This window comes from Salibacter halophilus, from assembly GCF_008806325.1.
Classification (GTDB): domain Bacteria; phylum Bacteroidota; class Bacteroidia; order Flavobacteriales_G; family Salibacteraceae; genus Salibacter; species Salibacter halophilus.
The window spans coordinates 57,672-115,342 of the sequence record NZ_WACR01000004.1; the positions used below are offsets into that span (position 1 = coordinate 57,672).

The window sequence follows — 57,671 nt, forward strand, 5'->3', positions numbered from 1 at the left end:
GTCCTCAAAACTGGGTTCATTTTCCACGTCTTTATCCCAAATGCCGTGAATATTACTCGTTTCTTCGGGAATGGGCATTTGCGGATTCACCAGGTGTCGTTTTTCTTCTTTTTTACCGTTTGGCCACAATTTTAGAATTGCGATTTCTACTATTCGATCAGAGCCGACATTGACACCGGTTGTTTCCAAATCAAAAAAGGCTAGCGGACGATCTAAGGACAAATTCATATAGATGATTTTAATTCTTAAAAGAAAAGCCGGTGATTGACTGAGCAATACCGGCTTTTGTTGTGATATTTAGTTTGTTTATTTCTCTTTTGTTTCGTTTGACTTTTCAGTTTTATCCTCTTTCATTTCTTTTTCTTCAGGGATAATCACTTCAATGTCAACACGTCTGTTTTTAGCAGCGGCTTCTTCGATGTAGTTACCTTCTTCATCGTAATCCTCAACGATAGGTTGTTCTTCACCTTTGAAGTCGATCGTGATGCGGTCGTCACTGATGCCCATTTCTTCAAGCGCGCTCGATACAGACTTAGCACGTCTTTTCGATAGCATTTTGTTGTACCATGACGGACCTTTAGTATCGGTGTGACCTGTGAGTTTCACTGTTACTTTATCGTGATCGTTGAGGTAGTTACCTACTTTCTCTACAATCGCTTTAGCCGTACCGTTGATCTCGTCACTGTCAAATCCAAATCTCACGTCCTTAAACTGAGCTGCAGCGAGTAGAATTGGCTCGTCAAGCTCGATGCTCGATGTTTTGACATCAGGCTGTAATCTGTGGCCATCAGGCAACGAAGCAAAGAATTCTTCAGGGCTCTGATCATCACGATACTTTTCGATGTCGTAAAGCGCATTCGTCACAGTTGTGTTTTGAGCGATTACATTACCATCCTGATCTTTTTGTAGTGAAAGCTCGATCTTTTGGTAGAGATCGTACTCAACACACTGCTCAGGAATTGAGAATGCAATTGTATCGTTGAGGTAGTTTTCAGCAGTTGTCACGAGTGAGTAAGCTTTACCCGGTTCAACATTGATGCTGTAATCTCCTGTTTTGTTATCAACTTCAATCGTCTCGATTTTTTCACCGTCAACATTGGCGAGTGTCAGGTTAGCTGAAAGCGGCTTGCCTTCTGCGAGAAGTTTTCCGTTGATCGTAGATTCTTCGATTGGCTTGCAAGTCCAAAGACGATAAATATCCATGTTTCCATATCCGCCCTTACGGTCTGAGGCGAGGTAGAAAATTTCGCCTTTATCGTCAGCCGGTACGAGGTGAATATCGTTTCCAGTACTGTTGATCGGAACCCCTAAGTTTTCGACTTTCCACGTGCCATTTTCCTCTGTTGCTTTAAACAGATCGTGGCCTCCCATCGAGTTGTGGCCTTTTGACGAAAAGTAGAATGTGCCGTCCTCAGCTAGGTATGGAGAATCTTCATCGTAAGGAGTGTTGATGCCGTCCATCGGTTTCCAGTTACTCCATGTACCACCTTCATTTTTCGAGATGAAAATGTCGAGTCCGCCACTTCCTGATTCCGGAAGATAAGCGACCATGAAACGTTGATCAGCATCTTTGTTGGTGTAAATTGCTGTCATGTCTGCATCGGTCAGATCTCCAACTTCAACCTTTTGCGCTACTGGTGAACCACCGTTTTCTGATGCGTAAAGATCAGTGTTGCGGTAGAAATAGAAAGTTCTTTTATCTGAGCTGAAGTTAATTCCAGATTCGCTTTGCGGAGTGTTCACGCTTTGCGGAATGTGAAGTCCTTCTGGTCTTGTACGCTCTTTCCAATTATCATTGAGAAGTTCGTATCCCGATGTGTAAATATCATCATCAGCTTCTTTTTCAACTTCGAATTCACCTTTGAAATCTGAACTCGATTTTGTTGCAGAGAAAACGAGAAACTTTTGATCCTGGTAAAGAACCGGTGCGTACTCAGTCAATTCAGTGTTGATTCCTTCGCCCAGGTTATCGACACGCATTTGATCGTTAACTTGTTTACTGATGACCTTGCCGTCTTCAGCCTGGCGAATCATGTTGTTGACTTCAGCTCTCAGCTTTACACCGTCTTTGTTGTCGCCAATGAGCGGTTTGAATTCTTTGAAAGTTGAAATCGCCTGATCGAACTGTCCGTCATAGAGAAGAGCCTGACCGTAAAAATAGCCACTTTCTTCAATGATTTTATGGTTGACTTTTTTGAGGTAGTCAACTGCTTTTTCGCGTTCAATTCCCGATTTGAAAATTGAGAGTCCGAGTAGGAAGTTGTACTCGTTATTTTCTGGATAGGCTTTCACGAGTTCTTTGTAAGTATCGCGAGCGTCAATCCATTGGCCGTTGTCGATCTGTTCTTCGCCTTTATTCTCGAGCTCTTTTACGTTGATTTGGTCTTGGCTCTGACCGAGAGAAGGGCTAATTGAAGAAACGATCAGTGTTGTAGTAATTAGGATTTCTCTAAGGTTCATAAATCTATTAATTATACGGTTTGGTGTGTTGTTATGCGTTCAAAGATAGGATTTTAACTGATAAAAAAACCCTTGTTCAAATGAATTTTAAACAAGGGTTTTAAGGTCTTTTGTTAATAACGTGATTTTAGATGTCGCGAGACACGTCAAAGCTTTCGAGGTAATCGGCAACTTTTCTCACGAACATTCCACCAAGTGCACCGTCAACCACGCGGTGGTCATAACTGTGCGATAAATACATCATGTGGCGAATACCCAGCGTATCTCCCGCTTCAGTTTCGATGACGGCCGGTTTCTTTTGAATTGAACCAACTGCCATGATCGCAACTTGCGGCTGCGGAATGATAGGCGTACCCATCACGTTTCCGAATGAACCTACATTAGAGATGCTGTAAGTTCCTCCGTCAATTTCTTCAGGTTTGAGCTTGTTGTTTCTCGCTCTGTTTGCGAGATCGTTCACTTTCTTACTCAATCCTACAAGGTTGTATTGATCAGCATCGTGAATAACAGGAACAATGAGGTTTCCTGATGGAGTAGCTGCCGCCATTCCGATGTTGATGCGTTTTTTTCTTACAATGTTGTCGCCATCCACTGACACGTTGATGAGTGGGAAATCTTTAATGGCTTTGACAATTGCTTCGATGAAGATAGGCGTGAAGGTGATTTTTTCTCCTTCGCGTTTTTGGAATTCGTTCTTCACCTTGTTTCTCCAGTTCACGATGTTGGTCACATCGGCTTCTACGAATGAAGTTACGTGTGGAGAAATCTGCTTTGACTCGCGCATGTTTTTGGCAATGATCTTGCGCATGCGGTCCATTTCGATTATTTCGACATCGTCACCGTAAGATTTAGCTGGCTTAACCTGTTCAGGCTGCGATGCAGCTTTTGGTTGTGAAGCTGATGCAGGAGCGCTCTTCTGTTGAGGAGCTGCTTTTTGAGCACCGGCATTTTCTATAAATCCGAGGATATCAGCTTTTGTTACTCGACCGTTTTGGCCAGTGCCATCGATTTGATCGAGCTGTTCAACTGAAATACCTTCTTCTTTCGCAATATTTTTAACGAGTGGAGAGTAGAATCTATCAGATTTTGAGAAATCGTGACCCTGAGCAGCTGGAGCTGTTGCTGAGCCGTTGTTTGAAGATGCTGCTGCCGGAGCGGGAGCTGCTGTTTCTTCTTGTGTCGTTTCTTCCTGGTCAGAACCGGAAGCTTCTTCAGCGCCTTCGCCTTCAGCTTCGATCACTGCAATGACATCGCCAACTTGCGCAACGTCACCTTCGTTGACCTTGATTTCTTTGATAACGCCATCAGCGGGTGCAGGGACCTCGCTGTCCACTTTATCTGTTGCTATTTCAACTATCGATTCTTCTGCTTCAACTGTGTCGCCTTCGCTTTTCAACCATGTTGTAATGGTCGCTTCGGCTACACTTTCACCCATCTTGGGTAATGTCACTTCAACCTGTGCCATACGAGAATTGTAATTTTTAGGAATTGCAAAAATAACTGAAATATTCAGTATTACAATTAATGTACAAAGGTTGTAATTGTTGAGAGACTACACGCTTTTTTTAGAGCCAAATAGGAAATTCCAAATTATTCGAAGGTCTTTTTGCCAATGGTAATTGTTGGAATAATTTAAAATGGCTTTATCGGTGTGTTTCAGAATTATATTTTGGTTATTTATTTGACCATCTAGGTAAATAACCGATTTTTTAATTTTTGGTAAAATTATTTTTTGGCGAATTGTATTGCTGTATCCTACTAGCGTTTTGCTTCCAAAAAGGACGGAGAAAAGCTGAGGAAATATTCTTCTGAAAGGGTTGTTGATAATGGCCAAAACAGGAGAAAGAACTACAGCGATCAACGAGATGAGAATATCGAGCAATCGCTTGTTACGTTTACTTGACGGTGAGTCGATACTGTTTAAATCGACCAGTGAGTAAAGTTCTCCGGTTGAATTGACAGAATTACTCCCGATAATGAAAACTGATTCGGGTGGAGCGATTTTATATTCGAGGTCGTAACTGCTCAATCTGCTCATTTGGTTGATGATGGCTTCAGGCTCAATATCTCTGCTGCAAAAAATGACTTCGTTGAGTTTAAACCCTTCAATGATCTCTGGTAGTTGGTGGAGTTTCCCCACGAAATGGTCGTTCGGTTCTGACTGTGAATTGGGGTTGATCTCAGCGATTACTGCAGTGTTGAGATTGATGTTGTGCAGCATTTTGGTAACACGCTCTATTTCATCTGGCTTGCCGATTACCGCAATGCGTTTAGCAGTTGTTTGACTGAGGCTGTAACCCGGAATTTGAAGGAGGTGATACAGCGATCTGACCAACAGAACAATTCCCAAAGAAGCGAGTCCTCCCATCAGGATGATGGCACGTGAAAAACGGTACGATTCTCCTAAAAGTGAATAGGCGATGAGCACGATTATAGCTCCTGTGGCGACTCCTTTTGCGTTGTTTTTGAGTTTTACGGGTTTGTCGTAACCTCCCGAAAAGTAGTTGCTCACCATCATGATAATGCTAAAAGCAATTGTGGTTGGTAGCACGAGGTCATCGGGATATTGAAAGCCTTTTACATCTTCGTAAAATTGGGTGATGATGTGCAGACTGAGAAAAATCAAAATACCGTCAATAAACGGGACGGTAATGCTGGTCAGGAATCTGCGCAACAGTGAAAGTGCTGCGCGCAGGTAAATCGCGATGTTGATAAAAAAGCTGTAAACTCCGGCAAGCGAGGAAGAGAAATGCTTCTTGGCGAAAATGATCATCGCTTTGTAAAACACGAAAACGTAATTCAGGCTCCCTTTTTTTGTGCTTTCACCTTTGTAGTGGATAATGCGCGTTTTGGGGTAGTAGTAGTTTTCGTATCCGCCTAACTTGATACGCCATGAGAGGTCGATGTCTTCACCGTACATGAAGAAAGTTTCGTCCAAAAGCCCCACTTCATCAAGTGTTTTTTTCCTCATCAACATGAAAGCCCCGGCCAACACATCAATTTTATGGATCTCATCTTTATCTAAAAAACCGAGGTGGTACCGACCGAACTTCTTCGACTTTGGAAATAGCGATGACAGTCCAAACATTTTATAAAAAGCGACTTGCGGAGTTGGTAATCCGCGTTTTGATTCCGGTAAAAATCGCCCTTTTCCATCCACCATTTTAACGCCCAGTCCACCTGCGTCAGGATGTTCATCCATGAATTGCACCGTTTTGGTGAAAGTGTCTTCTTCTACGAGCGTATCGGGATTTAACAGGAGAACATATTCGCCTTTGCTTTCGCGGATAGCTTGATTATTAGCTTTTGAGAACCCTACGTTATCCTTATTGGCGATAAGCTTTATTTCTGGAAATCGCTCTTTCACCATTTCTACTGATCCGTCAACCGAATTGTTGTCAACGACAAAAATCTCTGTCTCAATATCTTTTGAAGCCTGAAGCACCGAGATAAGGCACTGCTCCAAAAAATACTTGACATTGTAGTTGACGATGATGACGCTCAGCTTCACAGGCTATTCTTTTCGGGAGATTGAGGATTCGTAAGGCATTCGGTTTACAATCGAGCGGCCTAGCGTCACTTCATCAGTGTACTCGAGCTCGTCACCGATGGCCACACCACGTGCAATTGTGGAAACATTAACGCTAAAAGGCTGCAGTTTCTTGTACAGGTAAAAATTGGTTGAATCACCTTCCATCGTGGTGCTCAAAGCCAGCACGATTTCTTCGGTTTCACCGTTTTGTGCTCTCGTGAGTAAATTGTCAATATTCAGATCACCCGGACCAATTCCATCCATCGGAGAGATGTGTCCGCCCAGTACATGATAGAGTCCATCGTATTGCTGTGTATTTTCAATCGCCAGTACATCGCGGAGATCTTCAACCACACAAATAACAGATCGGTTTCTGCGTGAGCTGGAGCAGATATCGCATATTTCTCTGTCGCTGATATTTCCACACTCCTTGCAGAAAGTCACATTTTCCTTCAATTTACTAAACGCCCTGCTGAAAGCCTCTACTTCTTCCTTCTCTCTACCCAGCATGTGAACAGCCAGCCTGAGAGCCGTCTTCTTCCCGATGCCGGGTAACGTGTTGAATTGCTCAACGGCCTCCATCAAATATTTTGAAGGTAATTCCATGCGTCAAAAATAGAACTGATTCTATACATGACAACTGTTTCCTTAAAATGCATTTCTTTTGCCGCCATGTCACCGTACGTAGTCATTGCATTACTGGCAGGATATTTTGGTGTCTTGCTGCTCATTTCTCACTTCACGGGAGAGGATTCCAATGATGCTTTTTTCATCGGGAAACGCAGTTCGCCCTGGTACGTGGTGGCTTTTGGCATGATCGGAGCCAGTTTGTCGGGTGTGACTTTTATCTCTGTTCCCGGCTGGGTGGGGGATAGCCAGTTTTCCTACATGCAGATGGTACTCGGTTATTTACCGGGCTATTTGGTAGTTGCTCTGGTGTTGATGCCACTTTATTACCGACTCAATCTCACTTCGATTTATACGTACTTGCGTGATCGTTTTGGTCAGAACGCTTACAAAGCAGGAGCTTCGTTCTTCTTGCTGTCTCGTGTGGTTGGTGCGTCATTCCGTCTTTACCTTGTGGCAATCGTACTGCAGTATGCGGTTTTTGAGAAAATGGGTTTTGATGTACCGTTTGTCGTACCGGTGATTATCACGATTTTGCTCATTTGGCTTTATACTCGCAAAGGCGGAATCAAAACTATTATTTGGACTGATACATTGCAGACGACTTTCATGTTGCTGGCGGTAATTGTGAGTATCGCGATGATCGCGCGTTATTTTGGTGATGGGTTTGGTGATCTGACCAATAGAATAGTGGAGAGTGACTACTCGCAGATTTTCTTCTTTGAACTCAACGACAGCCGTAATTTCTTTAAGAACTTTTTAGGAGGTGCATTTATCACGATTGTGATGACTGGTTTGGATCAGGACATGATGCAGAAAAACCTGAGTTGTAAAAATATTGGCGAAGCGAAAAAGAATATGTTGTGGTTTAGTGTCACACTGGTTTTTGTGAATCTATTGTTTTTATCGCTGGGAGCATTGTTGTTTATGTATGCCGGAGAGAAAGGCATTACGATTCCCCAGCAGGCAGATGAATTATTCCCGATGATCGCGATGGATGGTTACCTCGGTTACGCGGTGGCGTTGTTCTTTATTTTGGGGCTTATAGCCGCGGCTTACTCCAGTGCTGATTCGGCTCTGACTGCTTTAACGACCTCCTTTTGTGTGGATATACTCGATATTGAGAAATACGAAAAACCTAAGCGGAATGCGATTCGCAAAAAGGTTCACATCGGTGTTTCGGTAGTCCTTGTGATTGTTATTGTAGCGTTCAGAGCCATCAATAACGAGAGTGTGATCAGCGAACTCTTTACCGCTGCAGGCTTTACTTATGGTCCGCTCCTCGGACTTTATGCTTTTGGTTTGTTCTCAAAGTGGCACATCAAAGATCGCTGGGTGTGGCCTGTTTTAATTGCAGCACCAATCCTGAGTTATGTGGTTAAAGCCAACGCCAAAGAGTGGTTTAACGGCTATGAAGTTGGTTTTGAGGTTGTGATCATAAATGGGTTGTTAACATTCATCGGGTTGATGTTGATTAAAAGTGTAAAGAAAAATTAGCATCGTATTTTCCTAAATCCATAAATTAGCCGAACTTTAATCAAAGAAGAACACTATGAATTACAGAATACTATTTCTCTTCGTTGCAATTTACATTTTGAGCATATTAACTGCTGTAACAATAATGTCCAATTCATCTGGGCCAACACAAGATTATACAGGTGCTCCTGGAAGTGCCGGTAATTGTAGTAATTGCCATAGCGGACTAGCTAATAATTCAGGTGTGAGTCTGGATGGTTTACCGGGTAATGGTTACGAACTTGGCCAAACATACACACTCACTTTGAGCATTGATAATCCAACTTCAACAAACGGATTTCAGCTCATCGGGTTAGATGGCAATAATGCACAGGCCGGTAGTTTTTCTTCTGGTACGGGATCGAAACTCCAACCGATTGGAGGACGCAGTTATATCGAGCACAGTTCACCTTCATCAACAGGAGAATGGCAGTTTGACTGGACAGCTCCGAGCCAGGACGTGGGAACAGTAACGTTTTATGCTTCTACTAACGCTGCTGACGGTGGCGGAACAGCGAACAATGCAGATGAAGTTTATTACGATTCTTTTGAATTGCAACCGTCAACTGCTACGGGCTTAGCCGAATTTACTTCAGAGGATTTCGAGATTTTCCCTAATCCGGTTAAAGACTATATCAATGTGAATGGAACCTATTCAAATCAGGTAAAGCGAGCTAACATTTACACGATGGGAGGAAAATTCGTAAAAGCGGTTGTACTCAATTCTGGAAGAGTCGATGTTTCAGATTTGCCGGGTGGCGTTTTCATTTTTCACCCTGAAGGAACAAAGTGGACCAAGACTTTTGTGAAGAGTGAGTAAGGTTGATTAGGTTCAATCTGAATTGTTCTTTTTGGCTATTTATGTTCTTATTTTGATATCTGTTTTTTCTTGATAAATAAGAAACAAAAAATCAAGTCTCATCAGAGGTGATTTTTCTCCGCGTCCGCTTCGAAAACCGTAGTCGGATTGTGTGCTTCGCGCTTTGTTCATTGCTATAATAGCTTCGTTTAGTGTATTGATGAACTTCGTGTAGAGATTATCTTTTTGGTTATCGTCTCGTTGTATTACGCTACGGAACGCGACTCCGCACATCCGCTACTTATCACTGACTGATTAGACGGGACCTACGTATTTGAATCTGGGTTAATTGTATAGTAAAGGATCGCTTGTTTTTTTGGAGACGAGAAGCTAATCTAGCTGTTATACGAAATCAAAACTACGAGCTTAAAGGCCTCGGGAACTGATGCGTAGAATTTCAGCAGAGTGAGCGTACATTTTTGCTGTGCCTGAGCTCAGCCTTCGTGTTTTTCCTCAAGAAAAATACGCTAAAGGCGTTTGCGAGTTCAGTAAAAATAGCAATCGACTGCTAGAAATTCGAGCGATGTTTCCGTGAGCCTTGATTTTTACGTCCTTTTGCATCAAGGCAAAAGGACAACCCAAATTACTCTTTGATTATAATATCATCAATCTTTTTGATGAAAGGAAAAACTTCACAACTCAGCACGCAACTTCTTGACTTCTTCACGCACGTGAAAAGCGAATTTATCAACCTGATTAATTTCCCAGTCGTCAGGGTAAACCGGCTGACCGATGTTGACGAAGATCGTTCCCGGGTTGATTTCGAACTTCTTTGCGGGGATACACTCGCGTGCTCCTTTTATCGCGATGGGAATAATCGGTATGTTGTTTTGAAGTGCGAGTCTGAAAGTGCCGCGTTTGAAAACGCCCATTTCTCCGGTACGTGTACGTGTACCTTCTGGAAACGAAAGGATATTTTTTCCTTTTTTGATTTCATCTCCTGCTCGTTTTAAACTCTGTTGAGCTTTACTTCTGTCGCTTCGGTTGATGAAGACCATTCCAACAAGCTGCATGTACCAGCCCATAAAAGGAATATTTTTCAACTCGCGTTTGGCCAGGAAAAAGAGAGCACGGGGAGTACTTAGAAAAAGTGCCGGAATATCGAGGTTCGATTCATGGTTGGAGACATAAATACGAGTCGTTTCCCAGTAAAAAGATTTTGGGTGCGGATCGCGAATCACGAGTTTTATGCCCAGTGTTTTAAAGATGAGGTTGGACCATATATATGAAGCCCACTTTACAGCTTTCTCCTTCCCGAAAAGCAAAAACACGACTCCCAGCGTTGCGCTAATAACAGTGTAGATGGCTATTAAGAAAACCTGAAAGCCGTTGAATATTTTTTTCAAAAACGTCACTCAGCACTAATTGTTTAAATTGTGAAAGGATGCAAAATTCCAACAATTTTAGTATTTTCCATTCACCTAAAGGTACAATTGTTATGAAGATGCTCGAAGTTGCCCGGTTTCATTATGTTCACGAGTCCTATGGTTTGTGCGGTTTGCTCGACAGTGAGGAAGTTCCTTATCACATTGAAAACGAGTACACACTGAGCGTTCATCCGTTTTTGTCAAATGCAGTTGGCGGAGTCATCGTAAAAGTTCCGCAGGCATTTGAAGAACAGGTGAAAGAAGTGCTCAAAACTCGTGGTCAGAGCCAGTTACACCTCTTGCCTGACGACTCCCCGGAAGCTGATGACAGTCGGGGAGAAGGGTTGTTGCGCTACATCGCACGCAAATTGGGATTCTAACCGGATCTGACCGTAAACTGAAAATTTAACCGAGGGAAACGCTCAAATTTGTTTGCAGTAGCCATTGAAAAGCCTATTTTTGACCGTCCATTTTAGCTTTTAAAATTCAAACAATCTATCAAAGAATGAGCGTTTTAGTCAATAAAGATTCAAAAGTTATAGTTCAGGGTTTCACTGGAAGTGAAGGTACTTTTCACGCTGAACAAATGATCGAATACGGAACGAATGTAGTAGGTGGTGTAACACCGGGTAAAGGTGGTCAAAAGCACCTCGACAAGCCTGTTTTCAACACTGTATCTGATGCAGTTAAGGAAACCGGAGCAGACGTTTCAATCATCTTTGTTCCACCGGCATTTGCCGCTGATGCGATCATGGAAGCAGCTGAAGGAGGTATCAAAGTAATTGTGACAATTACTGAAGGTATTCCGGTGAACGACATGGTAAAAGTAAAAGAATATATCAGCGATAAAGGTTGTACGCTAATCGGACCTAATTGTCCGGGTGTTATCACAGCTGAAGAAGCAAAAGTTGGTATCATGCCCGGCTTTATCTTCAAGAAAGGTACTGTTGGAATCGTTTCTAAATCAGGTACGCTTACTTACGAAGCTGTTGATCAAACGACAAAAGCTGGTTTGGGACAAACAACAGCTATCGGTATTGGTGGCGACCCGATCATCGGTACTACAACGCTTGAAGCAATCAAGCTTCTAATGGCTGATGATGAAACAAAAGGAATTATCATGATCGGTGAGATCGGTGGTCAGCTAGAAGTTGAAGCTGCTCGCTGGATCAAAGAAAACGGTACAAAGCCTGTAGTTGGATTCATCGCTGGTGAAACTGCTCCTAAAGGAAGAACAATGGGCCATGCCGGTGCAATTGTTTCAGGAGAAGAAGAATCTGCACAAGCGAAAAAACGCATCATGAAAGAATGCGGAATTCACGTTGTTGATTCTCCTGCAGAAATAGGAAAAACAATGGCTGAAGCGCTTAAGTAAGCTTTAGCTCAATCATATTTATTTAAGAAAGCCGTCTCATATTGAGGCGGCTTTTTTGTTTTTTACGATTATTCAACTTTCAGCCTTTTTCTTAATCGCCCTGTTCATTAGAATAAAGTTGTTTCGGGTTTCTTCGCCAATCTTGTTGAGGATCATTCCTGATAGTATTCCTGAAAAACGCTCTCCGTGAATCAGTTTGGTGCTTTTATCATCGATTCTTTCGATGTGAAAGAAATGGTGTCCGTCAAACAATCCTTTAAACCAAAGTGAACCCAGCCATTCAAAAGCTTTTCCTTTATCAGCTCTCATTACTTTGGGCTTAAAGGTCATTTTACTGTCTCCGTTTATCATGGTGTTGATGAGGCTCTCTCCTTTTACAGGTTTTCCTTCAGACTTTACGATGAATGGATTCCAGTTTTCGTAATCCTCGAGATTTGTAATGATGTCATAGACTTTATTCTCGTTTGCCTGAATGATCACTTCGGTTATTATTTCCTTTTTCATTTGACTTTGTTTTGTGCAGACAAAAGTAGCGGCAGGAGTGGGTTTTGGTCATTAACTTATGTAAAGGAATCAACCTGGTTTTAGATTTATTGAATGATCAGAGGTTGTTTTGAGCTAGATACTAATTGCCCGATTCAATTAATCGTTTTCTGATTCTGCTCAGTGAAACAGGAGTGATGCCGAGGTAGGACGCGATAATGTGATGCGGAATACGCAAAAACAGATCGCTGTTGTGTTGAGCAAATTTTTTATAGCGTTGCTCAGGCGATTCTAATATGAATGAAGATAAAATTCGCTGAGCATTGATGAAACGCTGTTCAGCGATCTTGCGAACGAGAATATTGATTTTTGGAATGCGTTCGTACAATTCTTCGAGTTTGTCTTTTTTCAGAACCAGAAGTTCACAATCTTCCATTGATTCCAGGTTTTGATTACCGGGAGCACCTTCCAGGAAGCTCTGAAAGCATGTAGAGAAGAGATGTTCGCGAAAGATATAAGCTGTAATATGTTCTCCGTCCTTGTTGTAGTAGAGTCTGAGCAAACCGCTATTGATAAAGTACAATTCATCAGCTATTTCTGATTCGTGCACAAGGGTGAAATTGCGTGGCACTTCTCTATAGATAAAAGCATTTTCAAACTCCTTTTTCTCAGAATCAGTTAGACTGACAAATTGCTCAACAAGGGAATGGAGTTTTTGAAACATTGGGTCGTTATCTATTGAACCAAATTATATATTCTAATCGAATTTTTATTTAAAAACTAAAAAACCGCCCTGTGTCCACAAGGCGGCTTTCGGTTCTGACCGTGAATGATTTTCTAAATCAAGTTGGCTTCTTTGAGTGCGATAGTCATTTTATCAAAAGTACTTTCGATGTCCATGTCTAATCCAACAGACATACGCACAATGCCGTCACTCAAGCCCATTTCTTTTTGTTCTTCGTCAGATAACTCAGATGAAGTGGAACTTCCCGGAGCGCTGAACAGTGTTTTGTAAAAACCGAGGCTCACTGCGAGGTAGCCAACATTTTGGTTTTGCATGTATTCCATCAGCTCGTAGGCTTTTTCCTTTGAACCGGCATCGATGAAGAGCATACCACCAAAGCCGTACACTTCATTGTACTGTTGCTTGAGCAACTCGTGTTGCGGGTGATCTTTTAGTCCGGGGTAACGCACTTTCAAACCCAGTTCCTGGAAGCCTTTTGCGAGGTACATCGCGTTCCGACTGTGTTGCATCATACGGAGGTGCAAGCTGCGAATATTTTTGAGGATGCTGGCAGAACGCAAACTGTCGAGCGTTGGTCCCAGCAACATTGCCGATCCGCTGTTGACATCCATAATGCTGTCGATGAATTCTTTTGAAGCACAAACAGCACCCGCTACAGCATCACTTGTACCGTTGATGAATTTTGTGAGTGAGTGAACGACAATATCAGCTCCCAGCTTTGCCGGAGAGATAATCATGGGAGTAAAGGTGTTGTCTACGATGAAAGTCGTTCCTGCTTTTTTCGAGATTTTAGAAAGAGCCGGAATATCTGCTACTTCGAGTAATGGATTACTGAGCGCTTCACAGTAAATGATTTTTGTTTTGTCAGATACAGCCTCTTCAACTTTTTTGAGATCAGTTACATCGACAAACTTTACGCTGATGTTGAATTTCGGGAGGTAGTTTTTGAGAAATGCGTAAGTCCCTCCGTAAATCGTCCTGCTCGCGATAATCTCATCACCTGCATCACACAACTGTAAAAGGGTAGAGGTGATTGCACCCATTCCGCTTCCCATCACCTGGGCAGCCTCAGTTCCTTCCATCTTTGCCAGTGCATCAGCGAGGTAGCGGTTTGTGGGATTCCAGTGTCTCGAGTAGAGGTAGCAGCCTTCAATTTCGTGTTCAAACACTTCCTCCATGCGATCTGCTTCGAGAAAAGTGTAAGTTGAACTATCAGTGATCGATGGGTTTACACCACCAAATTCACCAAAATTCTGAATGTTTTGAAGTTCCGTTGCCGGATCAAAATCTTTCGCCATATCGTTACAATTTTGTGCAAATATCTCGATTTAGCGAAAGCCAAAAAACAACTATTATCAGTTTTTTAGTTCTGAGGCACAACTAGTTTGAAACCAATACCGTGAACATTTTCGATGTTAATTGAATCTTCACCTTTAAGGCGTTTGCGCAACTTGGTTATAAACACATCCATACTGCGACCCAGGAAGTAATCGTCATCGCCCCAAATTATGCGGAGAGCGGTATTGCGTTCCAAAACCCGGTTCTGATTGATACACAGCAAACGCAACAACTCACTTTCTTTCTTCGTGAGCGTTTCGGTTTCTCCATCTCTTGTGAGCGTGTGGTTCTGAGTGTCAAACTCCACACTTCCAAGGTGAAATATTTTTTTGTCAGTGTCCTGGTCAGATCCGTGAAGCCGCGTGAGCATGTTGTCAATTCGCAGTACCAGCTCCTCCATATCGAAAGGTTTTGTGATGTAATCATCAGCTCCTATTGTGAGCCCTTCGATTTTATCGTCCTGTAATGTTTTGGCAGTGAGGAAGAAAAATGGCATTTCAGGGTTGGTGTCCTTTATCTCGCGGGCCAGCGTGAAACCATCCTTTTTGGGCAACATCACATCAAAGATGCATAGGTCGTATTTATCGGCATAAAAGCGTTCGTAGCCTTCTTGTCCGTCCTTTGCCCATTCAACAGTATAGCCTTTTTCCTCGAGATTATCTTTTGTGACAAACCCGAGGTTTTCATCGTCTTCAACTAATAATAAATGCGCTTTTTTCATCTGTTTAGTTTAGTTTTCAGTGGTGTCAGTTGGAGCCTCGTAATTCAAAGAATCATGAATCTTGTTTCATGATCTTAAACACGGAATTTTAACTGTAAACGTGCTTCCTTTACTGGTTTCACTTTTCAAAGATAATTTACCGGAGTGTTTTTCTACCATCACTTTAACATAGTTTAACCCTATACCAAACCCTTTGACATCGTGAAGGTTGCCTTGCGGAACGCGATAAAATTTATCAAATATCTGTTTTTGATGAGCTTTATCAATTCCCACACCATTGTCACTGATGTCAATTGCGATGTATTTGCCTTCGTTTCGGGTGGTAATGTTAACCTCAGGTTTTTCAGCTGCGTACTTGATCGCGTTGTCGAGGAGGTTACTGAAAATATTCTCAAGATGAACCTTGTCACCTTCAACGAGGTGTTTTTTAGCGGTCAGATCACACGTTATTTTTCCATTCTTGGCTTCTACGTTAAGGGCGTACGTGTCGGCAACGTGTTGTAGCACTTCGTGTAGGTCGAACTCTTTTTTCTTCAGTGAAACCTTTTCCTTTTCAATGGTTGCGATCTGTAGAATTCGCTCGACCTGACTCTGGAGTCGGCTGTTTTCCTCGTGGATGATTTTTGCATAACGGTGAATTCGCTCTGGATTTTCACCGGGTTTTGTTTTTTGCAGTACATCAGACGACAACCCGATGGTGCTTATCGGGGTTTTAAACTCGTGTGTCATGTTGTTGATGAAGTCTGTCTTGGTTTCGCTGAGCCGCTTTTGCCTGAGTATGATACTGATCGTGTAAGCAAAAAATGTGACGACAAGCAACACCAAAACCGAGGAATAACTCCAAAATTGCATTTTTTGCCATAATGCTTCGTTTCTTTCGGGAAAATGCACACTGAAGAAGTGCCCGTCATTGCTCCACTGGAACGGAGGCATTTCACCCTGCTGTGCTTTTTGGACTTTTGTAGGCGTCACCTTCTCACAATAGACCATGGAGTCGTTGAAACAGTCGTACATACTGAATTGAAACTCCTCGTTGATTTCCAATTTAGAAAACTCAGATCGCAACACAGATTTGAGGTAATACGGATGAATAGTATCGTGCATCCGCACTACAAAAAGGTTGTTTCTCACTTTTTCTACCGGGTCGTAGATCGTTGCTGAATCCTGATGTCTCTCTTGAATGGTGGAAACTGTATTCATCAACGCCTGTGTGACGTCATAGCTGAATTGTTTCTCCTCAATCTCGTAAGCCTGCTTTACCCAAAACACCTGTGACAGTACCAATCCGAACAATAGGATAGTCGCCACGATGATCAAAATACGTATCGTCCCTCTTTTCACACTTTAAAAGTATATACAGAATTGAATCTACGATTATTTTTAACAGGGGTTTAACGAGATAGGTGTTGGGGATTGCTTGGTGGGAGGTCGAGTCCCGAAGCAAGTTCGGGATTTAAGTTAATCTAAGTCTTGACTTGCGTCAAGGACTAAGATTCACTAAGAGTCAAGGTTGAGGTCAAGAGTGAGTGGGAGAATGAGAGCGAGTGGGAGGAAATATGTTTTTCGCGGGGCTCAGAGTTAAGAGATCGAGAGAACAAAGCTACCCCTCCCCCTTACTTAGTGCCCTGGTGCCTTTGTGGCTAATACACTCATTCAACATTCATCACTCATAATCCATCACTCATATTCAAACTCAATAAATCACCTCAATCTTCCCAAAACGTTCTTTTAGCTCGTAGTCTCCTGAGCGGTATTGAAGTTTGTAGCTGTAGGTTCCCTGGTTGACTTTTTCTCCGCTGTTGTTTTGGAGTCCGTTCCAGGAGCGGTTGATGTCGTTGCTCTCGAATACAAGGTTGCCCCAGCGATCGAAGATCAAAATATGATAATCGGTAATACCGATGCCCTGTACTTCAAACTTGTCGTTGAGTCCGTCTCCATTGGGTGTAAAGGCGTTCGGAATGAAAATATTGATGGGGCAGTCTGCAATTTCGATTTCATCGCTTCCTTCACATCCTCTTGGGCTGGTAACGGTTACGCGGTAAAGACCGGATTCCTTTGCTGTGATGGTGGGCGACTCTTGCCCTGTGTTCCAGTCGAAGGTGTGGTTTTGATAACCGGTAATACTGATTTCGACTTCTTCATCTTCACATATTACCGTGTCTGCTGGCAGACCAGGCTGTGGACTCGGTTCTTGATGAAGCCTGAAAACTGCTTTTTCACTTCCGCATTGATTACTTGCTGTTACCTCAAGCGTATCACCCCTTTCAAAGACGCGTTCAATTCCGCTTTTTCCATCTTCCCAGTTGACAACTGCGTTGTTTTGAAGTTCTACACTGGCAGTGTAAACAGTTCCCTCGCACATAGTATCGGGTTGTGGGAATGTAACCTGAGGCGGGAGGATCTGACCGATGAAAATACTGTCAGATTTTGTCCCGCATAAGTTATGAGCTGTCACGCGGTATTTATTACCGGGAAATCCCCATTGTAAACTGTCCTGATTACCGGTATTCCAGTTGAATGTTGCGTTGTTGGCGGGAGCGTTGAGCAAAATGCTGTCGCCTTCACAAATGACCGTGTCATTGCCCAGCGTAAACTGAATAGGGGTATGATAGCGTATGCGGACTGTATCATCATCAAATCCGCACAGATTGGTCACATCTACCCAGTATCTTCCTGTACTGTCGGCAAGGTTGGTGGGGTTGGTAGAGCCGTCCTGCCACAGGTAACTGGCCCTGCTCCATGAAGCATCGAGCAACTGAAGGTCATCGATGCAGTAAACGCTATCGGGGCCTAAATTGGTCACAGGTGAACGATCGTAAAGTGCTACTATAGTATCACTGAAAGATCCGCAGGTGTTTTGGGCTGAGAGCCAGTAAGTATCCTGCGTTGTGATCTGAATCGACTGGGAGTTCTGACCATTACTCCAAATATAGCCTTGCGCTTGTGAAGGACCGCTGACAACCAGGGTGTCGTTTAAACACAAAATCGTATCAGAACCCAGATCGACAGTCAGTGCGCTATCCACATCAAGGTAAAAACTATCCTGGTCAGATCCACATAAATTGGAAGTGGTTACACTGTAAGTACCTTCTTGCTGAACCGTGATTTGAGGTGTTGATGCTCCATTGCTCCACTGGTAGTTACTGCGCGAGAAAGAAGCATCGAGCATTACGCTATTGCCCTGGCAAAATACGGTGTCATCTCGCAATGAAATATCCGGAATGGTATCGTAAAAGACCTCAATTGTATCACTGCTGCTGCCGCAGGCATTGGTAACCGTTAAGGCGTAAGTTCCCGGCTGGTGAACAACCAGCGAATCTGATTGAGAATTGTCACTCCACAAGTAACTGGCAAACTGTGAAGTATCGCGTAAGGTAATGCTGTCTCCAAAGCAAACGACAGTGTCACCACCGAGTGAAGTAATGTGAGGCGATAAAAAAGTAGCCTCAACCGTATCGCGGTCAGATCCACAGAGGTTGGTCGCTTCAGCCCAGTACGTGCCGGATTGTAAGATGGTATCCCACGCAAAAGTATCACCGGTACTCCACAAATAAGAGCTGAGTGTGTCAGTAGCATTGAGAAAAAGAGAATCACCCTGGCAGAGAACAGAGTCTGGTCCTAAATCGATATTGGGCGGAATAGTATAATCAACCTGGATTGTGTCCTGATCAGTACCACAAAAATTAGAAGAAGTGACAGCGTAAACGCCATTATTGTAAACAGTTATCGACTCAGTAGTGTCACCCGTATTCCATTGGTATGATCCCATTGCCACAGAAGCATCGAGGGAGAGCGAATCACCGGAACACAAAAGCGTATCAGCCGGGAGGTGAACGAGAGCCGGAATCAGGGAATCCACTACGACCGTGTCACTCTCAGAACCACAAAAGCTACTACTGACAGTAAGGGAATAGGTATCAGCTTGCAAAATACGCAAGTCTGCTGTGGTATCGCCAGTATTCCAGGAGTATTGATAAGCCGTGTCGTTGAGATTATAAGCCATAGAATCCCCTTCACAGAGAATAGTATCAGGACCGAGATCAACAAACGGACTGCGGTAAATATCGACAGTATCGACAATGGTATCAACATTACAACCGCTAAAGACTGCTACACTTACGGGGTATTGCCCCGGACCCGGGTAAACATGTGAAACAGGAAGTTGAGAAGAAGTGTGCCACACTCCGGTAGTATCACCAAAATTCCAACTCGTACTATCCACAAAAAACGTATCCTGTAAAGAAAGAGATGCTGATAAATGACAACTATCCAACCTCACCACACTGCGGTCAATTAAAAAATCTGAGAGGATATTAGGAAGGCCGCGAGTGGTAGCTGAATCATGACTCGTAGATTGGTAGGGAGCAGGGATTGCTAGGTAATCAATTTCATCGTAAACGTAATTGCAGCCATTTCCAAAGACATTGGGATTATGGATTACTCCTATCGCATATCGGTTATTTACTGCTGAACTACTGGAAACAACATTGTTATTAACATAAATTTTTTTATCCGGCCCCATTTGGAGGTAGAAGTGTTGCCTAGAGAGGTTCATGTTAACTGAACAGAAATTGGAGACAATGTTGTAAGATGAGGGTATGACAGCAGGGTTGTTTGAACTCAAGTCGTATTGAACAAGTGACGGATAGGATAGTCCATACAGAATTTGATCATTTGGTGAAAACTCTACTGCATAAACCGAAGCTTCATTAAGAGGAGACCAGGGTGGGAAACAATAGAATGTACTGTCAAAATTAAGGGTGATGTGATTGGACAATGTACCGGTTGCCCGGTCAAAATCCATCAGTTCAAATCGATTGTTGTTTTGATTTGGCCACGTATTATAAATCTGTTGTGGGTTAGCTGTAGCCAGTCTATTTCCGCTGTGGGAGAATTTGATATGACCATATCGTCCACCATAATTCTTTATAAAGGGCATACCTATACTTGTAGTAGTGACCGGGCCATTGGAAATACCTGTTGGAGTGAGCAGCCAGGATTTATAGATGTTGGTATCGGGTGCACAGGTGACCAGCCAATAATCGCGGTTATTAGCATGACGGGTAGCACCCAAAACCGGGAAGTTATTAGAATCGAGCACCACGTTTTTTTGACCGGGTACAACGCCTCCCAGCCCGTTATTTAGGGTCATATCCACAACAGAGTAAACAAAACGAAAACTGTCTAAAGCAGGGTAGTTTGCTTGAGGGATAAAATCTTTATAGGACTGAATGTAGAAATAGTAGTACTGTTCATCGTTGCAGGGGTTAGGTAATATGAGGCTAGCATGAGAGAACCATAGACGTGAAACAAAGTCACCCTGAAAATGAGCTGCAGAATTTAAAAGACCGTTTTGCATAATTTGATGAGTAGAATCCCAAATGGCGAATGTATTGCTGTAAAATAGAAGATTCCCGTCTTTATCGGAGATGGTAGATGGGTTATCTTCTGCAATCATTGAGGAGTTCTTCATTTTGTTGGGGATCAGCCCATTGAAGTTGAGCGCGAGAGAGTCTCCAAAATACCAGTTATTGGCTTGCCTGCCATGGTTCTGACCATTGCAGATCAGGGAAAAGAAAAGAATCGATATGGTGAGTAGTATGCGCAACATATATTTAAAAGACGAAAGATAATAAAAAAAGAGGCTTGTCAATTGACAAGCCTCTTAGAAAAGAAAACTATGTGATGATTCATTGAATAACTAACCTTGTAGTTTCGATCAGGTTACCCTGGGAAACCTTCACGAAGTATACTCCTTTGGATAGATGAGAAAACTCATTGATCTTGATCATGTTGTTTGATGCATCTAAACTATTTGAGTAGACATTCACCCCTGTTCCTGAATAAATATTTACCGACCAGTTTTCCTCTAATTCACTTTTCCATTCAATGGTAATATCTCCCCTTGTAGGATTCGGATAAACATTGAACTTATGTTCATTGTCCTGAATTAGTGAAACTGCATTATCTGACTTATCAGCAAAGGGGTCCTTTTTGTAGAATTGTCCTTGCATAGATCCCTGAGATTGAGTGAGGGCATTTCCACACCGCGCGATAAACATTTCAAAGATTTGAGTTCCGGAACTTCCAATGTATGGAATAACGGGAGATTGATAGTTATAAGTCAGGTCAATATCGGAGGTGTAAGAACCGGCAATAAAACCGTTGACACCGTAAGCAGCTATACCGGCAACTTCAATAGGTTTATTTGTTGTTCCGCTATTCATCCATTGAACATCTCCATTCAAACTAATGGCTATATTCCACATGTTGGTATAACCATTTCCGGGAGCAGATTCACTCTGATTAGGTACGTGAATTTCTTCTGATATAAATGTACCTGTTGCCAGAATGCGATCACCTGATTCGTCATAGATGATTCCTTGTCCTTCAGCTTCTATAAAATCATTTCCGGTGAAATCTACGGCCCAGTTTTTAATAAATGGTCCCTGAGGCTCAAATGTTGAAGAGCTGATGAAAGCATTATCTATGCCTCCAGCACTTACCATTCCACCACCACTGGCTGATGGGTAATTCCAGCCCGTTAGAGCTTCATTGTAATGACCTGTTGTATAAACCTGAACTTCACCTGTGGCTAATTCATTGATATCAACTTCATTACCCGCTGCTGTTTGATTTGCTTCACCAACATGAATGTAAGAATTTGAAGGAATATTCGATAGATTACTTATCCCGCTTATTACAGCGGTGTATGCATCTGAAGATCCTAAAATAGTATAGGATGAACCGAGTAAAGTCGAATTGATGTATTCACCGGTAATGTATAACTCCTGAGTTCCTACTCTTCTTTCAATGTCATTGATCGAGTTATCCAAGCTACCAGTGTAGTTATTACTTGTGATAACATAATCATTAGTTCCATTATAGCTAACTTCAGAAATAAACAACTCTCCGTTGTTTTTTCCTGCAAGTATAAAATCCTGTAAATTTGATGAGCTCATAATATCTATAGAGGTAAATTCTTCGTTAGTGTAACTGTTTGTTCTATCAACAAAATTAAAATTGTTTAGTGTTAAAGCATCAGTTGATGATCTACCAATAAAATAACCATCTCCAGCTTGAGCCTGGATTATTAGTGTTGAATTTATATTTGTATTAGTGTTATCTTTAACAAGATAATCAAAGTTGATATTTTGATTGCTTGTACTTCCTAAAATAATGATTTCACCATTTCTGTATTCAATGTCAACACCTTCATAATTAGTACTAACTGATCCTGAAGTGGTATATCCAACCCACTCAAAATTAGCGCACTTGTCGTATTTTACGAGAAATAAGCCACGAGGAGAGCTACCTGAGTTGATTGTAACATCACCATTATTAAATGATGCTGAGCCTTCAAAGTAACCGGTAACATAAATGTTGCCATCATCATCACTTTCTACATCAACTGATTTTGTTTCAGATTGAGAATCCTGAGAATAGACTTGCCAGTAAGAATCTGCGTTAGGGTCTATATTAACATCAACCCTGTAGTCAGGACAAGCGCTTGTTGAAACATTCACACTGTAGTCTCCACCGCAAAGATTATCTACATCCTGAGTTGTAGCTCCAAAATTCCACTGGTAAGTTGGAGTTAAAGAACCACTTATAGTTGGGTTGAGTACTATTTCACCATCACAGGCACCAAAGCAAGTATTGTTTGTTACTGTTGGATTAAAAGTGATACCCGTTCCCGGATTAGCAGTGTTGATAGAAATATTACCTGAAGAACTTGTGCAACCATTGGCATCCGTAACAGTGCAACTGTATGTACCATTTGTAAGGTTAGTAGCTGTTCCACTAGTTGAGCTGGAACCTGTCCAATTGTAAGAATACGGAGGAGTTCCTCCACTAACATTTAATACAATTTCACCGTCACTACTATTAATACAAGTTTCGTCTGTAGTATTTGGGTTAAAAGTAATAGCTGGTGGAGCAGGATTAATTACACCTGAATAGACTTCACTACAGTTTGGATTAGAGTTTAGAGAAACTGTTACTGTGTATGTTCCTGCTGAAAGGTTACTGATACAAGCAGTGTTTCCTCCATTACTCCATGTGTAATTTAGTGACGAAGACGAAGCTGTTGCGTTAAAGCAAAGTTGACCTGTTCCACTTGCACACAATGGCTGAGTTGTTTGTATAGATCCTTCATGTCCTTCTAAAGTGATACTTGATATTACTTGCATTGTGCCGCAAGCATTTGTATAGTCAAGAGTGATATCTCGCAATCCATAATTACTATTTAAATTAACTTGTGGACTAGCATCTGTTGAAGTTTGTCCATAGTCAAAGTCCCAAGAATATGATGGATTTGTGGAGTTTATATTTGATGGAAATAAATCAAATGTTGTTGGATTATCATTCTGGCATACAGTACCATTAGGAGTAATGATATAGTTTGCTGGATCTGGGTCGTCATCAGCTGTCACATTAAAAGATGCTGTCCCAATACAACCAGTTTGAGGATCCGATACAGTTACCTGGTAAGTACCAGTTGAAGAAACAGTTATTGAGGAACTTGTTTGAGTTGAAGGGTACCAAACATAATTATATGGACCACCAGATGCATTAGCAGTCAAGATTACGGATCCGCTTCCGGTAGTAGAGCAAATTCCAGATCCTGTTGCTGTAATATTTACAGGGATTTGACCTGATGTACATTGAGGGTTGCAAACGTCTGTTCTCTCAAGAACATCTGCAATGTAGTTCAATGATATATTTTGCGTTGAAAAACTGTTTTGTGTCGGATCAAATACTGACGGGCTGTAAAAAGGAAAATCTTTAGGATTGAATTGAATTGGATCCATCGAACAAGATGTAACATTATTACTAGAGTTGAAAACTACTAATGGAAATCCATCAATTGATCCTCCTCTAGGAGCAAACGCAATATTACCGGAACTACTATGCGTAAATGTAGCCGGTAAATTGAATTTATAAGGGGTTAAGGTATTTGGGTCGTATAATCTTGTATTCCCTAATATTGTTAGTGAGCCTCCAGAATAATCACAAATTAACATGTTGGTTGATATCGGAACGCCATTCATACCAAACCAACCATTCAAAACGTTTATTTCATTAGACCGTTGATTATAATTAACATCATATACTAAATTAGAGTAGCTCACATTAGGATTTAAAAGGTTTACCTTTTTAAGGTTATTGTTATTATCTAGTAGAATTAGACATTCATTATTTTTTAGCTGCCCACCCAAAACGAGATCTCCCTGTCCCGGGATTTCTTCTATATCCATAATATTCAAATCATTTGCATTACTAATATTAATTTGAACGAATTTGGAAGAGTTAGTTATGAAGTTTCCGGATATAAAATTGACATCAAATGAATATAGATATGCTCCACCTGAACCATAAGCTATAATAACGTTATTAGTACCACTTTTTCGCTCAAAAGCAACTGGGGCTCCGTTATTATGAGGATTGGGAGGAAGTGGTAATGGGTATTCTTTGGAATAAACGATAGCCCCATTATCATCAATTAGAGTAAAGCTGGAATGTAGATAATCGTCATTTATGTCTTTGATCATGCCTACTATACCAAATAGTATATCACCATTATACTCTATAGGTTTGATTTGGAAAGGTGTGATTTTTTTTGATGCAAAAGAGGTATTTACCTTAGTCTCATTTACAATACTTCCCGTAGCGCCATCAAAATGTGTTATTCTTAATCCTGCTGTCGCTTGACCTGCCACATAAATATCTCCATCAAATGTTGATGAAGAATGATTGTTGACAGTCATAACCGGATGAATGTTATCAGCTGAGCCAATTCTTTTATGCCAAAGCGGATTACCAAATAGATCTGTTTTTGTTACAAAATGACTGTTGTTGTTATTGGCAATACCACATATTGCATAACCTTCCTCACTACTAGTTGTTATTCGTTTAGTGTGTCTGGGTATTAAGACATCATTGTTAGCAATATATCCAATTTCAGATATAAAGTCGTTTTGACCATATAATAGATTGGTAACTGAAATAATAACAACTCCCATTATAGAGAGTAATACTTTTCTTTTCATAATTATTGAGATTTGAGATTAGGATTCAAACCTCAATAGAAGTAAATACTTATAGTAGAGTATTTACCACATTTAATTACGTGATGACTTGGAAGGAGATGGTGAAAGCCTGTAAATATTATTTGTAAAAGCGAATTTCAACAATCCAGCAATATTGCGAGCATGTACTTTTTCCATAATCGTTTTGCGTCTGTTTTCAATTGTTCTCTTGCTCTTATTTAGAATCTCTGCGATTTCACCGTTTGTGTATTCATCGCAAATTAATCGAACGACTGAAATTTCAAATTCAGTAAGCTTTTCAGATTGAGGCTTATTGTTCATAGTAGGTACTATTTGAATGTTTGAGATTACTGAGTCTAAGATGTTTGGCGAGAAATAAGTATGGTCATTTATGACCATTTCAATAGCTTTTGTCAATTGGTCAAATTGTATCGATTTATGAATAACAGATTGAACTCCTAACTTTATTAATTCCTGAATTTCAGAGCTAGTTTCGTTAACTAAGACAATACATTTTGCTGGTAGGCTTTTAGAACTCCTTATTTCATTGATTAATTGCGGGGTAGCTGGATGATCTAAAATGATAATTTGTTTCTTGAGTAACTGATCCTTTATAGAAAGTAGGTTGACTGTTTTAATTGAAGCATCTTGAAACTTTTGATCTAAAAGGAGTGATATTGAACTGCCTAATAGGCTGTCATTAGAGGCAATTGTAATGGTCATAGTGTATTGAAATTAGGTGTTATTAGTTTTGGTCAATGCTTAAATCGACTCCTAATTTATAAAATTTTACAAATCTTAAAAAAATTGATTTGTATTATGTCGTTCTATTGAATAGGTGAAATTTATGAACAGCAATTACCTCAGCCGGTGAACCACCACCTAATCCATGAAAACGCAGACTTTCAACTCTGACTGATAGCTGAAAAACAGAATTCCACTACATTTGGAACAATGAAAACGACTAGCTATGCCGGCAAATAAATACGCGCTCATCAGGTACAGGGTGATCGACAGGTGTGTCGGGAATAAATACCGTCCGTATCCTGATATTGAGCGGATTCAGGAAAAGTGTGAGGAAGCGCTGGGGAAAACGGTTTCGCGGTCTACCATCGAGAAAGATATGAACGCGATGAAAAATGACGGTGCCCTTGGCTATGAGGCGCCAATTGCTTATTCCAAGGAGTATCGCGGTTATTATTACACCGAGCCTGATTACAGCATTCAGGATGTGCCGCTGAGCGATGAGGAAATTGATGCAATTAAAATCGCGGCCAATACGCTCTCCACATTTAGGGATAGTGGTCCGTTCAAGCAGTACAGCAGCGCGATAGACAAGATTCTCGACAGGGTTGAGATCAGTTCCTCGGCACCGGAAATCGAGCTGGAAGAATTGATCCAGTTCGAGACGGTTCCCACCATGAAGGGAAATGAACACCTCTCTACACTTTTTGGCGCTGCTCGAGAGCATAAAACGGTTGAGTTCGATTACGGCAGTTACCGCAAAAGCGGCTCTAAAAAGCGCAAGGTAGATCCGTATTTGCTCAAGGAATACCGCAACCGCTGGTACCTTATCGGGTGGAGTCACGACAAACAAAAGGTGATTATTTACGGGTTAGACCGCATGGAAAAACTCTCTCTTACAAAACTCGATTTTGTCTCCGACCCAGATTTCGATTCTGATGTTTATTTTAAATATTCTATCGGCATAACAGCGAATGACGGTCAGAGCCCACAGGATGTTGAAGTCCGCGTGGACAACCTCCTGGCCAAATACCTCCAGTCTCAGCCCGTGCATCACTCACAGGAACTCACAGAGACAAAAGAGGGATTCCTGCTAAAGTTAAAAGTGATCGATACTTACGAGCTGAGGGAAAAACTACTGGGCTACGGCAACCAGGTTGAAGTGCTCAAGCCCGCTTCTCTACGAGCTGAGATCAAAGATCAATTACAAAAGACTTTTAAAAAATACGCCAAATGAAATTGTTGATACTGAACGGACCTAACCTCAATTTGCTGGGAACGCGCGAACCGCACATCTACGGAAATCGTGCATTTGAAAAATATTTCAAGTTGCTCAATGCCGAGTTTCCTAACATCGAGCTAGAATATTTCCAGAGCAACCAAGAAGGCGAGCTGATCGATAAAATGCATGAAGAGCGTGATAAAGTTGACGGAGTCGTATTCAATCCGGGAGCTTATGCACACACGTCAATCGCCCTATCAGATTGCATAGCAGCTATAGATACGCCTGTCGTGGAAGTTCATATTTCCAATGTTTTTGATCGTGAGGGTTATCGTCAGAACCTACTGCTCGCCAAAAATTGCAAGGGCTTCATATCCGGTTTCGGACTCGACTGTTACCGATTGGCAGTTGCGAGTTTTGAGAATGGGATTTAGTGTTTTGAGGTTTTAGGTTAAGGTTAAGGCTGAGAGCGTTCTAATTTTGGTTTTGGGATTAATGAAAGTTTAAGTTGTTAAGGGTTTGAAGTTTGTGAGTTTGGTGTTTGTTTTTAGCTGCCAGACCCGAATGCTGAGCGTAGCTGTGGCGGAGTCGAAGTAGAAGGGAGTTAGGAGGTCAACAAGGCCGAGGTTGAGGTTATGCTACAAAGTCACAAAGAACACGAAGGAGCTAACTTCGAGCCCTGGTGCCTTTGTGGCTCTACAACTAAAACGTAAACCGTACCTACGGCACTCAAAAGTTGGTTTTCACACTACGGCTCCGGGCTATCACCCGAGATAGATGGTACCGTGCCTGACGGCACTTTTTTACACTCTTAATGAATCTTCATTTCTAAATGTTTTAAATCAAAAAAGCCTCTCAACTCATTCGTCAAGAGGCTTTCTATTTCAAATAAATAAAGTCTGTTACTTGGCGGGAAGTACTTTAGAGCGCACTTCGCCAAATCCAATGCGGATGCCGTCTTTTTCGCTGTAGCCGCGCATGATTACAGTATCGCCATCCTCGATGAATTTGCGTTCAGATCCATCAGGGAGTTTGATCGGGTTTTTGCCAGACCATGTGAGTTCTAACATAGAACCAAACTCATCGCTCTCTTTTCCTGAGATCGTTCCTGAAGCCATCATATCACCAACGCGAATGTTACATCCGTTTACTGTGTGATGAGCGAGCTGTTGCGCCATACTCCAGTACATGTACTTGAAGTTTGAATGCGCCAGCTTTGTTTCATCAGTATTGTCTGTTTTGATACCCACTTCCAGGTTGATATCAAAACTGTGGTCACCTTTTGTCTTGAGGTATGGAAGTGGCTCCGGATCCTGTTGAGGTCCTGCACAGCGGTATGGCTCAAGAGCATCCATAGTCACGATCCACGGACTCACAGATGATGCAAAACTCTTCGCTAGAAATGGACCTAGTGGTACGTATTCCCATTTTTGCATATCGCGTGCACTCCAGTCGTTGAAGAGGCACATTCCAAAGATGTAATCCTCAGCTTCGTCACTTGATATCGAGTCGCCAAGTGCTTTGCCGTCATACGTTACAAAAGCCATTTCAAGTTCAAAATCCACACGTTTTGACGGACCAAAAACCGGTGGTTGATCAGGATCTGGCTTTGTCTGCCCTTTTGGACGGTGAATAGGCGTTCCCGAAACAATGATAGAGCTCGCTCTACCGTGGTAGCCAACCGGAATATGAAGCCAGTTAGGCAACAACGCGTTATCAGGATCGCGGAACATTTTACCAACGTTAGTCGCGTGTTCTTTACTCGAGTAAAAATCAGTGTAATCGCCAACCTGAACGGGCATGTGCATTGAAGCTGAGCTCTGTTTCACGAGGATAGCGGCCTTGTCGTCATCGCTTGATTCTAGCTTGGCATTGTTCGAATCGAAGATGTTGGCCAGCTCGTTGCGCACGGCTCTGACCGTGTCACGACCCAATTTCATAAAAGGGTTGAGCTTATCCTGGTTGAACACTTCAGCATCTTTGATAATGTCACCGAGGTAACCGCGACTCGCCAGTTCGTACATATCGATGATGTGCTCACCGAGTGCCACACCTACGCGAGCGTCTTTCTCAGTAGTAGAGAAAACACCAAACGGCAGGTTTTGAATGGGAAAGTCGCTGTTTTCAGGTACATCTACCCATGAAGTGCGATTTGGATTATTTGCAGTTATTTCCATAAAATTTATCCGTTTTTATGATTGAAAGAGCGGCTTGGGCGACATCCAGTCGCGAATATCCGCCTTGATTTTAGCAATTTTTTCTTCGTTCTCAGTATCGGTCAGAACCTGATCGATGAACTCGACAATCCGCGGCATGTCGTCCTCTTTGAGTCCGCGTGTTGTAACAGCCGGAGTTCCCACACGCATTCCCGATGTCACAAATGGCGATTTGTCATCGAATGGAACCATGTTTTTGTTAACCGTGATGCCGGCTTTTTCCAGTGCTTTTTCTGCTTCTTTTCCGGTTACATCTTTAGCGCGCAGGTCGATCAGCATTGAGTGGTTATCAGTACCGTTTGAAATCACGTGATAACCGCGTTTCACAAACTCGTCAGCCATTACTTTGGCATTTTTGACAACCTGTACGGTATAGTCCATGAACTCATCAGTGAGTGCTTCACCAAATGCAACAGCCTTGGCAGCAATTACGTGTTCGAGCGGACCACCCTGCGTACCCGGGAAAACTGCTGAATCGAGCATTTGCGACATCATCTTCACTTTTCCTTTTGGCGTTTTGAGTCCCCACGGATTTTCAAAGTCTGATCCCATCATGATAATTCCGCCACGCGGACCACGAAGTGTTTTGTGCGTGGTGCTCGTCACGATGTGGCAGTGTTCGAGCGGATCGTTCAAAATCCCTTTGGCGATCAATCCGGCCGGATGTGAGATATCAGCCAGCAGAAGTGCACCGTTTTCATCGGCTATTTTGCGCAATGCTTCGTAATCCCAGTCGCGGGAGTAAGCTGAAGCACCGCAAATGATCATTTTTGGTTTTTCTTCTTTCGCTTTTTCGGCAACTTTTTCGTAATCGATAACACCAGTCTCTTTCTCTACTCCGTAGAATGAAGGAGAATATAGCTTTCCCGAATAATTGACTGGTGAGCCGTGCGTGAGGTGTCCACCGTGTGACAGATCAAAACCGAGGATTTTATCGCCCGGTTCGAGACAAGCCAACATCACGGCAGAGTTTGCCTGGGCACCCGAGTGCGGTTGTACGTTTACCCACTCAGCTCCAAACAATTCTTTGAGGCGCGTTCGTGCCAGGTCTTCAACCTGATCAACAACTTCACAACCACCGTAATAGCGCTTGCTTGGAAGACCTTCAGCATATTTATTTGTAAGCACTGAGCCCATTGCATTCAATACGTTATCGCTAACAAAGTTTTCAGATGCGATAAGTTCCAGCCCATCCTGTTGCCGTTCTTTTTCGGCACTTATGAGATCAAATATTTCTTTGTCCTTTTTCATCTGTTATCATTAATTCATCAAAGGTCAGATGGAGCCGCATAATTTAAAATCATTCTCCATTGTTTAATGATTATTTTAGCTATGCTTGATTCATCTTTTTTATTCGAGTTCCACAAAAATACGACTTAGAGCAAGGTAACCAAGATTTGGGAGAGGTTTGTATGTTGAGGTCAAGGTTGAGGTCAAGGCCGAGGTTGAGGTTGAGGTTGAGAAAATTCTAATAGTATTTTGGGTTTATTGTGAGGTTAAGGTTTTAATAGGTTTGGAGTTGGGAGGTTTAGTGTTTGTTTTTAGCCGCCAGACCCGGATACTGTGAGGAGTACGGAGAGGTGCATTGAGCGGAGCCGAAATGCGGTGCCGAAGGGTTGAGTCGAAGTAGGAGGGAGTTTGGAGGTCAAGCTGGAGGCACTGACCGCAACCTTGAGTACTCTAAAGTTGAAAGGTTTAATAACACACTAAAAAATCTTTTTACTAATTTTCACTTCAAAAGAAGTATGCATGCATAACATCTTAGAGCTTTACAACAAGATCAATAAATTCGGGCAGGACCACGACATGAAATTTGAAGTTCCTGAGCCCGGTAAGGTAATTTACAGAATGAAAGTTCAGGAACGCCACATGGCAACTCCGGTTGCAATTCACGGTGGAATGGTAGCCGGGATGATGGACAGTGTGTTGGGAGTAGCAGCTTTGTCGGTTTCCTGTGAACGCGGCCGACTCGTATCGACTGTAGAGTTCAAATTGAACTTCCTGCACCCTGCTCACCTCGGAGATGAGTTAGTTGGAGAAGGAACAGTAGAAGAGGAGGGGAACAGAATTATCATTACGAGCGGTGTGATAAGCGCTGTCAACAGGGACACAGTAATCGCTAAAGGTATGGGAACATTCAACAGCTACCCTTATGAAAAGAGCGGAATTGAAGAAAAATTGAAAAAGGGATGAACTAAAAAGAAGAATTGATGTTTCAATAGTATCAAGATTCTTCTTGTCGTTAGAATTGTTGATATGGTTCGGGTGGCCGGTTCGTTTTTGCGAGCCGGCCTTTTTTGTAAGCTGAAAAATCAGGCAATAAAAAACCCCGCACAGTATGCGGGGTTCTGACCGTAAAAATTACGGAATATATTAATGTCTTTTCTCTTTAATTCTTGCCGCTTTCCCTTGTCTCTCACGGAGGTAGAAAATACGTGCTCTACGTACTGAACCTTTTTTCTTAACTTCAATGCTTTGAATAGCAGTAGAGCCTAATGGGAAAATACGCTCAATTCCTACACCACTTGAAACTTTGCGAATAGTGAATGTTCCAGTAGCTCCTTTACCTTTTGTTTGGATAATTGTTCCCTGAAAACTCTGTGGACGTTGTTTTTCACCCTCGCGGATCATGTAAGTTACATTTACCGTATCACCGGCTGAAAATTCAGGATATTCAGGTGTTCCGTTTACTTCGTGTGTTATTTCTTGAATTCTTTGGTCCATGACGAAAATGCTTATAAGGTGTATTTTCCTCTCAAAATTGAGCGTGCAATATTATGAAATATTTTGCGAACGACCTACTATTTTGCGTTTTTCTCGCTATTATTTTCAATTTCTCTTTCCAGTAAATCGGGTCTGCGAAGCCTTGTTTTTTCAAGTGCCCGATCGTGTCGCCATTCCTCGATTTTCTTGAAATTGCCTGACAATAAAACATCTGGAACTTTCCATCCTCTGAACTCTGCCGGGCGCGTGTAAACGGGAGGAGCAAGTAAATCATCCTGGAAGGAATCGGTCAGAGCCGAGGTCTCGTCATTCAGCACACCGGGAATGAGCCTGATCACCGCATCGCAAAAAACGGTTGCAGCCAGTTCACCGCCAGAGATCACAAAGTCACCAATCGAAACTTCACGGGTTACGTAATGTTCCCTGATGCGCTCATCAATTCCTTTATAATGGCCACAAATGATGATGATGTTCTCCTTTTGCGAGTAAAAATTCGCCATCCGCTGGTCAAATCGTTCGCCATCAGGAGTCATGTAAATGATCTCGTCATAATCGCGTTCATTTTTCAACTCATCGAGCAAAAGTGCGAGCGGCTCTACCTGCATAACCATTCCGGCACCACCACCAAACTGGTAATCGTCCACTTTTTTGTGCTTGTCCCGGCTGTAATCGCGCGGATTGTGGAAATGCAATTCGGCATGGCCGGCTTCCAGCGCGCGTTTCATGATGGAGTCAGCAAACGGACTCTCCATGAGTTGCGGTAATATGGTGACAATATCAATGCGCATGGCGCAAAGGTACGCAGATTGATCGTTTATCGGATCACCATTTTTTTCGTGACAGATCGGTCTTCGTTCGTAAACCTGAAAAAATACATTCCGCTTCCCAGTTGCGATACATCGAGCTGTTGGTTTTGCGTAACGGTCAGATCCCTCACCAGCTTTCCTGTCGCGTTGATGATTTGCAGGTTTCCGCTCGTGTAAGGCATAGCGATCGTGACAAACTCCGATGCCGGATTGGGGTAGAACTGCACATCCGGTTCTGAACGTGAAAACTCAGGAACTGAACTGGGATCAAATCGATTCATGTTAATGCGTAGGAATTCGGTTTTTGAAATACCGCCACCACTTATTTTGAGTCTGAGGAAAATATCGGGGCGATTTCCTTTTCCAACCTGAATGTCGCCACCGGTAATTCTGCCGCCCGGTATCCCGATACGAATCAATCGGCCGTGATATTTCAAATCCTCAGAGATCCAATGAAGACCGGCCCGGCCAGAGTCATTTCTCGTGTTCGGACTCAAAAACACGTAAAACGAATCGTATTTGATCATGTCGTGAATGGCGATGTCCTTCATCGGGTCGTTGAAGAGGCTGTCTAAATTGCGCCAAGTTTGGTTGGTGGTGTCCACAACATCTGCGATGTATCGGTTAACCGGACCTGCAGTGTTGTAAATTTTTCCGTTAAACAAACTGACATCTTTGAATATTCTCATCGATGAGTAACCAATAAAATCATCAGAACCATTGACTTCTTTCAATACAGGTATAGCTGGTTTCTTTTGGACGAAATTTGAGTCGAAGCTGTAAACCAGATCTTCGTTAATCGGATCATTTCCACACTGGCAATTTCCCGAGATGTTGACGTGAATATCAGTCGTATCAAATGTAAGTATTGCTTCACAACCGAGTTCAATTTCGGCTTGTTTGTTACCGTTGAAGTCTGATAAAATGAGGTGGTTTTCATCGTAACAGTCTCCATCTGAATATGATTTTCCGAAAAGTATCAAAGTGTCTCGATGAATAATTGGGCGATAAAGAGCTTTAATATCTTCACTTTTAGGAGTTTCGATATTTTCGGTATTCTGTAAAACTCCGTTTCCATTGTACATTTTCAAAGCAATTTGCCTGCAATCAGCACACTCATTTTGATCGGGTACGCTCGATGTTGTGATGAACAGGGTGCGTTTTACCGAATACAAATAGCCGTCAACATCATTATCGAGAAAGAAGATGTTTTGATTGATAATCCTACCGGAAGGGTCTACCGAGTCAATCCTTATCTCATCTTGATAAGCTCTCCTGGAAACGATAAGCGAGTTGTCGGCATAAGCTTTTAAAATGCGCGGATTGAAATAATCGATTCGGTAGCGAATGCTTTGTGCATGAATTGTGGCGCTGACGATAGAGAAGAGCAGCACAACCCAAATTAGGTTTTTTGAATTCATAGTTACAGTGTTGTTTGTTCGGTTTGGTTTGTAAAGTTACAAAGTTTTGTCAAACTTTGAGAGACTGTAATTAACGGTTAAGTATTTGACTGCTAGTGCTGTGATTCGCTATCTCGCTATTTTTCTTTTAAACCGGCAAATACGATTCAATTCCATCAGAAATAAAGTTTATAGAACCATCTATCAGCCACAAAACAAACCTGATATAGTATAAGGTGTTTTTTGGTTTTGGGGAAAAGTTGGGTAGTTTTGGAGGGCATGTATTCGTTGGGATACATGCAATTAAAGCCAAACGAACATTTGGTTTTTGCCAACGCTAGACAGGAAATGAAAGAATGAAATCTTAAATTCAATTTCTGAATTGACATGAGTAAAGAGCTAGCCATTTCGCAAAAGCAAATCGAAAGCCGCATATTCTCTATTCGGGGCAATCAGGTAATGATTGATCGTGACTTGGCCGAGATGTATCAGGTAGAAACCCGTGTACTGAATCAAGCTGTAAAGAGAAATTTAAATCGCTTTCCTGAAAAATTTAGATTTCAATTAACAGAAGAAGAATTCGCTGATTTGGAGTCTCAAATTTCTGCCTCAAATTCAAGATCACAAATTGTGACCTCAAAAAATGAAGATCAAAACTTGAAATCACAAACTGTGACCTCAAGTGAACACGGTGGTAGGCGTTACTTACCCTATGCATTTACCGAACAAGGAGTAGCGATGCTCTCAGCTGTATTGCGGTCAGATATAGCCGTACAGGTAAGTATACAAATTATGGATGCCTTTGTAGAAATGCGGAAGTTTATTGCCAATAATAGCGGACTGCTCCAACGAATGGAAGGCATTGAACGCAAGCAGATTGAAACTGACCAAAAGTTTGAACAAGTGTTTAAAGCCCTCGAAAACAAAGACAACATCCCTACCCAGGGGGTGTTTTTTGACGGACAAATATTTGATGCCTATGAATTGGCGTCTAAAATTATCCGTTCAGCGACATCAAGTATTGTGTTGATCGATAACTATGTAAATGATACTACTTTGACGCATTTGAGCAAGAAGGCCAAAGGCGTACAGGTACATTTGCTCACAAAATCCATTTCTAAACAGCTTAAATTAGATGTGCAAAAAGCCAATGAACAGTACGGCAATTTTGAAGCAAAACCGTTTACCCAAAGCCACGACCGCTTTTTGATCATTGACGACAAAGAAGTATTTCATTTAGGAGCTTCCTTGAAAGATCTAGGGAAGAAGTGGTTTGCATTTTCGAAGATGCGAGCCAATTCAGTAGAAAATATTATGAACTCAATTTCGGAATTGATCTGAAGGAAGGTTGGACAGAAAAGATTTGGGAAGAAGTACTTGAAATCCGAAGCGGACGCAACCCCAACAATTGTTAAATCCCCCTGAAATAAACATTTAGATTTATGAGGAGTTACACTAATTACTAAGTTCGCACAGCTAAAACTGAATTAATGCACAACCTTTCAAATCCGTATTCATTTCGTGAATTGCGATTGCGTTATCTATTGATCATTGCGATACCGTTCTTGATCGCGTTGATTCAGGGTTGTTCAAAAGAAGTTTCTACTGACCCGCTCAACCTCAAACCTCCCGAGACCTTTTCTGATTCCGGATCTGACCAACAACCCGATAAGTGGTGGAAGAGTTTTGACGATGAAGAGCTCGACCAAATGATTACTTACGCGCTCGATTCAAACTACACGTTAGAGTCTGCCTGGCAACGCGTAATAGCTGCGCGAGCTGTTGTGAAAAGACAGCGATCTAATTTGTTTCCCGAGCTGAGCGGAAACATCAGAAGCGCCATCAGCCGACCTACTCCCGATTTCGTTGGTGGTGAGAATATCCAGTTTGGAATGCAGGCCGGTTATGAAATCGACCTGTGGGGAAGAATAAGAGCCGCTACCGATGCCGAGCGTTACCGCACGCAAGCTTCGATTTACGATTACCGCACAACAGCTATTTCCGTCACAGCCGATATTGCCGCTACACGCATGCAATTGATCGCTGCGAACAATCAACTCGAACTCATCCGCTCGCAGGTTGAGACAAATGAAAACATTCTCAAGTTGATCAGATCGCGAATTGGGACAGGCGAAATTACAGCAGTGGATGTGTTGCGGCAGGAGCAACTCATCGAATCTACCCGTCAGCAGCTCTACAACTGGCAAACGAACGTTGGACTTTTAGAACACCAAATGGCGTTACTTTTGGGTAAATCGCCCCACGAAAAACTGGATGCTGAATTCAGCTCGTTCCCCAAAATGCCCGATTTACCACAAACTGGAGTTCCGGCCGATCTCATCAACAGGCGCCCCGATGTGCAGGCTTCATTTGCCCGGCTCAAAGCCTCAGACCGCGAACTCGCAGCAGCTATTTCCAGCCAGTACCCCAGGCTGACACTGAACACAAACCTCGCATTCAGAACCAACAACTTCAGTAATTTACTAGATAGCTGGGCTTATTCGCTCGCGGGAAATTTACTGGCTCCCCTCTTTTACGGTGGCCGATTGCGAGCCGAGGTAGACCGCACAACAGCGGTTAAGGAGCAACAACTTTACGAATACGGGCAAGTTGTGCTGGGCGCTTTTCGCGATGTTGAAGACGCCATTGTACAGGAAAACAACCAGCGCGAAACAGTGGAATCCATCGAGAAGCAGGTTGAACTGGCTGAGAATGTGAGCAAGCAACTCAGAGCCCGCTACTTCAACGGAATGACGAACTACCTCGATGTGCTCACGGCTCTGAATGAAGTGCAACAACTCAAGCGCGATTTAATTGTGGCCAAACGTGATTTGCTCCTCACGCGAATTTCGCTCTACCGCGCTTTAGCCGGCAGTTTTGAAACGAATCGCCAGTTGGATGATTAAAAAAGTTAAACGATGAACAGAAAGAAAACACTCCTCATATCGCTGCTCATTTTGGTTGGTGCCATCGTGGTGACAACCGCCATTTTTTGGTCAGAACCCACGGCAGAAAAGACAGGGGCGAGCAAGGAAACGGCTATGTTGGTAAATGTGCGAAAAGTGCACAAAGGAACATTCGCTCCTGTTTTTAAAGCAACCGGAATTGTGCGACCAGCTGAGGATGTGGTGATTAGTCCGCGGGTGAGTGGAGAGATCATCGATCGCAGCAAAAACTTTATTCCCGGAGCTATCGTGGAAAAGGGCGAAGAACTCGTTCAAATCGATCCGGCTGATTTTCAAAACGCTCTCGCCATGCGGCAAAGCGATTTGATGGATGCACAATCGCAGTACAGCCTGGAAAAAGGCCGACAGGATGTTGCTCAACAGGATTACGATTTACTGGGCGATTCACTGACCGGACTCAGCAAAGAACTCGCCCTGCGAAAACCCCAACTCAAGGCTGCCGAATCGGCATTGAAAGCTGCTGAAGCATCAGTTCAGCAAGCGAGACTCAACTTACAACGCACATCAGTAAAAGCTCCGTTCAAAGCGCAAATCATCAGGCGTGAGGTCAATCGCGGTTCACAGGTTGCTGTGGGTGAAGATATGGGCTGGCTCGTGGGAGTTGACGAATATTGGGTGATCGCGACAATTCCGCTCGCAAAAGTGAAATGGCTCGCTTTTCCCGAGTCGGAATCAGATAAAGGCGCACACGCTAAAATCATCGATACAAAATCGTGGTCTGATTCGCTTTTCAGAACCGGATACGTGAGTAAATTCATCGGCTCGCTCGACAATCGCACGCGGATGGCCCGCGTCATTGTGACTGTTCCCGATCCGCTCGCGCTCGGCTCTGACCGAAAAGAGAAACCCAAAATGGTGGTGAATTCATTTGTGGAAACGCATCTTCATGCTGATTCTATTCGCGATGTTTTTCGCATCGATCGCGATTTGGTGCGCAAAGACAATACGATTTGGCTCATGCGAGACAGGCGTTTGGTGATCAATAAAGTGGATATTGAGCTGGAGGATGCGAATTACATTTACGTAAAAGGCGGATTGAAAGAAGGCGATGATGTTGTGACGACTAACCTGGCCACTGTTGCTCAAGGCGCTGCATTGCGTGTTGAAGGAGAAACCGAAAAATCGGGAGGGCAGGAGTAGATGGAAGGTAACGACAAAGATTACGGCAAGGGCCCAATTGCTTACATGGCGAAGAATTCGATCATCGCCAATTTGTTGATGATCTTGTTGTTGGCTGGCGGAATTTGGAGCATGTACAGCATCCAAAAAGAAGTTTATCCGCAGTTTCAGCTCGATATTGTGGAAGTATCGGTTACTTATCCCGGAGCTTCGCCCGCTGAGGTGGAGCAGGGGATTTTGTTGCCTGTGGAAGAAGCGGTTCGCGGAATCCAGGGAATCAAGGAAGTTGTTTCCAGGGCTGAGGAAGGCTCGGGAAATGTGAGCATTGAGTTGGTTGCCGGGACAAAACGCGTGACGGCTTTCCAGGAGATCGATCAGGCGGTGGCGCGCATCAGGACGTTTCCCGATGAAATTGAACAGCCCGAGGTGCGCCTGCAATCGAGGCAGCGATCGGTGATAGAAGTTGGGCTCTACGGAGATGAGGATATTTGGACTTTGCGCGTTTTGGCTGAGCGCCTGCGCGATCAATTGTTGAATACGAAAAATATCACTCAGGTTGAGATTGGGAATGTGCCGGAGTTTGTGACGCATGTCGAAATTCCGCGCTACCGGTTGAGAGAGTATAACCTGACTCTCGGTCAGATCGCGAATGTCATCCGCCAGTCGAGTGAGGATATTCCGGCCGGAGCGGTTGAAACAGGCAAAGGTGAGATTCTACTCCGCATGAAAGAGCGGAAACAATGGGCGAAAGAGTACGCTCAAATCGAAATCCTGATAGGAAGTGCCGGAGCAGCAGTTAAGCTGGGTGATATCGCTAAAATAACTGACGGCTTTGAGGAAACGGGTTTCCACGGACAATTCAACCAGCGAAATACGGTGGATCTGACCATTTACCGCATAGGCGATCAATCACCTCTCGACATTGCCGAAACGGTGCAGGAAACGATGACGAGTTTTGAGAATACGCTGCCGCCATCAGTAGATTGGCGAATAGACAGCAACACGGCTCAGGACTACGAAGACCGACTCACGCTACTCACTGAAAATGGTGTTTTGGCCATCGTGATCGTGCTGTTGATTCTCACGCTTTTCCTTGAATACCGACTCGCATTTTGGGTGATGTTGGGAATGTTGATCTCGTTCGTTGGCGGAATTTTCTTTTTACCTACAATCGGAATCAGCATCAATATGATCTCGATGTTCGGGTTTTTACTCGTGCTGGGGATTGTCGTGGATGATGCCGTTGTGGTGGGGGAAAATGTTTACGAATATCGCCAGCAGGGAATGAGTTCTATCAAAGCGGCTATCAAAGGAACGCGCGATATCTCAACTCCGGTTGTGTTCAGTATTCTGACCAACGTTATTGCCTTTATTCCGCTACTTTTTATTCCGGGCGAAACGGGTAAATTCTGGTGGCCGTTGCCCGCTGTTGTGATTGTGGTTTTGTTGCTCTCACTCTTTGAGGCGCTTTTCATTTTGCCCGCTCACCTCGGACATGCAAAACGCAAAAAATCAAATAAGCTCGTACAAAAACTGGAAGTTGTGCAATCTGCATTTGCCAATCAGTTTGAGATATTCATTTCCAAATACTACCATCCTTTTTTGAACAAATGCCTGAAATTTCGCTACATCACGCTCAGTATTGCGATTTCGGTTTTGTTGATCGTTGGTGGCTACGGCTACAGCGATCACATGGGGATTGTCCTCATGCCCCAGGTAGCAGCCGATGAGATTGAAGCCGGAGTCAGGCTGCCGGTGAGCACCACACCGGAGCAATCTGCAAAAGTGGCTCACGAGATCACGGAATCCACGCAGCGGATGTTTGAGGAACACAATCTGTACGAGGTTGCTGATGGCGTAAAGACCAATGTTCGGAACCAGAATTTCATCGATGTGGAGATCGTGATGAAAGAACCCGATGAGCGAGACATGAGTGCCCAGGAGGTGATTGAATTGTGGCGCGATGAAATTGGAGATATTGAAGGTGTGGATCAAATCAGTTTTGAAGCAGAGCGTGGTCCGGGAGGTTACAAGCAGGACATCAGTGTTGACCTCGTCCACAATGATATTGATGTGTTGGAAAATGCCAGCAAGGACTTCATGAGCGCCATGAAGCAGTATGAAAACACCCGTGATATCAACGACAATTACGACAAAGGAAAAACTCAATTTGACATCAAACTACTGCCTGAAGGCCGACAATTGGGCCTCACACCATCAAATGTAGGCGATCAGGTCCGCAACGCTTTTTACGGAGCACTCGCCATGCGTCAACTACGCGGAAATAATGAAGTGGAAGTCCGCGTGAAATTGCCGCACGAAGAGCGCAAAGATATGCGCAATTTTGAAAACTTCGTGGTCAGAACCCCAGACAGCACAGAGGTGCCACTCCTCGATGTAGCTGAAGTTACCGAGCGCGAAGCGTTTACTTCGATCAACAGGCGCAACGGCAGACGCGTGGTGACAGTCGGGATGGATGCTCAGCCTGCCAGTGCAGTGTCTCAGATTCTGGAATCGTTGAACACAAAAGAACTCCCGGCTCTGAGAGCGAAATATCCCGGACTCGGCTGGAGTTTTGAAGGGGGGCAGTCTGACATGCGCGAATCAACCGAATCGCTCTACAGCGGTTTTATCCTGGCAATGCTCGTGATTTACGCCTTGCTCGCCATCGCGTTTAAGAATTACACTCAACCACTGATTGTGCTTTTCGCCATTCCGTTCGGAATTGTGGGAGCTGTGATAGGGCATATTTTACTGGGCTACGATCTCTCGCTCGTGAGTTTGATGGGCGTTATTGCACTTTCAGGAGTTGTGGTGAATGATTCGCTGATCATGGTCGATTACGCGAACCACCAACGCGGGAAGATGTCTGTCTTCGAAGCGATCAACGAAGCCGGTACCCGCAGGTTCAGACCGATAATGATCACAACACTCACAACTTTTGGCGGATTGGCTCCTATCATTTTAGAAACATCAGATCAGGCCAATAATCTTATACCAATGGCCATTTCCCTCGGATTCGGAATCGTTTTCGCGACTTCCATCATCCTGGTGATTGTCCCTTGCCTATATATGATTTTGGAAGATGTTTTGGGGTTGGTGAAGGGGGGAGAGGATGATAATTAGAGGTTGTCATTTCTTATTTTTAAATCTTCTCCAAAGCTCATTAAAGTTTATTCCTATTCCATGAATGTTGGGCTTGAATTCAAATATGTCTTTTTGATTTTCTTGTTTTTGATTATTATTGACATCTGAAGAAATGTACTCTAAACATTCAGAGTAATGACGAGTTTCATGAATTATTGCTTGAGGATTATTCTCTTTGTCATAAACCCCTTCTGAACATGCTTTACCTTTAAAGTAACCTATTGCATTCATGCCATCAAATAAGTTAACCTCTGGGCATACGTCATGAAACCAGCCATAATCATTTCCTAATCTCCCACCTGGTGCCTCACCTTGTATTTCAATTGATTTTATTTCAAAATCTTCTGGAACCTCTCCTTCATTCTTTAGCATGAGAGCATAGTTGTTATGTCGATCAATTTCAATGTACCTACTAAAAAAATAAATGGTCCAAGCTCGTCTGCAACAATACTGCAAAATAGGACATCTTTTAGGTAAGTTTAGTTCTTGACCAATATTGTAGTATTCTTCTTTTTCCATTTTTGTCCTGTGTTAAGAAATTCTACTATTCCTATAGCTAGTGATCTTATCAGTCTGTTATTTATTACTTTAATAAGCTCAATATAATTAAAGTTACTTTTATTTAGAATGATAGCTTAGTGTAGTTTGTTATTCTGCAGGTGTTTCTTTTTTGTGATAGAAATCCCATTTGATACCAAAAGGAGGGTTAGATTTATTGATTTCACCGATCTTAAACTCTTCTTTAATATATTTTTCTAGAGCTTCTTCAAAAAGCTTTTCACCTATTTTGCCACTAGCATTTTCTTTTGGTATTGCTTCTATTGCATGTCTTAGATTAGCTGAAGAGTTTAGTTTCTTTTCATCTTGTAAAGCTAATTTATCCTTATCTGATTTTTTTGAAAGAGTGATGACTTCAAAATGATTGTTTTTGTCAAACTGGTACTTTTTAATCCAGGTGTGAACACGTTCTTTGATTTTGTCATCGTACACTATTAAACAACCATATGTCTTTTCATCAAGCTTTTCTATAGCGTACAATATTCTGAGTAAATCCAGTTCTACTTTTTGCGCTTTTGCTCCTTTCAAATCAATACATGATTTGGCCATTCCTAGAATGTGGATGTAGTCGTTTTTAGGTGTCGTCATCCTACAAATATAAATTTAGCAATTTATCCATGAAATGACATCGCCATTCTACAACCCCAATTGATTATATCGTGAATCCAGCGTGTTCTGATAAGCCTTCTTCAATCCGGAGTCGAGAAAAGAGGCGTTAATCCATTCAATCGCTTTTGTTTTGTTTTTTTGCATTCGATTGAAAACACCTTTGATTTGTTTGTCTGTTAGTTCGAGGTTTTTACCTAATACCTCAAAGTGCGAACGCCTTAGCTTCTTTTTCTTTCCGCTCAATGTGAGTGCGAGTTCTTCTGTGTCTTCTGGCAGAATTATGGCGACATTTAAAAGATCATAAGCCGGGGAGAGAACCCAACCTGACGGACTCTCTATCATTGAGAAGTTTTTCAGGTGCATATCGTTATTCCCTGTGAGAAAGGAAAAAAGAGCAATCTCAAAGTAAAAGACTTTATCGAGTAAGGTATTAGATGAATAAGCATCGAGTGCTTTTCCAACTTTTTCCATCGATCCTTTGTATTTGTCGAAAGCTTCAGTAATCTGGAACATGTCGAGCATGTGTGTTTTTTCACCTTTATCTGTACGGTCAATACGTTTTGTAATGTATGACAACTCTCCCGATGCTAATCGAATCAAGGTTGATGGGACAACTCTTATTCCAAAGGCCTCAGCAATGCGCATCGTTACATGTTCGTTTTGTGGCATTTGAGGGAATGTTCCTGAAGGCGGCTTGAAAATATATTGGCCGTCAAGGGCGCCCACTACTGTTAGTCTCGGTTCTGACTGTGAATTGTTTTTTTGAAAAAGGGACATCGACAATTTGGGCTGTACACCGGGGACAGTTATTTTTCTTTGTACCACCTTTTTTGCTAACTCACTCATTTGATCGAGCGAATAGTCAATTTCTGGAGCTTTTGTTGAACCAAAGAACTCTATGGCACATTTTTCGTGAAAGTCTGCACCCTGTTCAACAGTTCTGTAACAGTACAAACATTTATTCTTCATCGTGTGTAGGTTTTGGTTTAACGCTCACAGCTCCAATACAGTTTTCACAGCAAGCCAGGAGTAAGCCCATGCGGTCATTTTGATTGATCTTCCAGTTTTTAGATGCTATATCCAATAGCCAACCTTCAGGAATCAATCCTTCGAAAAAAGGAAATAGGCGTTTTTCTCTATAAGGCTTTTTTCTGACAGGCATTGTGAAGGTGATGAAACTATCAGGGTGATTTTCAATATACTGTTCATCGTACTGAAAAACATACTCTCCATCATTTGTCTCCGTTATTACTCCGGCAAAATGATCTTTGTAAAATACATCTCCCTGTCTCATTTTTCAACTTCTTTTTGATTTACAGGAGCTAATGTGTGGCCAAACATGTTCAGAACCAAGTTTACTTTATCCATATTGAGGTTTGTTTTGCCCTGTTCAATTTTTCTAATCACTGTAAGGGCAACACCTGCACGTTCAGCAAACTCTTCCTGCGTTAGGTCAACTTCTTTTCTTCGTTCTTTGACAAATTCGGAGAGGCTTTTCATTATATGCTTTTAAATATAATTATTGCCAAATTTAACGAATTATATGTAAATAGATATAATTTCTTCGGTTTTCAGCTGTTTATATGCTTTTACATATAGTTAAGTTTTCGCATTGAAAACGATTTGTAGGATGGCGATGCATCGCCATCCTACAAATCGTGATTATTTTAAAACCAAAAACTAACTCCAACAGAATTTCCGCTGAATTGAACGTGTTCTAGCACCTTTCCGATTGAGTTTCCGTGATTGCGGAGAGTGAAATACATCACACCATCAAAAAGCAAAAGGAAACCACCCTGGAGGAGAAGTGAATTGCCGTAACCTGTGAATCTGTCATAGCGGTTACTGCGTTTTGCGCGTTCTTTGAGGTAGAATCCGGCAGTAATATAAGCTACGTCCAGCCCTGCATTGAAGAGCAACAAGTGTTCGATGTTTTGTTGCGCTTCTAATGATCCTCTTAATGTTGTGGGCAAGTCGTCCTGGAACAACAAACTACTGGCTGAAAGTCCCAAATTCACTGTGTTCCACATCATATTCATTTGATGGAAATACCTGGCTTCACCTGATGAAGTCCCGTAACCGATTCCGCCAGTAACCATATTGGCAACGGCCCAGCCACCGAGCACATACATGCCGGTTGTCACAATATGTTGACGTTTTTGGTTGAATGTCTCGAGTTCCGTTTGGTTCTGACTGTAACCGAAAACAGATATTGAAATGAAAATCAGGAGTGTAAAGAGTTGTTTGCGCATATCGTTTAAACCGCTGTGCAAGCTCATTGTTTACAAACTTCGCAAGATGTCGCAAGTGCGCACGATCTCCTCGTGACTGTGGTTGAGGTGCGTCACCATTCTGATTTTGCTACCCATTGGAGAAGCCTTAATTCCGTACTTTTCCATTTCGGTCAGAACCGCATTCAGTGGCTTATCATCCGTTGGTTCAAAAAGGACGATGTTCGTCTGTGGCTTCTCAACTGATTTACAGATGGCAGATTCTTTTACTGCCTCGTATATCTTGATCGCATTTTCACGATCTTCACGCAAACGGTCAATGTTGTTTTTGAGGGCGTACAATCCGCCAGCGGCAATGATTCCGGCCTGTCGCATTCCGCCACCCATTACTTTTCTAATTCTGCGAGCTCTTGTAATGAACTGGTCAGATCCTAACAGCAGCGAGCCAACTGGCGCTCCGAGACCTTTTGACAAACAGATTGAAATGCTGTTAAAGAGCTTGCCGTAATCGGCAGGAGTTTCACCGACTGCTTCCAGAGCATTGAAAAGTCTGGCACCATCTAGATGAAGCGGGATGTTGTGGATCTGACCGACACGCGTGATCGGTTTAACTTCATCGGTTGACCAAACAGTGCCACCGGCTTTGTTTACCGTGTTTTCTACACTGATTAGAGCCGTTGGAGCTGCGTGAATATCAGTATTCGATTGAATCCTGGCTTCTACATCAACGGCTTTGAATTTGCCGTCATTTGAAGAAATCGGCCTAACCTGGCAGCCCGAGTTAAAAGCAACTCCGCCACCTTCGTAGTTGTAGATGTGTGCCCATTCGTGACAAATGACTTCTTTGCCCGGGGTAGTGTGAGCCTTGATCGCAATTTGATTGGTCATTGTACCCGATGGACAAAACAGCGCATTTTCCATCCCAAAAAGATCGGCCGCATACTGTTCCAGTTCTTTGATTGTAGGATCTTCTCCGTAGACATCATCTCCAACAGGGGCCTTACTCATCGCCTCAATCATTTGTGGAGTTGGTTGTGTAACGGTATCGCTTCGGTAATCGATCATTTTGGGGTCGTTCATCATTATGAAGTTTTATACAACTGCAATGCAGGAGATTTCTACGTTTACGCCTTTTGGTAGTCCGGCAACTTCAACGGTTTCACGTGCCGGTTGGTTGCGTTGAAAATACTTGCCGTACACTTCATTTATTCTGCCAAAGTTGTTCATGTCTGAAATGAAAATGCTGCATTTGACTACATTCTCCAATTTGGCTCCGGCTGCCAGTAGAACCTGCTTCAGGTTTTCGAGTACGCGCTCGGTTTCCTGTTCCAGCGTATCTGTTTCGAGTTCATTGGTCTCGGCATTGATGGCGATTTGACCACTTACATAAATGGTGTCACCAGCTCGTGTTGCCTGGCTGTAAGGCCCGATTGGAGAAGGGGCGTGATCGGTATGAATGAATTGATGATTCATAATTCTCGTTTTAGTGCTTCTATAATTTTAGGAAATTTATCCTGAACGGACTTCATTTCAGGTTCAATTTTGTCGAGATCGTTTTCTTTGGCGGCAAGCTCAATTGCTCTTAGGTCTTCCCAGCAATGAATTCCCATTGATCTGAAATTTCCTTTCAGTTGATGTGATACAAATCTCACACCTTCAATATCCTCATTGCTGTAGTGACTGCTCAGCTTTTCAACTAGTTTTGGTGCTTCATCTATAAAGATGTTGATCATGTGATTGGTAAAATCTGGATCTCCCCCTGTTTGCTTTTTTAATAGTTGAATGTCATATAAATCATTGCTCATTTTTGTTGGACTTCCCCGTTTTGAATCATTCTATATATTGTTGATTTCCCCACATCTAGTTTTTTGGCTACCTGCAAAACATTGTTTTCGTATTTTTCCATGAAAGTCTCAATGATACGAGCCTGGTATTCTTTGAGAGTCATTTCTTTCATGAGGATATCCTGCATGTTGTTTGATGAATTGAATGAAATATCGCTTTCTTCAATCATTTCATCATTTGCCATTACACAGGCGAGTTCAATGACAGCTTTGAGCTCGCGTACGTTCCCCGGAAATGGAAACTTCAAGAGCTTGTTTTTTGCTTTTGAACTCAGTTTTTTGATCGGAATTTCATTCTCTTTACAGTATTCTTTTACAAAGAAATCAGCAATGAGGAGAATGTCGTTTCCGCGTTCCCTTAGCGGTGGTAGGTGGATTGGCAAACCGAGTAATCTGTAGTAGAGATCTTCTCGGAATGTTCCTTTCTTCACTTCATCGGCCAGGTTGCGATGAGTGGCTACGATTATTCGAACATCGAGCGGAATGGTTTTATTACTGCCAATTCTTGTCAATTCACGTTCCTGTAATACACGCAAAAGTTTAGCCTGTAAATTGGGATCCATTTCACCAATTTCATCGAGGAAAATAGTTCCGCCAGTAGCTTCCTCAAATTTTCCAATTCTGCGCTGCTGAGCACCGGTAAAAGCACCCTTTTCGTGACCAAAGAGTTCGCTCTCGATCAGATCCTTTGGAATAGCCGTAATATTTACCGGAACAAAAGGCTTTTTCTTTCTCTTGGAGTTGTAGTGAATCGCTTTGGCAACGAGTTCTTTACCAGTTCCGGTTTCTCCGGTTACCGAAACTGTGATTTTACTTTCACAGGCTTTTTCAATAAGGCTAAAAACCTTTTTGATAGCTGTGCTATTTCCTACTATAGCTTTAGAAAAATCATATTTTTTGCTGATCTCTTTTTTGAGTTCTGAAATTTCCTCTTTCAGCTCAACATTTTTCCTGATGTGATTTAGAACAGCAAAGAGTCTTTCACGGGTGTCGTTGTTTTTCACGACATAGTCGTAAGCTCCCTGTTTGAGAATTTCAACGGCTGTTTCAATATCTTCCTGTCCTGATACAACCAGAACCTGAATATTGGAGTCGAAATCCTTGATGTGCCTCATGACTTTGTCACCATCCATATCGGGTAGTGAATAATCGAGCGTTACTACATCAGGGCGTTCATGAAGCTTTTTGATGAAATCTTTACCGTTTTTGAATGAGTGGACTTCGTTGTCTTCATTGAGTTCTAAATTGTACGTCAAAAAATTATTGTACCATTCATCATCTTCGACAACAAATATTTTAAGCGGTTTTGAATTTTCCATATTTAGGTTTGCGCTATTAACAACAAAAATAATTCTCAAATTGGGAAAAGCAAATCAAAGTAGGAGTTATTGACAAATTATGCACATTTGCGGACATGAATAAAAGTATTTCGGTCATCGATAATTACGACAGTTTTACTTACAACCTGGTTCATTTGCTGGAGCCTTTGGTTGATGAGGTTGTAGTGATGCGGAATGACGAAATCGACTGGTCGGTTCTGACCAAAAGCACTGCGATTGTCTTGAGTCCGGGTCCGGAATTACCTCAAACTGCCGGAAAAATGATGGAAGTAATTGATCGGTTTATCAATGAAAAGCCGTTTTTGGGAGTTTGCCTGGGGATGCAGGGAATTGTGAATCATTTTAATGGTGAGCTTTTCAATATGGCGAGTGTGCAGCACGGTAGGCCGGTTGAAGTTGAGCATCAGGGAAATTCTCTTTTTAGCGATATTCAGAACCCGACATTAGTTGGGTTGTACCATTCCTGGGCGGCAGATTTATCTTCTTTGCCTGAGGAATTGAAAGCGATTGCAAACTGGGGGGAAGTTGCAATGGCGATCGAACATAAAAGTCTGCCTGTTTATGGTGTGCAGTTTCATCCCGAGTCGATTTTGAGCAGCCACGGAACACAAATTGTAAAAAATTGGCTCCGTTTGATTGAAAAATGATTGGGACTTACTCCTATATTTGCCAAAGAATGCAACCCAGAATTTTACTCAATAGCAAAGTACTCGACATCACAATCAAGCGATTGGCTCGCCAGTTGATTGAAAATCACGGTGATTTTGAAAATACAGTACTCATTGGTTTGCAGCCGCGCGGAATTCAGTTAGCTGATAGGTTGCACGCTGAACTCAAAAGAGTCCTTTCAGGAGCTAAAATCGATCTGGGTTATCTCGATGTGTCGTTTTATCGCGATGATTTTAGAAGACGCGATGAACCGATTACCGTTAGCGAAACAACAATCGATTTTGAAATAGAAAACAAGAAGGTCATCATGATCGATGATGTTCTTTACACTGGTCGCACGATCAGATCCGGTATGGATGCTCTCATGGATTTTGGCCGACCCAAAAAGGTTGAGTTCCTGGTTTTGATCGATAGAAGATTTAGCCGACAGCTTCCCATCCAGGCCGACTATGTTGGTAGAACAGTTGACTCGGTTGTCTCTGAGCGTGTTGATGTGAATCTCGATAATGAAGGACATGTTGTTCTAAAAACAATTGATGATGAGTAATTTGAGTGTTGATCATCTTTTAGGAATTAAAGGACTTAGTAGGGAAGATATCGAGTTGATATTCACTACTGCTGATAATTTCAAAGATGTCATCAACAGGCCGATCAAAAAAGTTCCTTCACTACGCGACATCACAATTGCCAATCTCTTTTTTGAAAACTCAACGCGCACAAAGCTCTCTTTTGAACTCGCTGAAAAGCGACTTTCAGCTGATGTGGTGAATTTTTCTGCATCGGGTTCTTCATTGAAGAAAGGAGAAACGCTCATCGATACGGTGAATAACATTCTCGCGATGAAGGTTGACATGGTAGTTATGCGCCACCCAAATCCTGGCGCGGCTGTGTTCCTGAGCAGAAATGTGAACTCCAGAATTGTCAACGCTGGTGACGGTGCTCACGAGCATCCCACGCAAGCTCTTCTCGACACGTATTCCATTCGTGAGAAATATGGTGATGTGGAAGGAAAGAAAGTTGTGATTGTGGGTGATATCGTTCATTCACGCGTAGCACTTTCCAACATATTCGCGCTTCAAAAACTGGGAGCTACAGTGAAAGTATGCGGACCTCAAACACTCATTCCAAAATACATCGAGGATTTGGGAGTTGAAGTCGAGCTCGATTTACGCAAAGCACTTGAGTGGTGTGATATTGCCAATATGTTGCGCATCCAACTCGAACGACAGGATATTAAATATTTCCCATCAATCCGTGAGTATACCATGACTTATGGTGTTGATGCAGAGTTGTTGAATAGTCTTTCAAAAGAGGTCACCATCATGCATCCGGGTCCGATTAATAGAGGAGTGGAAATCACTTCTGATGTGGCAGACAGCGATCACGCGATTATTCTCAACCAGGTTGAAAACGGAGTGGCTATTCGCATGGCAGTTCTCTATTTGCTGGCTGAAAAAATTGCCCGATAAATTAATTTCATTCAGGTATGATGTACGAAACAGGTGACAAGCACACACAGTATTTTCTCAATTGGTCAGATCGCGGAGCTGATGTAAAAGCCTGCGCGGAACACTGGAGCCAGAATGTGGAAAACGTATTGCTGGTTCTGACCGAAAACAAAGAACCTCAAGATGAGTTCTTAAAAGCTATTGAGAGTTGGAAGTCAAAAGCTGAGGATAAAAAGAAAAGTTTTGTAATTTCGGGGGATGTGAAATTTTGTAAATCGTATTTCGCTGACATTGAATGTGCTCCAACAGTATCAGAAGCGCAGGATATTATTTTTATGGAAGAAGTTGAACGCGAAATTGACAACATGTAAATCAAACACTATGAAAAGAATTTTTACGCTTTTACTTACATTTTTTATGATGGGTGCTCTCAACTCAGCTTTTGCGCAATGCTCGCCTGAAAGTAATGAGTTAGACAATAGTAGCGATTTGGTGTATCCCAATCCTGACGACACTGCGGTAACAATGATTGAAGGACAATACACTGAGTTTGTGATTTCATTTCGAGTGCCTCAAAATTTTTCAGGACAGGTTGATTCTGTTGTGAATATCCCACCCGGCCTCGGTTATGACTGTAATCCTCCTTCTTGCACGTTTTCTAGCGGAGATCACTGTATCATGATTAGCGGGACACCGTCTGAGTCTGGCGTTTTCTCAACTACAGCTTATATTACAGCGAGCTTGTTTACTTTAGATTCAAACCTCGATGCGAGTTACGATGTTGAGGTTCAGCAAGCAAGTGGTATTAGTTCAATAGATGATAGCCATCTTTCATTTTCAATTTATCCAAATCCCGTAAAAGCAAATCCAAGTTTTGCTTTTAGAACTGATCAGCCTCGTACCGGAACTGTTTCTATGTATGACATTACCGGGACATTAGTTGACCAGTTTAATGTTCAGCTCGAAACGGGAAATAACCAATTCCTCTATGATATTTCAGATTATTCACCGGGGCATTATTTTGGGACGTTCAAGTCAGCTGATAAAACGAGACACATCAAAATGATTGTTGTCAAGTAATGGGTTTTGAGCTAAAGATTTTAGGAGCAAATAGCGCTATTCCCACCGCAACTCGAAACACGACTTCCCAGTTAATCTCGATCAATCAATCACATTATTTGATCGATTGTGGAGAGGGAACTCAAATTCAGATGCGCAAGTATCGCGTGAAAATGCAGCGCATTAAAACCATTTTTATCAGCCACCTTCACGGAGATCATTTTTTTGGGTTGATCGGTTTGTTGAATACAATGCATTTGCTGGGCAGGCAAAACGAGTTGTCGATTTTTTGTCCGCCTGGTTTAAGAGAAATCATCAACCTTCAATTGAAAGTTGCTGACAGCCGACTCAATTTTGAGATTAAGTTTGAAGAGTTGGAATTCAATAATGGTCAGAACCATATTTACTCCGATAACATAGCCGATGTTTATACCATTCCGCTCGATCACAGGATTCCATGTAATGGATTTCTTTTCGTTGAAAAGCCAAAAAACAGAAGGATAAAAAAGGAGTTGATTGACAAGCTGAAAATTCCCATTGAACAGTTACCAAAGATTAAAGAAGGGGCAGATTTTCATCGCGAAGATGGCAGAGTGTTTCAAAATGAAGAAATCACATTACCTCCCCGAAAAAGTTATTCGTATGCTTTTTGTTCTGATACTCGCTATAATGATAGAATAGTTCCCTTTATTGAGAATGTTGATTTACTGTATCACGAAGCCACTTTTACTGAGGCATTTAGAGAGCGAGCACAACAAACTTATCATTCAACAGCTCGTGATGCCGCAACGATAGCTGAAAAGGCAAAAGTTGGCAAGCTCATCATCGGTCACTATTCTGCTCGATATAAAAATTTCGATCAACATCTTGAGGAAGCTCGTGAAGTCTTTGCCAATACTGAGTTAGCACTGGATGGTCACACTTTTTCCTCCCGTGATTTGTGAAAAACTTATCAGTATTAAGTCCATTATTAGCTTGCCGCTGTTTCACTATTGCGTTACCTTTGTCTTTATTAAGATTAAGTCTAAATAATGGAGCCTGTAAAAATTGTCATAGCTGATTCGAATGAACTCATAAGAGAAGGATTGAAGTCCGTTTTTGCTCAGGAAGACAGTGTAGAGGTAGTGGGTGAAGTTGATAATGGATCAGCGCTCGTCAAATTATTTTCTGAATGGAAACCCGATGTTGTATTGATCGATTACATGGCTACTTCATTCAGAACCGAAGACATCAAGGCAATCCACAACATATATCCTGATAAGAAGTTCGTAGCTATTACAGAGTTCGCTAAGAAAAATCTCATTCAACGAGCTTTAGAGGCCGGAATTTCTGGACATGTTTTAAAATCATGCAGTAAATCTGAGATAGTTGACAGCATCAAAGAAACCCATCTCGGCAAACAGTTTTTTTGCGGTAAAATATTGAATGAACTGGATGATCAGGAAATAAAAACGGGCCAACTCTCTTGCGATCCTATAAGTTTGAGTTCACGTGAGATTGAAATCATCAGGGAAATAGCACAGGGAAAAACCAATAAGCAAATCGCTGAGGAATTACACCTGAGCGCGCACACCGTAATGACACATCGCAAAAACATCATGAACAAACTTGGGATAAACAATACAGCAGGTATTGTGATTTATGCAGTTAGGGAGAACCTCATTTCTCCAAACCGCTATCTTTTTAATTCGTGAACAATTTTGTGAGTATTGTCATTGTATAAGCTTGAAAAGCACTATAATTTCGTCATCCGATTCTGATAAAAAAGATAACAAGATTTATACATGGAAAAAATAGGACTCTTTTACGGATCTGACACTGGCTGCACAGAGGCCGTGGCTGAAATGATACAGGAGCAAATAGGTGAAGACATTATCGAGCTTCTCGATGCTTACGATATTGAACCTGAAGATTTTGATAAATACGATAAAATCATCATTGGCCTTTCAACATGGCATGATGGTCAGCTCGTTAGTGCCTGGGATGATTTTTACGAAGATTTCAAGGAAGTTGATTTTACCGGAAAAACCGTAGCTATTTTCGGTTTGGGAGACCAGTATGGTTACAGCACATATTTCATTGATGGAGTTGGTATATTAGGTGATGTCGTATTGAAAAATGGCGGAAAGCTAATCGGTTACTGGCCAACAGATGGTTTTGAACACGATGAGTCAAAAGCTGAGACTGAAGACGGTGAGTATTTCATGGGACTGGCACTCGATGAAGATAACCAGGACGAAATGACAGAAGAGCGAGTAACAAAGTGGGTTGAACAAATCAAGAAAGAATTCCCGATTGATAGTTAATCGCTAAAGCAGGGACAAAAAATAAGAAGGCCATATCATAAAATGAAATGGCCTTTTTTGATAATAGCCAGTATGATTTCTCTTTGTAAATTGCTCTTTTTTGTTTTTGACACAAGACATAATCTGAATGATTACCATACTAACTTAAAAAAATAAAATATGCTGAAGGAGGTTAATAAAAAGTATGTAAAGCTTAAAAGAGCACTGACTAGAAGAAGATCTCCCAAATACTTAGCTTCTTTTAAAAGTACCAGTTCTACATTAAATGGAATAGTTGCATACAATAAGCATGGTGGTTACTTCACACCATTGTCTTCTCAAAAAAGACCAGCTGTACAAAAAGTCTTAAAAGGCAAAGTTCATGAGCCAGAAACGGTGAATTTTATTAGAGCTCACTGTGGTAAAGGAGATATAATACATGCTGGAACTTTTTTTGGCGATTTTTTACCACCGCTTTCCCATGCTTTATCTGATGAAGCAAAAGTATGGGCTTTTGAACCTAATAGTGAAAACTATAGATGTGCTCACATTACTCTATTGATTAATGATTTAAGTAATGTAAAACTTTACAATTGTGGATTAGGTGATGAAAGCTCAACTTCTAATATGTTAATTGAATCTGAAAATGGAGCTACATTGGGAGGAGGCAGTAGAATTATAAACGAAGAAAAAGATGGAAAGACAATTGAAGTAAATGTCAAGAGAGTAGATGACGTTGTTGGAAAAGATAGAATTGTAACAATTCTTCAATTAGATGTTGAAGGCTATGAGAAACAAGCATTAACCGGTGCTTTAAATATAATTAATCGTTGCAAGCCGATTTTGATTCTTGAGGATAATAAAGGAGTTATTGGTACGAACTGGTTTAAAGAAAACATTTCTTCTATCGGATATGAAATAAAGGGTAAGCTACATCAAAATACTGTCCTTGGTATTCCAACGATCCATGATTTTAGCTTTTAGTGGATACAGCATTTTTTCTGTTCTAATTAAAAAAATAAAAAAACCGGAGAGGGCGACTCCGGTTCAATGCTTTTATAAGTTAATGACGATTTAGGTAAGGCTTGAGGTGTTGTGAAAAAGTTGATTAACTGCCGCAACCAACGCAGTCAAAATGTGAATCCTCAGGTTTTACACCGTTGAGTTTCATTTCTAGATTATGGATTTTATCACGGATTTCCATGTCTTTCATCATGTCTCCGCTGAGCTTGTCTCTGAGCTCAAGAATCTCTTTTTTAAGTTGTTCCTCCATAGCAGTATGTATTTATAAAATTTCTAATTCAGTGGTTCTAAACTACGAGGAAAACAGACTGAATCGACAGGTTTAAATCTGTAGTTTTTCACATCGCCTTATTGAAAACACTATCTTAGTGCGCTGTTGTTGTTAATTCATTACTTAAAGTTTTCTTAATCATGCCGAAACAAATCAGAACATCGTTAATAACTTTCATTTTGGTGGTTTTCGTACTAAACGTGAAACCACAGGTGTTGGATTCATACCAGAAACTTGAAAGTCTTTCAAGCTCAGCACTTTCTAATACAGCAAGTGTACTAGGTCTCAATGTAGCTTTACCATATTCAGTTGACATATACAAGATAAATTATTTCACAACTGATGAAAACGGCAATAATGAAATAGCCAGTGGAATGGTTGTAATACCAACCGACTCTTGCGCGGGCTATCCAATGGGGTTGTATGCACATGGAACAGTTTTAAAAAGAGATGATGTCCCCAGTCGAAACAATGGAGAAGGAACAATAGGGAAGCTTTTTGCAGGTGCAGGCTATGTAATGGTTTTACCCGATTACCTGGGAATGGGAGACAATCCCGGTTTTCATCCCTATATTCATGCTGAGACACAAGCAACGGCCTCTATCGATGCTATGCGGGCTGCCCGGGAACTGTGTTCTGATGTTAATACAAATCTCGATGGCGATGTCTTCATCACTGGTTATTCGCAAGGTGGTCACGCAGCAATGGCAACTCATCAATATATTCAGGAAAATGCTTTGCAGAATGAGTTTCATGTAAGAGCCGCTGCACCGGCATCTGGTCCTTATGATATGAGCGGTATTCAAGCTGGCGGAATTGTATCAGGAGCGCCTTATAGTAATCCTGGCTATGTGGTTTATTTGATAAAAGGGTATCAACAAGCTTACGGTAATCTATACAACAACTCCATTGCTGAACTACTTCGCTCGCCTTATAACACAACGGTTCCACCTCTGCTAGATGGTACGCACACTTTAACCGAATTGAACAATGCTTTACCTAGCAGAATTGATTCCTTCATGAAGGCGAGTTTTCTAAATGATATTCGGTCAACTTATCAGTCTAAAAATCATCCATTGTGGCAGGATCTGATCGATAATGATGTTTACAACTGGGTTCCTGATAGTGCAACCAGAATGTATTATTGCACCGGAGATGAGCAGGTAGAATACCAAAACTCGATCAAGGCAGATTCATTCATGAACGCAATGGGGGCACAGGATGTAGCAGCTATCAATCGCGGTCCGTCAAATCACGGAGGCTGCGTTGTTCCATCGCTTTACAGTGTCATTACATTTTTTGACTCCATTTCAACTCCCTGTAATGCTGTTGATACAACAACAACATTCGCTCAGTTTCGGTCAGAGCCTGAATTGCGGGTTTACCCAAATCCTGCTCGTTCGGTTCTGAATGTGGAGATCGCAGAGCCTGCAACACTCACACTGTATGAGTTGAGTGGGAGAGAAGTGATGTCGAGAAAAATCAGTGGTACAAAAAAACTCCCAGTTCACTTTTTGGATCCAGGAGTGTATCTTTTGAAAGTTGAGAGTAACGGTACTACTCAACTCAAGCGAATCTTGATTTCGCGTTAGTCTTTAGGTACGTGAAAACTGAGAACCGGGCGAGATGAGTGGTTTACCACGGTTTCAGTAATGTTGTCATTGAGGAACTTTTTAAGTCCGCTAAAGCCATGTGTGATTAAAGCAATTACATCGGCATCAACATGATCTGCGAAGTTGACGATTCCATCATCGATGTTGAAATCATTGAAAATAGTGAATTTAACATCGTGCATGCTGTTATTATCGAGCACTTTCCTGATTCGTTTTTCTGAATCAACAGTCTGCTCAAAGTACGATGGAGTATTGATGTATACAACTTCGAGTGAGGCTTCTAAGAAGTTTGCAAAAGCGCGTACTTTCGGAATTTCTTTGTTGATTTCCTCTTCCACAAAATCTGAAGCAAAAACAATGCGCTTGACATCAAACGAGTCATTTTCTTCAACCGGCTTGATGGTCAGAACCGGAACTTTAGACGAACGCACAACCTTTTGCGCGTTTGACCCGATGAAAGCTTCTTCAAAACCACTTGCACCGTGAGTGCCCATTATTACGAAATCTATATCGAATTTCTCTACAACTTCTTGCACATCATCGTGCATTCTACCTGATTTGAGGTGTCCTTCAATCTGGATGCCCGCTTTTTCTGCTTCTTGTTTGAGTTCTAAAAGATCTTTCTCTGCCTGTTTTTTGTGCTCTTTCATCGCTTCGAGCATCAACTCAGGTTCAAATCCCGGTACTGATGGATCTCCGGCATTTGTCATACTCATGCTCACGTAGCGGTGAACATTGTCGAGTGAGTTCATTACATGAAGTGTGAGATTGTGCTTTTTGCAAAGCTTAAAAGCCGCTTTTTTAGCATAATCTGCAGCATCAGAAAAATCGGTTGGGAAAAGTACATTCTTCATTGTCATGGTTTTTATACGGTTCTACTAAAAAGTTCTCTTTTGGGTTTGTCTCGTTTTAAATGTGCGTCAAATGTCATGCAAATGTTACGGATAAAAGGCTTTCCTTTATCTGTAACGGTGAGGCTTTGATTGCCTATTTCTAAGAGTTCGTCTTTTTCAAACTCAGTGAGTTGGGCAATTGCTTCACCTACTGTGGGATGCTTTAATTTTTCATCCTCCCAGCTCGTTTCAAACTGACACATAAGGTTAAGTATGTGTTTCCTTATCACGAGATCTTCCCTGTTTAATAAATGGCCCCTAAAAATAGGTAATTCATTTTGATCGAGAAGTTTTTGATAGTTGCGAATTGTCTTGTGGTTCTGACCGAAAGCGGTCCATGAATCACTGATAGAACTCGATCCAAGCCCTATCATCAAATCAGTTGGCTGAGTAGTATAGCCCATGAAATT

53 protein-coding genes (2 of these 53 cut by a window edge) are annotated in these 57,671 nt (G+C 42.1%); 21 read left to right on the forward strand and 32 right to left on the reverse strand.

All coding sequences use genetic code 11. The features are described from left to right. The 5 genes from F3059_RS05115 to recR form a co-directional block, all read right to left on the reverse strand. On the reverse strand, nt 1-228 hold the beginning of the coding sequence (locus tag F3059_RS05115; protein WP_151167056.1) for a 3'-5' exonuclease. It extends 546 nt beyond the left edge of the window; 228 of the gene's 774 nt are visible here — the first part of the coding sequence; its start codon is at nt 226-228; its stop codon lies beyond the left edge, outside the window. 78 nt (nt 229-306) lie between these two features. Beyond that, nucleotides 307-2,460 carry an OmpA family protein gene (locus F3059_RS05120; protein ID WP_151167057.1) on the reverse strand — a complete coding sequence of 718 codons (2,154 nt, stop codon included), beginning with the start codon at nt 2,458-2,460 and terminating at the stop codon, nt 307-309. Between the two features lie 127 nt (nt 2,461-2,587). Next, nucleotides 2,588-3,925, reverse strand: coding sequence for a dihydrolipoamide acetyltransferase family protein (locus tag F3059_RS05125; RefSeq protein ID WP_151167058.1), 1,338 nt, complete (start codon nt 3,923-3,925; stop codon nt 2,588-2,590). 87 nt (nt 3,926-4,012) lie between these two features. After that, nucleotides 4,013-5,971: a glycosyltransferase family 2 protein gene (locus F3059_RS05130; RefSeq protein ID WP_151167059.1), complete on the reverse strand. Its 1,959-nt coding sequence runs from the start codon at nt 5,969-5,971 to the stop codon at nt 4,013-4,015. A gap of 3 nt (nt 5,972-5,974) precedes the next feature. Beyond that, nucleotides 5,975-6,598 (reverse strand): recombination mediator RecR, encoded by a 624-nt coding sequence (gene recR / locus F3059_RS05135; protein WP_151167060.1) that lies wholly within the window; start codon nt 6,596-6,598, stop codon nt 5,975-5,977. Nucleotides 6,599-6,664: 66 nt separating this feature from the next. Here recR and F3059_RS05140 point away from each other — a divergent pair, with 66 nt between their 5' ends. Both F3059_RS05140 and F3059_RS05145 read left to right on the forward strand, forming a co-directional pair. Continuing rightward, complete coding sequence (locus F3059_RS05140; RefSeq protein WP_151167061.1) at nt 6,665-8,116, forward strand: sodium:solute symporter; 1,452 nt, start codon at nt 6,665-6,667, stop codon at nt 8,114-8,116. A gap of 55 nt (nt 8,117-8,171) precedes the next feature. Continuing rightward, on the forward strand, nt 8,172-8,954 hold the full coding sequence (locus F3059_RS05145) for a choice-of-anchor V domain-containing protein (protein WP_151167062.1): 783 nt from the start codon (nt 8,172-8,174) through the stop codon (nt 8,952-8,954). Between the two features lie 671 nt (nt 8,955-9,625). On the opposite strand, the gene F3059_RS05150 is transcribed toward F3059_RS05145, so the two are convergent. After that, nucleotides 9,626-10,348: a lysophospholipid acyltransferase family protein gene (locus F3059_RS05150; RefSeq protein ID WP_151167063.1), complete on the reverse strand. Its 723-nt coding sequence runs from the start codon at nt 10,346-10,348 to the stop codon at nt 9,626-9,628. 29 nt (nt 10,349-10,377) lie between these two features. Between F3059_RS05150 and F3059_RS05155 the strand changes: the two genes are divergently transcribed. Continuing rightward, nucleotides 10,378-10,740, forward strand: coding sequence for a hypothetical protein (locus F3059_RS05155; RefSeq protein WP_151167064.1), 363 nt, complete (start codon nt 10,378-10,380; stop codon nt 10,738-10,740). A 125-nt stretch (nt 10,741-10,865) separates the two neighbouring features. Next, nucleotides 10,866-11,735, forward strand: a complete 870-nt coding sequence (gene sucD / locus F3059_RS05160; RefSeq protein WP_151167065.1) for a succinate--CoA ligase subunit alpha — start codon at nt 10,866-10,868, stop codon at nt 11,733-11,735. Nucleotides 11,736-11,807: 72 nt separating this feature from the next. Here sucD and F3059_RS05165 read toward each other — a convergent pair whose 3' ends face one another. From F3059_RS05165 to F3059_RS05200, 8 genes are all read right to left on the reverse strand, one after another. Continuing rightward, nucleotides 11,808-12,239, reverse strand: a complete 432-nt coding sequence (locus tag F3059_RS05165) for an SRPBCC domain-containing protein (protein WP_151167066.1) — start codon at nt 12,237-12,239, stop codon at nt 11,808-11,810. Nucleotides 12,240-12,360: 121 nt separating this feature from the next. Further along, the gene (locus F3059_RS05170; RefSeq protein ID WP_151167067.1) at nt 12,361-12,942 is read right to left on the reverse strand and encodes a Crp/Fnr family transcriptional regulator; all 582 of its coding nucleotides are present in this window, start codon (nt 12,940-12,942) and stop codon (nt 12,361-12,363) included. Nucleotides 12,943-13,055: 113 nt separating this feature from the next. Beyond that, nucleotides 13,056-14,261: an aminotransferase class I/II-fold pyridoxal phosphate-dependent enzyme gene (locus F3059_RS05175; protein ID WP_151167068.1), complete on the reverse strand. Its 1,206-nt coding sequence runs from the start codon at nt 14,259-14,261 to the stop codon at nt 13,056-13,058. Nucleotides 14,262-14,326: 65 nt separating this feature from the next. Next, complete coding sequence (locus tag F3059_RS05180; protein WP_151167069.1) at nt 14,327-15,022, reverse strand: response regulator transcription factor; 696 nt, start codon at nt 15,020-15,022, stop codon at nt 14,327-14,329. 66 nt (nt 15,023-15,088) lie between these two features. Beyond that, a complete protein-coding gene (locus F3059_RS05185; RefSeq protein ID WP_151167070.1) occupies nt 15,089-16,363 on the reverse strand; it encodes a sensor histidine kinase in 1,275 nt (424 codons plus the stop codon). A gap of 352 nt (nt 16,364-16,715) precedes the next feature. Beyond that, nucleotides 16,716-20,633, reverse strand: coding sequence for a T9SS type B sorting domain-containing protein (locus F3059_RS05190; RefSeq protein ID WP_151167071.1), 3,918 nt, complete (start codon nt 20,631-20,633; stop codon nt 16,716-16,718). 79 nt (nt 20,634-20,712) lie between these two features. Then, on the reverse strand, nt 20,713-25,074 hold the full coding sequence (locus F3059_RS05195) for a T9SS type A sorting domain-containing protein (protein ID WP_151167072.1): 4,362 nt from the start codon (nt 25,072-25,074) through the stop codon (nt 20,713-20,715). Nucleotides 25,075-25,146: 72 nt separating this feature from the next. Continuing rightward, nucleotides 25,147-25,797 (reverse strand): helix-turn-helix transcriptional regulator, encoded by a 651-nt coding sequence (locus tag F3059_RS05200; RefSeq protein ID WP_151167073.1) that lies wholly within the window; start codon nt 25,795-25,797, stop codon nt 25,147-25,149. Between the two features lie 247 nt (nt 25,798-26,044). Between F3059_RS05200 and F3059_RS05205 the strand changes: the two genes are divergently transcribed. Beyond that, a complete protein-coding gene (locus F3059_RS05205) occupies nt 26,045-27,055 on the forward strand; it encodes a helix-turn-helix transcriptional regulator (protein ID WP_151167074.1) in 1,011 nt (336 codons plus the stop codon). Next, a complete protein-coding gene (locus F3059_RS05210; RefSeq protein ID WP_151167075.1) occupies nt 27,052-27,474 on the forward strand; it encodes a type II 3-dehydroquinate dehydratase in 423 nt (140 codons plus the stop codon). Before F3059_RS05205 ends, F3059_RS05210 begins: the two co-directional genes overlap by 4 nt. Nucleotides 27,475-27,942: 468 nt before the next feature. Here the strand turns inward: F3059_RS05210 and fahA are convergent, their stop codons facing one another. Further along, a complete protein-coding gene (gene fahA, locus F3059_RS05215; protein WP_151167076.1) occupies nt 27,943-29,217 on the reverse strand; it encodes a fumarylacetoacetase in 1,275 nt (424 codons plus the stop codon). A gap of 15 nt (nt 29,218-29,232) precedes the next feature. Continuing rightward, the gene (locus tag F3059_RS05220) at nt 29,233-30,507 is read right to left on the reverse strand and encodes a serine hydroxymethyltransferase (protein WP_151167077.1); all 1,275 of its coding nucleotides are present in this window, start codon (nt 30,505-30,507) and stop codon (nt 29,233-29,235) included. A 498-nt stretch (nt 30,508-31,005) separates the two neighbouring features. On the opposite strand from F3059_RS05220, the gene F3059_RS05225 reads away from it, so the two are divergent. After that, nucleotides 31,006-31,449, forward strand: a complete 444-nt coding sequence (locus F3059_RS05225; RefSeq protein ID WP_151167078.1) for a PaaI family thioesterase — start codon at nt 31,006-31,008, stop codon at nt 31,447-31,449. A gap of 180 nt (nt 31,450-31,629) precedes the next feature. Here F3059_RS05225 and rplS read toward each other — a convergent pair whose 3' ends face one another. The 3 genes from rplS to F3059_RS05240 all read right to left on the reverse strand — a co-directional run bounded on the left by rplS (nt 31,630) and on the right by F3059_RS05240 (nt 34,207). Continuing rightward, nucleotides 31,630-31,980: a 50S ribosomal protein L19 gene (gene rplS, locus F3059_RS05230; protein WP_151167079.1), complete on the reverse strand. Its 351-nt coding sequence runs from the start codon at nt 31,978-31,980 to the stop codon at nt 31,630-31,632. Nucleotides 31,981-32,057: 77 nt separating this feature from the next. Next, complete coding sequence (gene trmD, locus F3059_RS05235; RefSeq protein ID WP_151167080.1) at nt 32,058-32,768, reverse strand: tRNA (guanosine(37)-N1)-methyltransferase TrmD; 711 nt, start codon at nt 32,766-32,768, stop codon at nt 32,058-32,060. Nucleotides 32,769-32,794: 26 nt separating this feature from the next. After that, nucleotides 32,795-34,207 (reverse strand): T9SS type A sorting domain-containing protein, encoded by a 1,413-nt coding sequence (locus tag F3059_RS05240; RefSeq protein WP_151167081.1) that lies wholly within the window; start codon nt 34,205-34,207, stop codon nt 32,795-32,797. 366 nt (nt 34,208-34,573) lie between these two features. Here F3059_RS05240 and F3059_RS05245 point away from each other — a divergent pair, with 366 nt between their 5' ends. From F3059_RS05245 to F3059_RS05260, 4 genes are all read left to right on the forward strand, one after another. After that, on the forward strand, nt 34,574-35,527 hold the full coding sequence (locus tag F3059_RS05245; RefSeq protein ID WP_151167082.1) for an ORF6N domain-containing protein: 954 nt from the start codon (nt 34,574-34,576) through the stop codon (nt 35,525-35,527). Between the two features lie 149 nt (nt 35,528-35,676). Next, entirely contained in the window at nt 35,677-37,092 is a 1,416-nt protein-coding gene (locus F3059_RS05250; protein ID WP_151167083.1) for a TolC family protein, read from the forward strand. A 12-nt stretch (nt 37,093-37,104) separates the two neighbouring features. Next, nucleotides 37,105-38,292: an efflux RND transporter periplasmic adaptor subunit gene (locus F3059_RS05255; protein WP_151167084.1), complete on the forward strand. Its 1,188-nt coding sequence runs from the start codon at nt 37,105-37,107 to the stop codon at nt 38,290-38,292. Between the two features lie 45 nt (nt 38,293-38,337). Further along, nucleotides 38,338-41,397 (forward strand): efflux RND transporter permease subunit, encoded by a 3,060-nt coding sequence (locus tag F3059_RS05260; protein ID WP_223274546.1) that lies wholly within the window; start codon nt 38,338-38,340, stop codon nt 41,395-41,397. Between the two features lie 6 nt (nt 41,398-41,403). Here the strand turns inward: F3059_RS05260 and F3059_RS05265 are convergent, their stop codons facing one another. The 10 genes from F3059_RS05265 to F3059_RS05310 all read right to left on the reverse strand — a co-directional run bounded on the left by F3059_RS05265 (nt 41,404) and on the right by F3059_RS05310 (nt 47,979). Then, complete coding sequence (locus F3059_RS05265) at nt 41,404-41,937, reverse strand: hypothetical protein (RefSeq protein ID WP_151167086.1); 534 nt, start codon at nt 41,935-41,937, stop codon at nt 41,404-41,406. 129 nt (nt 41,938-42,066) lie between these two features. Then, the gene (locus tag F3059_RS05270; RefSeq protein ID WP_151167087.1) at nt 42,067-42,564 is read right to left on the reverse strand and encodes a hypothetical protein; all 498 of its coding nucleotides are present in this window, start codon (nt 42,562-42,564) and stop codon (nt 42,067-42,069) included. A gap of 48 nt (nt 42,565-42,612) precedes the next feature. Beyond that, nucleotides 42,613-43,554 carry a HipA domain-containing protein gene (locus F3059_RS05275; RefSeq protein WP_151167088.1) on the reverse strand — a complete coding sequence of 314 codons (942 nt, stop codon included), beginning with the start codon at nt 43,552-43,554 and terminating at the stop codon, nt 42,613-42,615. After that, entirely contained in the window at nt 43,544-43,879 is a 336-nt protein-coding gene (locus F3059_RS05280; protein WP_151167089.1) for a HipA N-terminal domain-containing protein, read from the reverse strand. Before F3059_RS05280 ends, F3059_RS05275 begins: the two co-directional genes overlap by 11 nt. After that, nucleotides 43,876-44,085, reverse strand: a complete 210-nt coding sequence (locus tag F3059_RS05285) for a helix-turn-helix domain-containing protein (protein ID WP_151167090.1) — start codon at nt 44,083-44,085, stop codon at nt 43,876-43,878. The genes F3059_RS05280 and F3059_RS05285 overlap by 4 nt, the downstream gene beginning before the upstream one ends. Before the next feature lie 167 nt (nt 44,086-44,252). Next, the gene (locus F3059_RS05290) at nt 44,253-44,837 is read right to left on the reverse strand and encodes a DUF6992 family protein (RefSeq protein WP_170265051.1); all 585 of its coding nucleotides are present in this window, start codon (nt 44,835-44,837) and stop codon (nt 44,253-44,255) included. A 30-nt stretch (nt 44,838-44,867) separates the two neighbouring features. Further along, a complete protein-coding gene (locus F3059_RS05295; protein WP_223274547.1) occupies nt 44,868-45,899 on the reverse strand; it encodes a threonine aldolase family protein in 1,032 nt (343 codons plus the stop codon). A 9-nt stretch (nt 45,900-45,908) separates the two neighbouring features. Next, a complete protein-coding gene (locus tag F3059_RS05300; protein ID WP_151167092.1) occupies nt 45,909-46,289 on the reverse strand; it encodes a RidA family protein in 381 nt (126 codons plus the stop codon). Beyond that, a complete protein-coding gene (locus F3059_RS05305; RefSeq protein ID WP_151167093.1) occupies nt 46,286-46,621 on the reverse strand; it encodes an Hpt domain-containing protein in 336 nt (111 codons plus the stop codon). The genes F3059_RS05300 and F3059_RS05305 overlap by 4 nt, the downstream gene beginning before the upstream one ends. Next, nucleotides 46,618-47,979 carry a sigma-54-dependent transcriptional regulator gene (locus F3059_RS05310; protein WP_151167094.1) on the reverse strand — a complete coding sequence of 454 codons (1,362 nt, stop codon included), beginning with the start codon at nt 47,977-47,979 and terminating at the stop codon, nt 46,618-46,620. The genes F3059_RS05305 and F3059_RS05310 overlap by 4 nt, the downstream gene beginning before the upstream one ends. A 95-nt stretch (nt 47,980-48,074) precedes the next feature. On the opposite strand from F3059_RS05310, the gene F3059_RS05315 reads away from it, so the two are divergent. From F3059_RS05315 to F3059_RS05355, 9 genes are all read left to right on the forward strand, one after another. Beyond that, nucleotides 48,075-48,647, forward strand: a complete 573-nt coding sequence (locus F3059_RS05315; RefSeq protein ID WP_151167095.1) for an anthranilate synthase component II — start codon at nt 48,075-48,077, stop codon at nt 48,645-48,647. 29 nt (nt 48,648-48,676) lie between these two features. Continuing rightward, a complete protein-coding gene (gene pyrR, locus F3059_RS05320; protein WP_151167096.1) occupies nt 48,677-49,216 on the forward strand; it encodes a bifunctional pyr operon transcriptional regulator/uracil phosphoribosyltransferase PyrR in 540 nt (179 codons plus the stop codon). Next, nucleotides 49,209-50,138, forward strand: a complete 930-nt coding sequence (locus tag F3059_RS05325; protein WP_151167097.1) for an aspartate carbamoyltransferase catalytic subunit — start codon at nt 49,209-49,211, stop codon at nt 50,136-50,138. The genes pyrR and F3059_RS05325 overlap by 8 nt, the downstream gene beginning before the upstream one ends. 17 nt (nt 50,139-50,155) lie before the next feature. Next, nucleotides 50,156-50,488: a hypothetical protein gene (locus F3059_RS05330; RefSeq protein ID WP_151167098.1), complete on the forward strand. Its 333-nt coding sequence runs from the start codon at nt 50,156-50,158 to the stop codon at nt 50,486-50,488. Between the two features lie 10 nt (nt 50,489-50,498). Next, a complete protein-coding gene (locus F3059_RS05335; RefSeq protein WP_151167099.1) occupies nt 50,499-51,197 on the forward strand; it encodes a T9SS type A sorting domain-containing protein in 699 nt (232 codons plus the stop codon). Beyond that, complete coding sequence (locus tag F3059_RS05340) at nt 51,197-52,120, forward strand: ribonuclease Z (protein WP_151167100.1); 924 nt, start codon at nt 51,197-51,199, stop codon at nt 52,118-52,120. Before F3059_RS05335 ends, F3059_RS05340 begins: the two co-directional genes overlap by 1 nt. 87 nt (nt 52,121-52,207) lie before the next feature. After that, a complete protein-coding gene (locus F3059_RS05345; RefSeq protein ID WP_151167101.1) occupies nt 52,208-52,870 on the forward strand; it encodes a response regulator transcription factor in 663 nt (220 codons plus the stop codon). A gap of 90 nt (nt 52,871-52,960) precedes the next feature. After that, complete coding sequence (locus tag F3059_RS05350) at nt 52,961-53,482, forward strand: flavodoxin (RefSeq protein ID WP_151167102.1); 522 nt, start codon at nt 52,961-52,963, stop codon at nt 53,480-53,482. A gap of 159 nt (nt 53,483-53,641) precedes the next feature. After that, complete coding sequence (locus F3059_RS05355; protein WP_151167103.1) at nt 53,642-54,445, forward strand: FkbM family methyltransferase; 804 nt, start codon at nt 53,642-53,644, stop codon at nt 54,443-54,445. Between the two features lie 124 nt (nt 54,446-54,569). On the opposite strand, the gene F3059_RS13655 is transcribed toward F3059_RS05355, so the two are convergent. Beyond that, nucleotides 54,570-54,734 carry a hypothetical protein gene (locus tag F3059_RS13655; protein WP_170265053.1) on the reverse strand — a complete coding sequence of 55 codons (165 nt, stop codon included), beginning with the start codon at nt 54,732-54,734 and terminating at the stop codon, nt 54,570-54,572. A gap of 161 nt (nt 54,735-54,895) precedes the next feature. Here F3059_RS13655 and F3059_RS05360 point away from each other — a divergent pair, with 161 nt between their 5' ends. Next, on the forward strand, nt 54,896-56,347 hold the full coding sequence (locus F3059_RS05360) for a T9SS type A sorting domain-containing protein (protein ID WP_151167104.1): 1,452 nt from the start codon (nt 54,896-54,898) through the stop codon (nt 56,345-56,347). On the opposite strand, the gene F3059_RS05365 is transcribed toward F3059_RS05360, so the two are convergent. Then, complete coding sequence (locus F3059_RS05365) at nt 56,344-57,222, reverse strand: universal stress protein (protein ID WP_170265055.1); 879 nt, start codon at nt 57,220-57,222, stop codon at nt 56,344-56,346. The two genes, F3059_RS05360 and F3059_RS05365, sit on opposite strands and share 4 nt — an antisense overlap. An 11-nt stretch (nt 57,223-57,233) precedes the next feature. Further along, nucleotides 57,234-57,671: the 3' portion of an oxygen-independent coproporphyrinogen III oxidase gene (gene hemN / locus F3059_RS05370; protein WP_151167106.1), read on the reverse strand. The gene runs 924 nt beyond the window's last position; only the last 438 of its 1,362 coding nucleotides appear in the window; its start codon lies off the right edge, out of view; its stop codon occupies nt 57,234-57,236.

Excerpts from the sequence above, each read along its gene's own strand:
- F3059_RS05145 (WP_151167062.1), top strand. The coding sequence starts at position 8,172 with ATGAATTACAGAATACTATTTCTCTTCGTTGCAATTTACATTTTGAGC.
- pyrR (WP_151167096.1), top strand. The coding sequence starts at position 48,677 with ATGCAACCCAGAATTTTACTCAATAGCAAAGTACTCGACATCACAATC.
- F3059_RS05155 (WP_151167064.1), top strand. The coding sequence starts at position 10,378 with ATGCAAAATTCCAACAATTTTAGTATTTTCCATTCACCTAAAGGTACA.
- F3059_RS05240 (WP_151167081.1), bottom strand. The coding sequence starts at position 34,207 with ATGAATTCAAAAAACCTAATTTGGGTTGTGCTGCTCTTCTCTATCGTC.
- F3059_RS05260 (WP_223274546.1), top strand. The coding sequence starts at position 38,338 with ATGGCGAAGAATTCGATCATCGCCAATTTGTTGATGATCTTGTTGTTG.
- F3059_RS05360 (WP_151167104.1), top strand. The coding sequence starts at position 54,896 with ATGCCGAAACAAATCAGAACATCGTTAATAACTTTCATTTTGGTGGTT.
- F3059_RS05210 (WP_151167075.1), top strand. The coding sequence starts at position 27,052 with ATGAAATTGTTGATACTGAACGGACCTAACCTCAATTTGCTGGGAACG.
- F3059_RS05300 (WP_151167092.1), bottom strand. The coding sequence starts at position 46,289 with ATGAATCATCAATTCATTCATACCGATCACGCCCCTTCTCCAATCGGG.
- F3059_RS05205 (WP_151167074.1), top strand. The coding sequence starts at position 26,045 with ATGCCGGCAAATAAATACGCGCTCATCAGGTACAGGGTGATCGACAGG.
- F3059_RS05200 (WP_151167073.1), bottom strand. The coding sequence starts at position 25,797 with ATGACCATTACAATTGCCTCTAATGACAGCCTATTAGGCAGTTCAATA.
- F3059_RS05355 (WP_151167103.1), top strand. The coding sequence starts at position 53,642 with ATGCTGAAGGAGGTTAATAAAAAGTATGTAAAGCTTAAAAGAGCACTG.
- F3059_RS05340 (WP_151167100.1), top strand. The coding sequence starts at position 51,197 with ATGGGTTTTGAGCTAAAGATTTTAGGAGCAAATAGCGCTATTCCCACC.
- F3059_RS05170 (WP_151167067.1), bottom strand. The coding sequence starts at position 12,942 with ATGTTTCAAAAACTCCATTCCCTTGTTGAGCAATTTGTCAGTCTAACT.
- fahA (WP_151167076.1), bottom strand. The coding sequence starts at position 29,217 with ATGGAAATAACTGCAAATAATCCAAATCGCACTTCATGGGTAGATGTA.
- F3059_RS05335 (WP_151167099.1), top strand. The coding sequence starts at position 50,499 with ATGAAAAGAATTTTTACGCTTTTACTTACATTTTTTATGATGGGTGCT.
- F3059_RS05285 (WP_151167090.1), bottom strand. The coding sequence starts at position 44,085 with ATGAAAAGCCTCTCCGAATTTGTCAAAGAACGAAGAAAAGAAGTTGAC.
- trmD (WP_151167080.1), bottom strand. The coding sequence starts at position 32,768 with ATGCGCATTGATATTGTCACCATATTACCGCAACTCATGGAGAGTCCG.
- F3059_RS05325 (WP_151167097.1), top strand. The coding sequence starts at position 49,209 with ATGAGTAATTTGAGTGTTGATCATCTTTTAGGAATTAAAGGACTTAGT.
- F3059_RS05275 (WP_151167088.1), bottom strand. The coding sequence starts at position 43,554 with ATGAAGAATAAATGTTTGTACTGTTACAGAACTGTTGAACAGGGTGCA.
- F3059_RS05315 (WP_151167095.1), top strand. The coding sequence starts at position 48,075 with ATGAATAAAAGTATTTCGGTCATCGATAATTACGACAGTTTTACTTAC.
- F3059_RS05290 (WP_170265051.1), bottom strand. The coding sequence starts at position 44,837 with ATGCGCAAACAACTCTTTACACTCCTGATTTTCATTTCAATATCTGTT.
- F3059_RS05350 (WP_151167102.1), top strand. The coding sequence starts at position 52,961 with ATGGAAAAAATAGGACTCTTTTACGGATCTGACACTGGCTGCACAGAG.
- F3059_RS05365 (WP_170265055.1), bottom strand. The coding sequence starts at position 57,222 with ATGAAGAATGTACTTTTCCCAACCGATTTTTCTGATGCTGCAGATTAT.
- F3059_RS05120 (WP_151167057.1), bottom strand. The coding sequence starts at position 2,460 with ATGAACCTTAGAGAAATCCTAATTACTACAACACTGATCGTTTCTTCA.
- F3059_RS05295 (WP_223274547.1), bottom strand. The coding sequence starts at position 45,899 with ATGATGAACGACCCCAAAATGATCGATTACCGAAGCGATACCGTTACA.
- F3059_RS05140 (WP_151167061.1), top strand. The coding sequence starts at position 6,665 with ATGTCACCGTACGTAGTCATTGCATTACTGGCAGGATATTTTGGTGTC.
- F3059_RS05190 (WP_151167071.1), bottom strand. The coding sequence starts at position 20,633 with ATGTTGCGCATACTACTCACCATATCGATTCTTTTCTTTTCCCTGATC.
- F3059_RS05175 (WP_151167068.1), bottom strand. The coding sequence starts at position 14,261 with ATGGCGAAAGATTTTGATCCGGCAACGGAACTTCAAAACATTCAGAAT.
- F3059_RS05255 (WP_151167084.1), top strand. The coding sequence starts at position 37,105 with ATGAACAGAAAGAAAACACTCCTCATATCGCTGCTCATTTTGGTTGGT.
- F3059_RS05125 (WP_151167058.1), bottom strand. The coding sequence starts at position 3,925 with ATGGCACAGGTTGAAGTGACATTACCCAAGATGGGTGAAAGTGTAGCC.
- F3059_RS05250 (WP_151167083.1), top strand. The coding sequence starts at position 35,677 with ATGCACAACCTTTCAAATCCGTATTCATTTCGTGAATTGCGATTGCGT.
- F3059_RS05270 (WP_151167087.1), bottom strand. The coding sequence starts at position 42,564 with ATGACGACACCTAAAAACGACTACATCCACATTCTAGGAATGGCCAAA.
- F3059_RS05345 (WP_151167101.1), top strand. The coding sequence starts at position 52,208 with ATGGAGCCTGTAAAAATTGTCATAGCTGATTCGAATGAACTCATAAGA.
- F3059_RS05195 (WP_151167072.1), bottom strand. The coding sequence starts at position 25,074 with ATGAAAAGAAAAGTATTACTCTCTATAATGGGAGTTGTTATTATTTCA.
- F3059_RS05165 (WP_151167066.1), bottom strand. The coding sequence starts at position 12,239 with ATGAAAAAGGAAATAATAACCGAAGTGATCATTCAGGCAAACGAGAAT.
- F3059_RS13655 (WP_170265053.1), bottom strand. The coding sequence starts at position 54,734 with ATGGAGGAACAACTTAAAAAAGAGATTCTTGAGCTCAGAGACAAGCTC.
- F3059_RS05265 (WP_151167086.1), bottom strand. The coding sequence starts at position 41,937 with ATGGAAAAAGAAGAATACTACAATATTGGTCAAGAACTAAACTTACCT.
- F3059_RS05280 (WP_151167089.1), bottom strand. The coding sequence starts at position 43,879 with ATGAGACAGGGAGATGTATTTTACAAAGATCATTTTGCCGGAGTAATA.
- rplS (WP_151167079.1), bottom strand. The coding sequence starts at position 31,980 with ATGGACCAAAGAATTCAAGAAATAACACACGAAGTAAACGGAACACCT.
- F3059_RS05220 (WP_151167077.1), bottom strand. The coding sequence starts at position 30,507 with ATGAAAAAGGACAAAGAAATATTTGATCTCATAAGTGCCGAAAAAGAA.
- recR (WP_151167060.1), bottom strand. The coding sequence starts at position 6,598 with ATGGAATTACCTTCAAAATATTTGATGGAGGCCGTTGAGCAATTCAAC.
- F3059_RS05330 (WP_151167098.1), top strand. The coding sequence starts at position 50,156 with ATGATGTACGAAACAGGTGACAAGCACACACAGTATTTTCTCAATTGG.
- F3059_RS05245 (WP_151167082.1), top strand. The coding sequence starts at position 34,574 with ATGAGTAAAGAGCTAGCCATTTCGCAAAAGCAAATCGAAAGCCGCATA.
- F3059_RS05225 (WP_151167078.1), top strand. The coding sequence starts at position 31,006 with ATGCATAACATCTTAGAGCTTTACAACAAGATCAATAAATTCGGGCAG.
- F3059_RS05305 (WP_151167093.1), bottom strand. The coding sequence starts at position 46,621 with ATGAGCAATGATTTATATGACATTCAACTATTAAAAAAGCAAACAGGG.
- F3059_RS05180 (WP_151167069.1), bottom strand. The coding sequence starts at position 15,022 with ATGAAAAAAGCGCATTTATTATTAGTTGAAGACGATGAAAACCTCGGG.
- F3059_RS05310 (WP_151167094.1), bottom strand. The coding sequence starts at position 47,979 with ATGGAAAATTCAAAACCGCTTAAAATATTTGTTGTCGAAGATGATGAA.
- sucD (WP_151167065.1), top strand. The coding sequence starts at position 10,866 with ATGAGCGTTTTAGTCAATAAAGATTCAAAAGTTATAGTTCAGGGTTTC.